Genomic DNA, 52,673 nt, shown 5'->3' on the forward strand with positions numbered 1-52,673 from the left:
GGCCGTCAAGCCATTCTCGATGGCCCTGCTGGGGTGGCTGTTCATCCGACAAGTGTTCGCTCCGTTCCTGCCGGCCGATCAACTGGACAGCTACATCGCGGGCTTGATCTTGCTGGCCGCCGCGCCCTGCACGGCAATGGTGTTCGTGTGGAGCCGCCTTACCAACGGCGACCCGCTTTTCACGCTCTCGCAAGTGGCTCTGAACGACGCCATCATGATCGTGGCCTTCGCGCCCATCGTCGGCCTGCTGCTGGGCATGTCCTCGATCTCGGTGCCTTGGGACACGCTGCTGATTTCGGTCGTGCTCTACATCATCGTGCCGGTGATCCTGGCGCAGCTCTTGCGGCGGCATCTGCTCAAGCAAGGACAGGCCGCCTTTGAACGGGCCATGCAGAAGATCGGGCCGTGGTCGATGGCCGCGCTGCTGCTGACGTTGGTTCTACTGTTCGCCTTCCAGGGCGAGGCCATCATCCGGCAGCCGTTAGTGATCGCCATGCTAGCCGTGCCGATCTTGATTCAAGTGTTCTTCAATTCCGGGTTAGCCTACTGGCTGAACAAGCGGGCGGGGGAAAAGCACTCTGTCGCCTGTCCTTCGGCCCTGATCGGTGCCAGCAACTTCTTCGAGCTGGCCGTGGCGGCCGCCATCAGCTTGTTCGGTCTGCACTCCGGCGCTGCATTGGCAACCGTGGTCGGCGTCCTGGTCGAAGTGCCGGTGATGCTGCTGGTCGTGCGCGTGGTGAATCGCTCGAAGAGCTGGTACGAACGAGGTTGAACATGAGTAGGAAAAAACTGAGGAAATGATTGCAGATTGCCGCGCCGGCCGCTTCCTGGCGCATTCGATCACTGACCTGGAACACCTAGTATCCATGCTTGCTGAGGTCGCCCGATGACAGACCCAAAGAACCTAGAGAACAGGCTGCATGAGAAGGCCGACCCGGCCCGCGCCGTTTCCACTGGTCGGGTGCGCTACACACTGGCCGAACTACTGGCCGACGCGGAAGCATCCGGGGCTTACCCGCTGCCGCCGGAGGAACGCGAATGGATGGATGCGCCGTCTGTGGGTCGGGAATGGCCAAACAGTGAAGATTGAAAAAGGCGGCCAGTTCGAGTGGCCGCCCTTTCGTCATTAGCTGCACGCTTGGCGCAAGGCGTTCATTGCTTCTTGAAAATCAGCCTGTGTCGCCCGGCCCGTTTCAGCTTGGTAGTACACCACCATAAAAGCATTAGCGACGGCTTCGGCCAATGGCCCAAGGCTCCGCGCTTCCGCTTGGTTGATGTACTCCAAAGAAGAAAGAATAGCCGCTGCTTGATGCACTGCTTGCCCTGGTTCGATAATATGTTGTGTTGTCATAATTCACCTCTCCAGTAGGTGTTGATTGAAAGTGCCGGGCTGGTTGTGGCCAGCCCGGTGCGCCTACAGGTACAGCCCCGCCGCCTCCGCGAATGCTGACCGCTCATTCCTGCCGCCATTAACCTCAATACTTATCGGCTTAGTTTCGCTCTCTCTCATAGGGTCTGGCCGTGATACAAAAGCGGCTGTTTCTGTCTCTGCATCGACCTCGGTCGATTGATCACCCAGCGGCGAAATAAATACCTGGCTGACTTCTTCCCTTGGCGCTTCATCCAGGGCCGCCAATGCGGCCATGTATGTTGATGTCGTCATCGTGCTAACTCCTGACTTCGTTACTATCTGGGCCAGAATCGGCGCCCAAGCTATTGCCCTCGAACTGGCCAGATTGGCTTGCTTCTTTCGGCTCCATGCTTTCGCGTATCGAAGCAGCCAGTTTTCCGCCTGTGGTTTCGCTCACTCGCTCCTGGAATCCCTGCTTCACTTGAGAGCCGACACCCTTGGCTAACTCGGAGGCCGTGCCTGTGGCCAGCTTCGCGGCCTTGGCAAAGCCGCCACCGCTTGAGCTACTGCCGCTGTCACCAAAGCCAGCCGCTTGGGCGAATGGGCTACTGCCAGCAGTACCCGCTTCACCACCACCGTTTCCGCCACTGCTGACAACTGACCCCATGCTGGACATGTCACCGCCGGTTTCCATACTCGCTGATGCTTTCTGAAAAGCCGCTTGGAGTGCACTTGCACCTCCGGCTGCACCGGCTGCGGCACCCATAACCGCTTTACCTGCCAGGGCAGCGCCGCCAGTTGCCATACTGGCCGCCGTCACCGCCGCCCCAACTGCCGCACCCGCACCGAAGTTTCCAATTCCACCGGCTGCGCCAATACCACCACCAGACACAAGACCAGAAATCATCGGCGGAACTTTGTTGACCAAGAAAAGCAAGATGACCGATATAACCAACATCACGGCCAGTTCCTGGGATGCCATGTTCTCGCTGATTTGCGTGTAGTAGTGATTGATGAACTCTTTGCCAATCGCAACCAGAAGCACCATTGCCATAAGCTGTGCGGCCAGGCCCAGCACGGTCTTGTAGTAATTGATCGCCATGTCGGAAGTCCAACGACTTCCACCAAAGCCAAGGAAGAACACACCGGCATACAACAGAATCCAGGCTGATGCGAGCAACAGCAACAGGTTGACCGCAATCAACGCCAGGACAAACAAAACAGCCAGGGCCATTAGCTCCATGACCAGAGCAGTTGCCATCTGCCGCCATCCCAGCTCCGAGGTGGCCTGTACTGTGCGGTTGTATAACTCGAAACCAAGATCAAGGATGCTGGAGGGCCCAAGATTGCTATTGGAAAGTCCCCCCGCCTGCGCGCCCAGAGTTTGCAATGACTGAACAATCGTACCGGCGATATTCATGCCCTGGTTCGCATTCGTCAGCAACCACCAGAAAAAGCCGGTGAAGATCGTGAAGCGAACGAACTCCGCGAAGAACTCGCCAATGTCGGCCTTGCGCAAAGCCATCATGCCGAATGTCCAGACCATCGAAATCACAACCAGCGTCCAGAACAAACGCGATGCAGCGGACTCAATAGCTGGCCCCCATGTTGCGGCAGCATCATGAAAACGCTTGAGCACATCATTCATAACACCGCTGCTACTTAGCTCCTGCGCCATTGCAGGTTCAGCCAGCACCATTGTGGCGACCATCATCAAGCCACCTAGAGCAATTTTCTTTCTCATGGCGACCACCTCAATAATCATCTTTAGGGCTGGGCTTGAACTCCCACTGACGCATCTGCTTGGCCTTCTGGAATGCTCTGCATTCCTCGGTAAAGGCCTCTCGGTTCGCTTCGCTGCGCATTTCATTCAGTGCTGCCTGGAACGCATCGGGGGCACACGTCGCCGCATTTGGTTCGGGCATCCTTTCCTGTTCACATCCAGCCAACAACAGCAACGTAGCCGCGGTAGTAAAAAAGATTTTTTTCATCTCACCGCCTCCCTAGTAGTTGTCTGCCGGACTCGGGCGAAACGTCCAGGTACGCATTTGCTCGGCCCTGGCATCACCTCGCGCCTCGGCATCGAGTTCTGCTGCAATCCGGGCTGCCTCCGCGTTGTGTTGGGCGGTCAACATGGTGCGAATCTGCAAGAGCTGATTGGCCTGCTGGCTGGCGAGCTGGTTGGCGTAGCCGATGGCCTGTAGCTGGCCAGTTGCACCCTGGGCCGCGCCTTGCAGCCGCTCCAGGGTACGGGCGTCATCCTTCAAAGCCTTTTGCTGGTCGGCAACGGTCTGGAACAGGGCATCGTTGGCCTTCTTTTGCGACTCTGACGCCAGGCGGCGGTTCTCTTCCATCGCTGCCTTTTCGGCCGGCGTGCATCCGCCGCTGCCGTTGAAGCATGGCGAGCTGCGGTAATAGGCCACGTCCTGAAACTTGGCCAGGTAACGATCCAGGCTGCCTAGCTGGTTCTCGTAATAGGCCAGCGTGTTTTGCGCGGCAATCAGCCGGTTGATCGTAGTCTGCGCCTGATCCCAGATATACGCGGCTGGGGCCATCGTGTTCTGGAGCTGATTTTCGTACTGCTGCAACTGGGTCTGGTACTGCTCAATCTGCTTGAGCGTCTGCGCCACCGACTCGATGGCCGTCATGATGTTCTGGGCCAGGTTGCCGCCGTCGATGACGGGGATACCAGCTTGCACAGGGGCGGTGGTAGTGGTGATAAAGCCGGTTGCGAGTGCAACGGCTAGAGCGGTTTTTTTAGCCGCTAAAATTTTGGACTTCATGGTCGTACTCCGTCGATGAAAAGAAGGCATTGCCTTGACCAAGCGTTGTGCTTGTTCTCGGCAACGTTTCATCGAAGAGCTACGCCACTAGCTGATCGGTATTGCCCTTGGCGCTGAGGCCCGGACTTACAAACGTAAAACTACTCTGTTTTTTTATCGCTTTCGGACAAGCCAACTTCCCGGCCAATCTCTTCAAGCTCTAGCGGCTGTACTGCCGCCGTCAGTATTTCGCGTATTTCCGCGTCGGTGCTCCTATCGTTGAGCGCTGCTCGAACTTTCAACGCACGGTGCACCTCGGCGGGTAAATTCCTGATAAGCACATTTGCCATATCAATACCCTTTTGGTGTACCCGACAACCATGCTATCAAAGATATTAAAAATAGCAAGACCTATACTCTTGCAACCGGCGGTAGCCGATCAGCCCCGCAGGGCAGGATTCCCGTTGAGTGCCCCCGGCGCGAATAAGGGACAGTGAAGATAGATAACCGGCTTGCCGGTTAGCTAACTTCACCCATCCTGCCCGCATTTCACCCACTATTGAAAATCTAGCGCATATCGAACGTAAAGCGTTTTATCGTCAAACAAACACCGATTCTTGGCAACATAACCGTAATCGTCACCAAATCGGCCTGCAATCGACATAGTCGCTTCAAAATCGCTGCTCAATCGGCTTTAAATCGGAACCTAAAATGCCAACAATCGACACAAACCATTCGCCCCGATGGGGCGAGTTGGACGCCAAAAAAGAAGGGCATAACCCGCCCCTCAAGTGTCAATGAACACAAGAAATTTGCCTCCCCTCCCGTCATACCACTAAGGCGACGTATTGATACTTGAGGGGCAACCTTTCCTGATGTTGACACCTTCACGCAGGTTACTGGTTATGGGCGTCCAACACACACGGCTCATTCCTGCTTGGTAATAATAAGAATAATAATCTTCTTATTATTCTTACCGAACGAATGGGCACTGCTTAGCCATTTCACGTTTCGAGCCAAGGTTTCAGTACAGATAACTACAAGTGCACACAGCGGCCCTCCAGCACCGTTAGACGCAGATTCTGCTTCAGCTCATGGAATAAGGGACTCCGGGTTGTTTTCCCCTCTCACAAGGCGTTTCAGCGGCCACTGAAGCCGCCTTCTCTTCTTGGCGTTAAACCATCGGCCTATGGCCGATTGATAAAGCCCGCCAGGGCTTTATTGGCAAGGTCAGAACGCGCCCTCAAGGCGCGAGCTGCACCGCGCATGATGGATTATCTTTAGATAATCTTGGATGGATTTCCCAAACTGCCCGCAAAGCAGCGCACCGTCTGGGTTTTCCAAATTGGGACGGGGAACGTTACGACGGCAGAAGGGGAGCGTTACGACGGTAACAAGGGAACGTTACGACGGTAAACGGGTGCAGTTGCCGTGGGGCCAGGCCTCTTGATCTCCCATTTTCCCTTGGCGTATTCGTTCACTACCCAACCCACGGCGGCAAGTTCGGCCAGTGCCTTCCGGGCAGTCTGACGGCGTTTTTTCATAGCTTCGGCATTGGCTTCATCTGGCCAGACATAGCCGCAAAGCGTGTCCAGTTCCACGCGCCCGGATTTGCCGGGGTCGATCCAGCCGCATAGCCGTTGGTGCATCAGCCGTGCCGGATCAGTCTGTAGCACCCGCACTTCCGCCATGTCGATACGGGCATATGGACGATGCCCCAGGATCGCTTCGGCAATACGCGGATTCAGGGCAACCCATAGCCTGCCGTCCGTCTCGTCAAAAGCATGACTCATCAGGTGGAACGCGGCTTGCCGCCGTCCCTTCGTCACAAGGATGGTGACGTTCGACATGCGCAGCAGGCTGGCTTTGAGCGCCTTGATGTTGTCGCCGCTATCCGTCATGCCCGTTTCTGAGAGCAGTTTGGTCAGGCTCTCACGAACCACCAAGCCGTCTTGCTCAATGGCTTCGAAACGGGGTTCAAGGAATAGCCGTAGCTGTCGCCCCGTCTCACTGGTCGGTTCCGGGGTTAGCAAGATGCCGTTCGGGCCGCCAAGGGCCACGATGCCTTGCAAAAGACGCATATCATCGGCCCCGAGAGGTTCGAATCCGACGAAACGCATGGATTCGTCCTCGCCAAAGGTGTAGGTCACGTCCAGCTTGCAGCGTTTGCGATCGCCACGCTTGAGGCTGCGGAACAGGCCAGGTGCCAAACAGTGCGCGGGATCATGTCGGACGTGGGTCAGGTCATGCTTAGGCTTCTTCACGCTGTCTCCTTTTCACCTTGCACTGCCGCTCCAGTACAGCAGGCTTCAACACGCCGCCGTCGTGCCGTCTAAACCAGAGTTCTTGAAAAGGTGCGCCATAGTTGGCCTTGCTGACGCCAAAGCGGACAAAATACCCACGCTGACAATCATCGACCCCCAGTATCTCGGCCTCGCCTTGCGTCATGCCGGATAGGTACGATTGCCAACGGATGTTATCAACCAGTACGGACGATCCACGACTGGCCTGCTGTTGATCGCCCGACCCCATCATGGCTGCGCTTTTACTCGCGTGGTGCAGAAACACAATGGAGCAGCCTGTATCAGCGGCTATGGCCTCCATGTGCCCAACAACCTGCGCCATCGGCCCGCTAGCGTTCTCCTCCTCAATGTGGAAGCGCCGCAAAGTGTCCAAGATCATCAAGCGACGACCTTCAGCGGCTCGTTTGAGAGCATCGAACCAGCTAGCAGCCATGATGTTTGGGCATTTACCGATCAAGGGTTCAATGAGCAAACCATCAGCCACGGCTTGCCGTTCCGCTGCGCTGAGGTGTGCCCCAAGGGCGTGCAGACGATGGTGAATAGCGGCCGGTGGATCTTCAGCAGGCAGATAGACCACTTGCCCGGTGGGAAACTCGCCTATTTCAAGTAAATCAGGCCCGCCTGCAATCTGTGCAGCCAATTGAAGGGCCAACATGGATTTACCAGCCCCACCAGGCGACACAAGAGCACCAACAGTGCCAGCAACCATATTAGGCAGAACATAATCAATGGGTGGCGGCAATTCCGTGAAAGCCGCCATAAGATCAAGAGCCATATAACTAGCCCTCTATAGGGCCAGGTCGCGCAGCTTGATCACCCGATGATTTACGTGCCTCAATCCACTCTTCGACCTCTGACAAATCCCAGGCGACATTTCTACTGGTTAACGCGATACGGCGTGGAAAATCCCCTCGCTGCTCCAGGTTATAAATTGTTCGTGTCGAAAGCGGGATCATCTCCAGGAGCTTCTTCCTGTTGATGAGGGTCTTTATATTTTGCATGGGTCAATACCTCTCAAATGAATAGTTGCTATTCATCGAGTAGCTGCGCGAAGCAGCTAATCGGTAATTGACCTGCCCGATGCCAATGGCGGCCTTATTTATAAATTCACGGCATCAACTTCAATGCTATCAAAGATAGCAAAAACATCAACCCTTACTGCCTCCCGAAGTCCACTCATCAATCATATCGGCCCAATCCTGCAACATCGCCGCCCGCTGCTCGCGGTACTCAGCCTTGTTGTAGACAGCCCTCACGCCCTTCTGCTCGTGCGCCAGGCACTTCTCGATCCAGTCGGTGTTGTAGCCGGCCTCATGCAACAGCGTGCTGGCTGTGCGCCGCAAATCATGCGGTCCGAACTTGGTAAGTGACTTCCCATCTTTCTGCGCCGCCTTGTAAGTCAGCGTCAGCACCTGGTTAAGTGTGGCAGCGCTCATCGGCGCATCCGAGTCGTACCGTGATGGCAAAACGAAGTCGGAACCACCGGCAAAGGTTTTCATGGCAATGAAAATATCCAGAGCCTGCTGGGACAGAAATACCAGGTGCGGGTTACGGCGTTTCATCCGCTCCTTTGGAATCGTCCACAACGCTTCGCTGAAATTGATCTCGCTCCAGGTCGCATTGGTCAGCTCGCTCTTGCGCACCATCGTCAGCAATAACAGCTTGGCCGCCGCACGGTTTGTTGGGCTTGTGCCCACTCGCTCCATGTACTGGTACATCAGCCCAATTTCTTCTGGCGTCAACGCTCGGTCACGTGGCTCGAATCGAGCGATGCTTGTTGGGCGCACCAGTTCTGCCGGGTTTTCGACCTTCTGCCCACGCTCGATGGCCCAGCGAAATACCTGCAACACGATTTCACGCACATGAACGGCGGTGGCCGGTGCGCCTCGCTCAACAATGGCATCAGCCAGCGCCCGCAAGTCTTCGTGGGTGATCTCCACCAGCTTCTGATTGCTGAATTTCGGCTTCAGCTCACGCTCATAAACCGAGCGGCGCATATCGCGGGTGGAGTCGGCCATCTGGTAGCCACGCAGCCACTTCTCCGCCCAGGCACCGAACGTCTCTGCATCTTTCACCCGCGCCTTGTCTCGGGCTTTCTCCTTGGCCGGCGACTTGCCCGCCGCAACCATCTTCTTGGCGTCACCCAACAGCTCGCGGGCTTCGGCCAGGGTGATGCCACCGACACCATAACGCCCAAAGGTGATGGTCTCCTGCCGACCGTTGATTGAGTAGTTGTAACGGAACGAGATGGAGCCGGCTGGAGTCACTGCCACATAGAGACCTTCCCGGTCATTCACTTTGTAGAGTTTGTCCCTGGGCTTGAGATTGCGCAGCTTGGTATCGGTCAGCATGTACCTTGTCCTTCTTCGTCTCCGATACCATGCTGAAAAAATCTCGAATTTATCGTATTTTTTCTTACGAAACAGTAACTTATAGAATATTAATACCATGAACACACAAAAGAACGCAGCATGGTATCGGCATCAATCATGGCATCGCCAAACCATAATACCAGCTTTAATGCCATGCTCAAACGGTGCTTGGCGCTTCCTCCCGTTGCCAGATCGTGCCAAACACAAACAAAAAAAAGCCCGCAATTACGCGGGCTTAGCGGCATTTCATGCCATCAGGTGCCTGGCTGTGCCAGACGCGGAATCATTCCCACTCGATCGTTCCCGGCGGTTTCGACGTGTAGTCGTAGACGACGCGATTGATGCCCTGCACCTCGTTCACGATGCGCGTGGCGACACGGCCGAGGAAGGCGGCGTCGAAGGGGTAGACGTCGGCGGTCATGCCGTCGACCGAGGTGACGGCGCGCAGCGCACAGACGGACTCGTAGGTGCGCCCGTCGCCCATGACGCCGACGGTGCGGACCGGGAGCAGCACGGCGAACGCCTGCCAGATCGCGTCGTAGAGGCCCGCCTTGCGGATCTCCTCGAGGTAGATGCGATCGGCCTTGCGGAGCGTGTCGCACTTCTCCTTGGTGACCTCGCCGGGGATGCGGATGGCGAGGCCGGGGCCGGGGAACGGGTGGCGGCCGACGAAGGCCTCGGGAAGGCCGAGCTCGCGGCCCAAAGCGCGCACCTCGTCCTTGAACAGCTCGCGCAAGGGCTCGACGAGCTTCATGTTCATGCGCGCGGGCAGACCGCCGACATTGTGGTGGCTCTTGATGGTGACGGACGGCCCGCCGGTGAACGAGACGCTCTCGATGACGTCCGGATAGAGCGTGCCCTGCGCGAGGAAATCGGCGCCGCCGATTTTCTTCGCCTCGGCCTCGAACACGTCGATGAAGGTCTTGCCGATGAACTTGCGCTTGGCTTCGGGATCGGTGACGCCCGCGAGCCCCGACAGGAACATCTCCTCCGCGTCCACGTGGACGAGCGGGATGTTGTAGGCGCCGCGGAACAGCGAGACGACCTCCTCGGCCTCCTGCGCGCGCATCAGGCCGTGATCGACGAACACGCAGGTGAGCTGGTCGCCGATCGCCTCGTGGATCAGCACTGCCGCGACCGCCGAATCGACGCCGCCGGAGAGGCCGCAGATGACCTTGCCGCTGCCGACCTGCGCGCGGATGTCGGCGATCTTCGCCTCGCGGTAGCCCGCCATCGACCAGTCGCCCGTGCAGCCCGCGACATGGCGCACGAAATTCGACAGCAGCTTCGCGCCGTCCGGCGTGTGCACCACCTCCGGGTGGAACTGCACGCCGTAGAAGCGGCGCACGTCGTCGGCGATCGCGGCGAACGGCGCGCCGTCCGACTTCGCCACCACCTCGAACCCGGACGGGATCGCCTCGACGCGGTCGCCGTGGCTCATCCACACCTGATGCTTCCCGCCGGCGCTCCAGAGGCCGTCGAACAGGTGGCAGTCCCGCACGATCTCGATGAAGGCGCGGCCGAACTCGCGGTGGTCGGAGGGCGTGACCCTGCCGCCGAGCTCCGCGCACATTGTCTGCTCGCCGTAGCAGATGCCGAGCACCGGCACGCCCGCCGCGAACACGGCTTCCGGCGCTTTGGGGCTCGCCCCCTCCGTCACCGACGCGGGGCCGCCCGAAAGGATGATGCCCTTCGGCTTCAGGCGTTCGACGGCAGCCTCGCCCCCGGAGAAGGGCACGATCTCACAGTAGACCCCCGCCTCGCGCACGCGCCGGGCGATGAGCTGCGTCACCTGGCTGCCGAAATCGAGAATGAGGATGGAATCGCCGTGGGGAACGGTCACGCGGGGCCTCGAGGATCAGGACGTGGGATTCCGGCCGGGTTAACGCTGGCGGAAGAGCCTGTCCAGCGACCTTCGCAGCACCCTCTTGAGCGTAAGCGCAAACCCGCCTAGAGACGGCATCACATCAAGAGTTGGGTGCAAGGCCCAACGCCAACCTGCTTTCCGGGCAAGGTGGCGCTCCCTTCGGGGAGGATGTGGCCGAGCCGGCAACCAAACGGATCAAGCCACCGCGTCCTGCCCGGCAAGCGACCCGAGGATAGACGCGTCGATGCCGATCAAGATTCCGGACGACCTGCCCGCCCGCAGCACGCTGGAGCGCGAGGGCGTGATGATCATGCGCGAGACGGACGCCGTGCGGCAGGACATCCGGCCCTTGCGCATCGGCCTTCTCAACCTGATGCCCAACAAGATCCGCACCGAAACGCAGATCGCGCGGCTGATCGGCGCGACGCCGCTGCAGGTGGAGCTGACGCTGGTGCGGATGAGCGGCCACGTGCCGCGCAACACGCCCGCCGAGCACATGCTGTCGTTCTACCGGCCGTGGGCCGACATCCGGGACACCTGCTTCGACGGCTTCATCGTCACCGGCGCGCCCGTCGAGCTGCTGCCGTTCGAGGCGGTGAGCTACTGGGACGAGCTGCGCCGCGTGTTCGACTGGACGCAGACCAACGTGCACGGCTGCTTCAACATCTGCTGGGGCGCGCAGGCGGCGGTGCACCACTTCCACGGCGTGCCCAAGCACGCGCTGGACAGGAAGGCGTTCGGCGTCTTCGAGCATCACAACCTCGCCCCCGCCTCCCCCTACCTGCGCGGCTTTTCGGACGACTTCGCGATCCCCGTCTCGCGGTGGACCGAGGTGCGGCGCGAGGACCTGCCGGAGGGCCGCGGCATCACCGTGCTCGCCGAAAGCGCCGAGACGGGCCTCTGCCTGCTCGACGACACCGCGCACCGCTCGCTGCACATGTTCAACCACGTCGAATACGATTCGACCTCGCTCGCCGAGGAATATTTCCGCGACCGCGACGCCGGAAAGCCGATCGACGTGCCGAAGAACTACTTCCCGGACGACGACCCCTCGGCGACGCCGCAGAACCGCTGGCGGAGCCACGCGCACCTGCTGTTCGGAAACTGGGTGAACCAGATCTACCAGACGACGCCGTTCGACATGGCGGACATCGGCAACCGCTGAACCGCGGCTACCAGCCGACGCCGGGCTGCGCGAGATACTCCAGTTCCTCCGGCGTGGACGCGCGGCCGAGAAGGGCATTGCGGGTCGGGTAGCGGCCGAACCGCTCGATGACCGCCGCGTGATCGCGCGCGAAGCCGATCTGGTGTTCGAGGCCGGCTTCCGCGAAGCAGCGCAGCGCGAACCGCTGCACGCCGCGATCCTCGGCGTGCATCAGCGGCATGTAGAAGAAGCCGCGCCGCACGGGGTCGAGCCGCCGATGCCAGCCCTCGCCGATGCCGAAAAGCGTGAGATCGAGCGCGGCGGCATCCGCCTCGAACGCGCGCGGCGTATCGCGGTGGATGTTGCGCGAGAACTGGTCGAGCAGGATGATCGCGGCCAGCACCGTCTCTGCGTCGCGCGTCCACGCCGCGGTATCGGCAAGCGCCTCATCGCGAAGCGCGCCGAAGCGGCGGGCGATCTCGGCATCCATTTCCGGCGACTTCGTCCAGTGCTGTTCCGGCGTCAGTTCATCGAACCAGAAGGCGAGAACGGCGGCGGCGTCTTCGTGGGCGGACAAGGCTGGTCTCCTGTAGGGGGCAGGAGACCAGCCTAGCCGCACCGGGCCCGCAGGGCTACTCAACGGCCTGCGTAGGCGCTTTCGAAGCGGAAGTCGGTGATGCGGTCGTTGCGGACGTAGCAATAGAAGCTCTCGTCGCGGCGGCTGTCATCGCGGTCGGCGCCGCGCAGCTCGACGCGGCCCGAGACGCGGTACTCGCCGCCCTGCCGGTCGACGCCGCGGATGTCGTTCACGCGCGCCTCGCGGCCGTAGCGGCTGCCGAGGTCTTCCGCCTCGCGCGCGCAGGTGGAGATGGCGGTGCGCTCCTCGTTGGTGCGGTTCTTCCAGTCGCGGTCCTGCCAGCCCCAATCGCCGCCGCCGGGGCGGCCGTAGGTGCCGTCGCGGTTCCAGTCGCCTTCCGGCTCCCAGCCCGAATCGAGCGGACGCTCCTCGTTTTCCTTCTTTTTCTTGGACGCGCTGGAGAGGACGGCGATGAGGCCGCCGGCGACCACGGCGCCGACGATCGCGTCGCCGAGATCGAAGCCGTCGCCGCGGCGGTGATGGCGGCGCCCGTAGCGCCCGTCGGCGTGGGCCTTCGACACGCCGAGCGGCGTGTTCGCGAAACCGGGAATGCCCGCCATTGAAGAGACCACGATGGCCGTGGCGACGCCGAAACCCATGACCTTGCGCATATGACTACCCCGCGATGATCTGCGGCGAAAATGCGCCGGGCGAGCTTTATCCGCGATGAACCGAAATCGCCTCGAGCGCAGCACGTAGATCGGCAGGAAGCGGCACGGGACGGCGCGTCTCGCGGTCCACGTAGACGTGGATGAAGAAGCCCTCGGCGGCGGCTTCGCCCTCGCCTTCCGCGAACAGCCCGACCTCGTAGCGGACCGACGAGGTGCCGATGCGCGCGGCGCGGATGCCCGCCTCGATGACTTGCGGGAAGGCGAGCGGACGCGCGTAGCGGCAGCCGGTTTCGACGACGAGGCCGATGACGCCGCCGCCGTGGATGTCGAGCACGCCCGCCTCGATGAGGTGCGCGTTCACCGCCGTGTCGAACCAGCCGTAATAGACGACGTTGTTGACGTGGCCGTAGATGTCGTTGTCCGCCCAGCGCGTGGTGATGCTGCGGAAGGCGGCGTAGTCGGCGCGGGCGCGGAAGGGCTCGCGGCTCAAAGCGCGGCCTCGTAGAGGCGGCGGGCGTCGGCGAGGCCGATCTCGCACGGGTTGTTGACGAGCAGGCGCTGCTGCTTCATCGCCTCCGACGCGAGCAGGTCGAGATCGTCCGCCTTCACGCCGACGTCGCGGAGGCGCGAGGGCACGCCGCAGTCGGCGGCGATCGCGGCGAGCGCCTCGATGAAGCCTTGCGCCTGCGCCTGACGGCCGAGGGGCGCGAGCGACGGATCGAGGATCGGCGCGAGGTCCGCGTAGAGCGGCAGCGCGGCCGCCATGTTGTGGCCGAGCACATGCGGCAGCATCAGCGCGTTCGAAAGGCCGTGCGGCACATGGAAATGCCCGCCGAGCGGATAGGCGAGCGCGTGGACGCCGCCCACGGGCGCATTGGCGAAGGCGACGCCCGCGAGGTGCGAGCCGAGCAGCATGGCGCCGCGCACGTCCGCGTTGCCGGGATCATCGCAGGCGCGGCGGATGTTGGCGCCGAGCAGCGCCAGCGCCTGCTTCGCGAGCGCGTCCGACAGCGGATTCTTGAGGCGCTTCGTGGTGAACGCCTCGATGGCATGGACCATCGCGTCGATGCCGGTGGCGGCGGTGACGCCGCGCGGCAGGCCGAAGGTGAGCGACGGGTCGAGGATCGCCCAGTCGGCATAGAGCGGGCGGGCGACGACGCCCTTCTTCTCGGCGCCGCCGACGGTGAGGATCGCGATCGGCGTGGCTTCCGAGCCGGTGCCCGCGGTGGTGGGGATAAGGATGAGCGGGAGGCGCGCGCCCTTCGCCTGATCGACGCCGTAGATGGCGTCGAGGTCGTCGCCGGAGCCGAGCAGGTAGGCGACGACCTTGGCGACGTCCATCGGGCTGCCGCCGCCGAAGCCGACAACCGACGTGACGCCCGCTTCGCGTCCGGCCGCGACGGCGGCAAGCGCGGTCGCGGCGGAGGGGTCGGCCTCGACGGCGTCGAACACCAGCGCCCGTTCGCCGAGCGCGGCGAGCATCGGATCGGCGAGGCCGAGGCCGCGCACGCCCTTGTCGGTGACGACGAGGACGGGGCCTTCGGGAACGAGTTCGGGGACGGACGCGCTGCGCCCGGTGCCGGAGAGCACACGGGGGCCGTAGTCGAAGCGGAAGTCGGTCATGCGCGGCACCCTATTGGCTGGCCCGAAAAAGAAAAGGGCCGCACCCGAAGGCACGGCCCTGCGTTCTTCAGCGAAAAGCGCCCGATCAGGCGGCTTCGGCGTCCTCGAACGACTCGACCGGGCCGGAGTCCTGGCCCTTGGCGCTGGTGTCGCGGTCGACGAACTCGATGATCGCCATCGGCGCGGCGTCGGCGGCGCGGATGCCGGCCTTCAGCACGCGGATGTAGCCGCCGGGGCGCGATTCATAGCGCGGGCCGAGCACCTCGAAGAGCTTCCTGAGCTGCGTCTCGTCCATCAGGCGCGACTGCGCGAGACGGCGATTGGCGAGGCCGCCCTTCTTGGCGAGCGTGACCAGCTTCTCCGTGTAGGGGCGAAGCTCCTTCGCCTTGGCGAGCGTGGTCGTGATCTGCTCGTGCTTGATGAGCGCGGCGGCCATGTTGCGCAGCAGCGCCTGACGGTGGCTGCTGGTGCGGCCGAGCTTGCGGTGTCCAACGCGGTGACGCATGTCTCAAACTTCCTTCCCGTTTGTTCACGGAGCCGTGCGAGGTACTCCGGACCAGGCGGCAGAAACCGGGCGCCGCCCAAACCCGTGCGGGGTAAGGCCGGAGCCTCAGCCCATGATTTCCTGTTCGAGCTTCTTGGCGAGCTCCTCGATGTTCTCCGGCGGCCAGCCGGGGATTTCCATGCCGAGGCGGAGGCCCATCTGCGAGAGGACCTCCTTGATCTCGTTGAGGCTCTTGCGGCCGAAGTTCGGCGTGCGGAGCATCTCGGCCTCGGTCTTCTGGACGAGGTCGCCGATGTAGATGATGTTGTCGTTCTTCAGGCAGTTCGCGCTGCGGACCGACAGCTCCAGCTCGTCCACCTTCTTGAGCAGGTAGCGGTTGATGGCGCCCTCGTCCTCCTGCGCGGCGGCTGCCGTGGAGGGGACGGCGGCGATCGCGGTCGGCTCGTCGAAGTTGATGAACAGCGCGAGCTGGTCCTGAAGGATGCGCGCCGAGTAGGCGAGCGCGTCCTCGGGGCTCACGGTGCCGTCGGTCTCGACCGTCAGCGTCAGCTTGTCGTAGTCGAGCTCCTGGCCGACGCGGGTGTTCTCCACCTTGTAGGCGACCTGGCGCACCGGCGAGTAGAGCGCATCGACCGGAACGAGGCCGATCGGCGCGTCCGCCGGGCGGTTCTGCGACGCGGGCACGTAGCCCTTGCCGGTCTCGACGGTCAGCTCCATGTTCAGCGTCGCGCCCTCGTCGAGCGTGCAGATGACGAGATCGGGGTTCATGATCTCGATGTCGCCCGTCACCGAGATCTGGCCGGCGGTGACTTCGCCCGGACCCGACGCGGTGAGGTGCAGGCGCTTCGGCATCTCGTCGAGCATCTTCACCGCCACCTGCTTCACGTTGAGCACGATGTCGGTGACGTCCTCGCGGACGCCAGCGAGCGAGGAGAACTCGTGCAGCACGCCGTCGATCTTGATCGAGGTGACGGCCGCGCCCTGAAGCGAGGAGAGCAGCACGCGGCGGAGCGCATTGCCGAGCGTGAGGCCGAAGCCGCGCTCCAGCGGCTCGGCGACGAACGTCGCCTTCCGCGCCTTGTCCGCGCCGGCCTTCACTTCGAGGCTGTTGGGTTTCTTCAGTTCCTGCCAGTTCTTTGCAATTACGGCCACTGTCTTCCCCTTCGCGGGCTGGCGGGCCGGAGCCCGCCGCATAGGATTTTCGGACGAAACGCTGAGCGAAACGCGCGCGGCGTCAGACGCGGCGGCGCTTCGGCGGACGCACGCCGTTGTGCGGGATCGGCGTCACGTCGCGGATCGCGGTGATCTGGAAGCCGACCGCCTGCAGCGCGCGGAGCGCCGACTCGCGGCCCGAACCCGGACCCCGGACCTCGACCTCCAGCGTGCGGACGCCGTGCTCGGCGGCCTTCTTGCCGGCGTCTTCCGCAGCGACCTGCGCGGCGTAAGGCGTCGACTTGCGGCTGCCCTTGAAGCCCATCGTGCCGGCCGACGACCAGGCGATCGCATTGCCCTGCGCGTCCGTGATGGTGATCATGGTGTTGTTGAAAGAGGCGTTCACATGCGCGACGCCCGAGGTGATGTTCTTGCGCTCGCGCCGTTTGATGCGAGCCGGTTCCCGTGCCATTTCGAATAGCTCCCTTTTGCTCGCTTATTTCTTCTTGCCGGCGATCGGCTTCGCCTTGCCCTTGCGGGTGCGGGCATTCGTGTGCGTGCGCTGGCCGCGGACCGGAAGCCCCTTGCGGTGGCGAAGGCCGCGATAGGACGCGAGGTCCATCAGGCGCTTGATGTTCATCGACGTCTCGCGGCGGAGGTCGCCCTCGACCGTGTGGTCGCGGTCGATCATCTCGCGGATCTGGATGACCTCCTGATCGGTGAGGTCCTGAACGCGGCGCTCGGCCGGGAAGCCCAGCGTCGAGCAGATCTTCGCAGCGGTGGTACGGCCGATGCCGTGAATGTAGGTAAGGGCAATCACGACGCGCTTGTTGGTCGGGATGTTGACGCCCGCAATACGTGCCACAGACGGTTCTCCTAGCTCCACAGGCCGCGTGGGCGCGCGGGCCTATCTCAAAGCGTGAAACCCCAATGAACACACAAAACCGGCGAGCACGCGTTTGCGCCGCCGGAATGCGATACACTCGGGATGCGCGGGAGATAGGAGCCGAATCGCCCCGTGTCAAGCGGACGGTGCCCGAAATCCGCGAAGTCAACGCCGTTTCGGCACGGTCCAGAAATACACCATGCGGCCGTCGACGTCCGCCGTGGCTTCCGGCTCCCAGTCGCCCATGCGGAAGGCGTGGCTGACGATGCGGGTGCCGGGCTTCAGCTCCTTCAGCAGGCGCGGCCGCAGCTTTTCGTTGAGCGAATCGAGAAGATAGAGCGTGACGACGGTCGCATCGCTGAAATCCGCCTTGAACAGGTCTTCCTGCCGGAACGTCACCTCGTCCGTGACGCCCGCCTCCTCCGCGTTCGCGCGCGCCTCGCTGATCCGCTCGGGGTCGATGTCGATGCCGACGGCCCTGATCTCGAAGCGCTTCGCCGCCGTGATGGGGATGCGCCCGTCGCCCGAGCCGAGGTCGTAGAGCACGTCGCCGTCCTTCACCGCCGCCATCTCCAGCATCTTGTCGACCACGTCGGGCGGCGTCGGCACGTAGATCACGTCGGGCGTGCGCGCCGCCTGCGCCTCTGCGGCGGCGGCAGGCGGCGCGGCAGACAGGGCGGCAATCGGCAGGGTGCCGATCAGGATGGCACCGGCGATCGTCCATTTCATCGGTCGGGTTCCTTTCCAGCGCCGCGGAAGACGAGAAGCAGCACGCCGCCCGCGGCGAGGACGGCGATACCGGCGAGGGCGCCCCAGCCCGTGTAGGTCACGCTCGACCAGAGCATGTAGAGGCAGGTGAGGCAGAACAGCGCGGGCGTCAGCGGATAGAGCGGCACGCGGAACGGCCGCGGCGCGTCCGGCTCCCGCGCGCGCAGCACGAACAGCGCGAGCCCCGTGAGCAGCAGGAAGAACCAGAAGACGGGCGCGGTGTATTCGACGACGAGCGTGAAGCCGTCGCGCGCGAAGGCCCCGGCGAAGACCAGCAGCAGCGCGGTCGCGCCCTGCGCGAGGAGCGCGTTGCCCGGCGTGTCGCGCGCCGCCTCCCAGCGGCCGAGCCAGCGGAACGCCGGGAACTCCCGCCCCAGCGCGCAGCTCGTCCGCGCGCCGGTGATCGCCGTGGCGTTCGCCGAGGTGAGCGCGGCGACCGCGATGAGCAGGCTGACGATCACCGCGCCGCTGCCCCCGAACGCGCGGCGCATCACCTCCGCCGCGACCGCATCGCTCGCCGCCATGCCGCCGAGGCCGAGCGCCTTCAGGAAGGCGATGTTGACGAGAAGATAGAGCACCGTGACGATGCCGAGGCCGATGATCATGATGCGGCCGATGCGCCGCCGGTCGCCCCTCACCTCCGCCGAAACGTAGGCCGCCTCGCTCCAGCCGCCGTAGGTGAGCAGCACGAAGACCAGCATCAGGCCGAGCGTGCCGCCGCCTTCGGGCGGCGGCACGGTGCTTTCCGGCGGCGCGAGCGCGAGGCCCGCGACAATGACGAGCGCCAGGCCGAGCACCTCCGCGAGCGTCAGCCAGCGCTGCGCGCCCGCGCCGAAACGCACGCCCGCCCAGTTGAGCGCGGTGACGCCGACCACGGCGAGCGCGGCGTAGACGGCGGACGTGGCGGGGCCGAAGCCGCCGATGCCCGCGAGATAATCGCCGACGATATAGGCGAGGAGCGCGATCGAGCCGGTCTGGATCACCGCGAGCCGCGCCCACGCATAGAAGAAGGCGAGCCGCCGCCCGAAGGCGCGGCCGAGGAAATGATAGTCGCCGCCCATGTTCGGCCACGCCGACGCAAGCTCGGCATAGCAGAGCGCGCCGATCATGGAGATGAGCCCGCCCGCGACCCAGACGAGGAGCAGCGCCGCCTCGCTGCCCGCCGCGCCCGCCACGACGGACGGCGTGCGGAAGATGCCCGCGCCGACGACGATCCCCACGACGAGCGCAAGCAGATCGCCCGGCCCGAGCGTCGCTTGCGGCAGCGCGAAGCGCGGCGAGAGGCGCGTGTCATGTCGGTTCACGGGGCAAGCGCCATCAGGACTTTCCGGAAGCGGCCGATGGCAAGGGAACGACAGGCGGGGCGCACGGTTCCCCGGCGCCGGAAAAGCATCGTCATATACGCGGCTTGCATCAACGGTTGACGGACGGCGGCGGGCGCTCCATCGGCACGGGACGGGGAGAGCAACAAGATCGGACAAGGGGGGGCCGCCGCATGGCCGACAAGACCAAGCTGCCGCCATCGACGCGGCGCGTGCTGACGGCGAGCCTCGTCGGCACGGCGGTGGAGTTCTACGACTTCTACATCTACGTGACGGCGGCGGCGCTGGTGTTCGGGCCGCTGTTCTTCCCGGCCGAATCGCCGTCCGTGCAGCTCATGATGTCCTACGCGAGCTTCAGCATCGCGTTCATCGCGCGGCCGCTCGGCGCCAGCGTGTTCGGGCATTTCGGCGACCGCATCGGGCGCAAGTCGACGCTCGTCGCCTCGCTGATGCTCATGGGCGGATCTACGCTCGCCATCGCCTTCCTGCCGACCTACGAGACCGCCGGGTGGATCGCGCCGCTGCTGCTGTGCATCCTGCGCTTCGGGCAGGGCTTCGGGCTCGGCGGCGAATGGGGCGGAGCGGCGCTGCTCGCGGTGGAGAACGCGCCGCCCGGCTGGCGCGGCCGCTTCGGCATGTTCCCGCAATTGGGCGCGCCCGTGGGCTTCATCGCGGCGAACGGCCTGTTCCTGATCCTCGGCCTGACGCTGACGCCCGAAGAGTTCTTCGCGTGGGGCTGGCGGCTGCCGTTCCTTGCCAGCGTCGTCCTCGTCGGCGTCGGCCTGTGGGTGCGCCTCAAGCTCACCGAGACGCCCGCCTTCGCCGCGGCGATGGAGCAGGGACCGCCGCCGCGGGTGCCGCTCGCGCAGCTTTTCCGCCACCACTGGCGCGAGACGCTGGCCGGCACGTTCACCGTCGTCTGCTGCTTCGCGATCTTCTACCTCGCGACCGCGTTCGCGCTCGGCTACGGCACGACCACGCTCGGCATCGCGCGCGAGACGTTCCTCTCCATCCTGCTCGGCGCGATCCTGTTCATGGCGATCGGCATCCTGATCGCGGGCTGGCTTTCGGACGTGAAGACGCCGCGCCTGATCCTGATGGCGGGGTGCGTCGGCACGGTGCCCACAGGCCTGCTGCTCGCGCCGCTGATGGAAGGCGGCGCGCTGCTGCCGATCTTCCTGTTCCTGTCGCTGGCGCTGCTGATGATGGGGTTCGTCTACGGGCCGCTCGGCGCCTTCCTGCCGAGCCTGTTCCCGGCGCGCGTGCGCTACACGGGCGTGTCGATGGCGTTCAACGTCGGCGGCATCCTCGGCGGCGGGCTCGCCCCCAACATCGCGCAGGCGCTCGCCGACCGGGGCGGGCTCGCCCCGGTCGGGCTTTATCTGGCAGGCGCCGCGCTGGTGAGTTTCATCGGGCTGCTGATGGTGCGGCCGACGGACACGCCCTGATGTGTTCTCCCCTCCTCTTCAGGAGAGGAGCCGGGGGTGGGGACTATCCACGCACGCGGCGTCCGGCAGAACCGCCCCACCCCAAACCCCTCCCCTGAAGGAGAGGGGCTTTCTTCTACAGACGCGCCCTGAGGCTGGCGAAGAAGCTGCGGCCCGGCTCCGGGAAACCGTCGGTGAGCTGGTAGGTCTCGTCGAACAGGTTGCGCGCGCCCACCCCGAGCGTGACGTTGTCCATCACGTCGAAATCGACGCGGAGGTTGGCGAGCACGTGGCTGCCGGTCTTGTAGTAGCGCGTACCCGGCGTGTTCACCGTCCAGCGGCTCGACGCGATGTCGACGTTCGGCACGACGTGGAGGCGCGAGACCGGCGACCAGTCCGCCCACACGAACGCCTTGTGCGTCGGCACGCCCGTGGGCCGGAACGCGGCGTTCGAGGGATCGTCGAGATCGCGGTGCGTCCACGTGTAGTTGGCGCCGAGGCCGAGTGTGTCGCCAAGGCGCGCATCGAGCGACAGCTCGACGCCGTAATAGTCGCCCTTGCCGAGGTTGCGGCTCTGCGTGACCGCCTGCGGATCGCAGACGCCGGGCGCGGTGCAGACCTCAATGACCGTGGGGAAGGCCACGATGACGTCGGTGACGCGCGAATAGAACAGCGCGCCTTCCGCCGTCACGCCCCCGAAGCGGCGGCTGCCGCCGACCTCGAAGCTGGTGGCGCGTTCCGCCTTCAGGTCCGGGTTCGAGGTGGCGCCGCCGAAGCGCGAGCTGAAGCGTTCGAACACGGTGGGGAAGCGCGCGCGCGACGAGATGCTGGCGTGGAGGCGCGTCGCCTCGTCCGGCGTCCAGACGAGCCGGCCCTGCCCGTTCACCGCGCTGCTGTTGCGGATCGGATAGGAGAACAGGCGATTGCCCGGAAGGCCGGGGACGGCGCCGTATTCCTCCGCGCGCTTCAGGTCGCGCCAGTCGTAGCTGGCGCCGGCCGTGAACGTGAGCGTCGGCGACAGCGCGAGGCGGTTCTCGACGGCGACGCTCCACGTCTCCTCGAGGTTCTCCTGATCGGGCTCCCACGTGCCGGCCGGGAAGACCTGCTGCGTCTCGATATGCTTGTCGCGGCGGTAGTGCGCGGCGACGCTGAGGCCGTAGCTGTCGGTGAGGTCGACGTCGAGCTGCGCCGAGCCGCCCCACGCGGTGTCGTCATACGGGCTGTTGAAGGCGCGCGGGCGCGTCTGCGCGGTCTGTGTCGCATCGTCGAAGGAACGGAGCAGGTTCTTGAGCCTGTTGCGGTAGGCGCGCGTCTTCAGCGTGGCGTTGTCGCCCAGCGCCGTCGTCGAGAGGAAATAGATGCTTTCCACGTCCCACTGCGGCCACGACCAGTTGCGCTGCGTCGCCGTGTCGGTGACGTGCAGCGGCGCGTTCTTCGCGCCTTCCTGCCGCGTGTAGCTGATCGAATACTCGTCGGTGGCGTTCGGCGTGAAGCCGAGCTTCACGTTGACGCGCCAGTCCTCCGTGCGCGTGAACTCGCGCTCGCCGCCGTCCTCCACGGAACCCGCCGCGGGCTCATAGCCGCCGGGCAGGTCCCAGTGATCCCGGAAATCGCGCGTGTAGGAGCCCTGCGCATACCATTTCTCCTGCCGCGTGCCGATGAGCGCGAAGACGTTGTAGCCCGCGTAGTCGGCGTCGCGGTCCAGCGACAAAGTGCCGCGCGCCTCGGCCTCCAGCGCCTTCGTCGGCTTGCGGGTGACGAGGTTGACCGCGCCGCCCATCGCGCCGGGACCGTCGAGCACCGAGGCGTAGCCCTTCGCCACCTGAACCTCGGCGATGTCGGGCGTGAGGAAGCGGCCGTAATCGAGGCGGTTGTCGGCGGGGAGGTAGACGCGGACGCCGTCGATCGAGAGCGGCACCTGGAAACGATCGAAACCGCGCACGAAGATCAGCCGCTCGTTGCGCGAGCCGCCGCTGTTCGAGGCGGAGACGCCGGGCATCAGGCTGACCGCCTCGTCGAGCGTGGTGCGGTTGAACGTGTAGATCGCCTCCGACGACAGCGTCGAGGAGGCGATGGCGATGCCCTCCTGCACGGGCGCGGTGACGATGATCTGACCGAGCGCGAAGGCGCTGCCTTCCGCCTGCGCATCGGCAGCCGGTTGCGCATGAGCGGAGGCGATGGCGACGGGGGCCGCCGAAACAGCCAGAATGCTTAGAAAACGCATGATATTTGCCCTTCTTATCGAACGCGATCGGCGCTATTCAGTCCCCACCACTGTATCCGGCGATATATAGCTCTGCACCGGGAAGGAAAGATCAAAATGTCACGACTGCTCATCATCGCGGCCGTTCTCGCGCTGTCTTCCGCCGCGAACGCGCAGGAAGCGACGGAATGCCGCACGGAGACGCCCGTACTGCCGGCGGAACTGGCGGGATGGAACACGCAGGGAACCGCCACGGCCGCGGCCGATGCGAAGGCGCTGAAATCGGCCACGCTGGCGCTGGGCACGCGCGTCGACGCCGCGCTGAAGCCGACGCGCGAGATCCGCTACCTCGCCCGCCCCGAAAAGCCGGGCGGATCGGTGAGCTATGGCGGCATGTTCAGCTTCAACGCCGACACCGACGGCATCTACCGCGTCGCGCTCGGCTCCGCCGCGTGGATCGACGTGCTGAAGGGCAGGACCGCCGTCACGTCGTCCGATCACGGGCATGGGCCGGCGTGCTCGGGCATCCGCAAGATGGTCGATTTCCCGCTGAAGGCCGGACGCTACACGTTGCAGATCGCGGCGAACGGCGAGAGCACGGTGGGGGTGATGGTGGCGCGCCTGCCTTGAGCGCGCTGGTCCGCGTTCTCCTGCTGCTCGGTCTCGCGGCGAGCGCGGCCGGCGCGGCGCCCGCGTGGCGCTGGTCGCTGCCGGACGGCGTCATGCCCCCGCCGGTGCCCGCCGACAACCCGATGTCCGCCGCCAAGGTCGCGCTCGGCCGGCGGCTGTTCTACGAGGCCGACCTCTCGATCGACGGCACCCTGGCCTGCGCCTCGTGCCACGCGCAGAAGCACGGCTTCGCGGACAGCATCCCGACGCGCCCCGGCGTGAACGGCGACCCCGGACGCCGCAACGCGCCGGGGCTCGCGAACGTCGGCTGGCTGCCCTCGCTCACCTTTGCCGACCCCGCGCTCACCACGCTGGAAGCGCACGCCGTGGTGCCGCTGTTCGGCGAGCGGCCGGTCGAGATGGGCATGAAGGGCGCGGAGGCCGAGCTGGTGCGGCGGCTGGCGCGCGACGCCTGCTACGTGCGGATGTTCCGCGCGGCGTTCCCCGAAACGCGGGGCGCGATCACGGTCGACGCGGCGGTGAAGGCGCTCGGCGCGTTCCAGCGCAGCTTCGTTTCGTTCGACACGCCGTGGGACCGCCACCGGCAGGGGAAGGCCGCGCTGCCCGACGCCGCGGCACGCGGCGCGCGGCTGTTCCACGGAGAGGCAGGCTGTGCATCCTGCCACGCCGGGCCGAACTTCACCGACGGGCGCTTCCATGCCGTGCTGCCCGTCGGCGACGACCACGGGCTCGGCGAGACGACGGGCCGCGCCGAGGACGAAGGCCGCTTCCGCACGCCGGGGCTGCGCAACGTCGCGCTGACCGCGCCCTACCTGCACGATGGCCGCGCCGCGCACCTTGCCGACGCGATCACCGCGCACAACAAACCGATACCGGCGCAGGACATGGACGACCTCGTCGCCTTCCTGAACGCGCTGACCGACCGGGGCTTCGTGTCGGACCCCCGGCTTTCGCTTCCGGACCGCGCCTGCGGCAAGCGGCTGTAGGCCGGTTCAGGGCTCGTCCGGCTGCGATTCGTCGCGGATGAGGCTGATCAGCGTCTTGTACGACACGTCATCGGTGACGGCGGCGAGCTTCGCTTCGAAGGCGCGGTAGGTTTCGAGCACGGTGCGGCCGAAGGGCGTGAGCCGCGCGCCCTTGTCGCGCCCGCCGCCCGCGATGGTCTCCACGACGCGCGCCTTCCAGCAGCGGTTGAGGCTGTCGACGAGCAGCCACGTGCGGCGGTAGCTCATGCCCATCGCGCGGCCCGCCGCCGAGATCGAGCCCTCGCGGTCGATGGCCTCGAGGAGATCGGCCTTGCCGGGACCGATCGCGGGCTCGCCGCCGCGGAAGATCTGCGCCTTGAGCTTGAGCCTGCCGATGATCGCCATGCCCGCCTCAGTCCGGCTTCGGGAACAGCGCGGCGAGGCGCGCGAGCTGTTCATCGAGGACGGCGCCGACGGCGGGCGCGGTCGCCGCCATGTCGAAGCGCGCGTGCCCGCCGACGACGTAGGTCTGCGTGATCTCGGTGCCGCCCTCGACGGGCTTCAGGGTCCACGTCAGCGTCGCGGCCAGCCCTTCCGACTGGAGCGGCCCGAGCCCGCCGGCGAGACGCAGCGCCTTGCCGGACATCACCATCACGGCGCGCATGTGCTCGACCGAGCCGCCGTCCGCCAGCGTTTCGCAGAAGCAGCCGCCCGCCCTCGCATCGAGCGTGAAATTCCCCGCCTTGCCGGAATAGCTGTGCGCCGGGCTCCAGTAGCGCGCGGGCGCGACGAGCGCGGCCCACACCGCATCCGGCGCGGCGGCGGCGACGGCCCTGTTCTCGACGACGAAACCGGCTTCGCCGACCTTCACGTCCGCAGCGGCGGGCGCGGCGGCCAGCATGAGCGCAGGCAGAATGAAGCGCATGGGTTCCTCCCCTCCTGACGAGCGGAGTGTGCAGCGGATCGCGTCAGGCGTCCAGAATCGCCGCGATGCTTGCCGAGACGTCACCCATGTCCGCCATGCCGTCGACGCGCTTCACGAGGCCGCGCACTTCGTAGATCGGCAGGATCGGCGCGGTCTTGGCGCGGTACTCGGCCATGCGCGTGCGGACCGTCTCGGCATTGTCGTCGGGGCGGCGCTTGAACTCGGTGCCGCCGCAGACGTCGCAGACGCCTTCGACCTTGGGCTGCTTGAATTTGTCGTGATAGCCCTCGCCGCACTTGGCGCAGGTGAAGCGGCCGGTGATACGCTCGACGAGCGCGTCCTCGTCGACATCGAGCTCGATGACATAGTCGAGGCTGCGGCCGCGCGCGCCGAGGATCGCGTCGAGCGATTCGGCCTGCGCCGCCGTGCGCGGATAGCCGTCGAAGATCGCGCCCTTGTCCGGCCCCATCTCGTCGAGCTTGTCGCCGATGAGGTCGGAGACGATCTCGTCGGAGACGAGCTGGCCCGCGTCCATCACGGCCTTGGCCTTGAGGCCCACGGGGCTCCCCGCCTTCACCGCCGCGCGAAGCATGTCGCCGGTCGACAGCTGCACCATGCCGCGCTCTTCGACGAGCTTTGCGGCCTGCGTGCCCTTACCCGCCCCCGGCGGGCCGAGCAGTATGATGTTCAACGCCGATTCCCCCTCAGCTTCGCCTTCTTGATGAGACCCTCGTACTGGTGCGCGAGCAGGTGCGACTGAATCTGCGCGACCGTATCCATCGTTACGTTGACGACGATCAGAAGGGAAGTGCCGCCGAAGTAGAACGGCAGCGCGAACGCCGAAATCAGATATTCGGGGATGAGGCAGATGAGCGTGAGATAGCTCGCGCCGACGACCGTGATCCGGGTGAGCACGTAATCGAGATATTGCGAGGTCTTCTCGCCGGGCCGGATGCCGGGGATGAAGCCGCCCTGACGCTTCAGATTGTCCGCCGTCTCCTCGGGATTGAAGACGATCGCCGTGTAGAAGAAGCAGAAGAAGATGATGCCCGCCGCATACATCCCCATGTAGAGGGGCGAACCGTGCTGGAGCGCCGTGGTGACGGTGATCATCCAGTCGCTTTGCGAACCCTGCCCGGCGAACTGCGCGACGGTGAGCGGCATCAGCAGGAGGGACGAGGCGAAGATCGGCGGGATGACGCCCGCGGTGTTGAGCTTCAGCGGCAGGTGCGAGCTGTCGCCCTGCGTCATGCGGTTGCCCACCTGTCGCTTGGGATATTGCACGAGGATGCGCCGCTGCGCGCGCTCCATGAAGCAGATGAAGGCGATGACGACGATCACCGCCGCGATGATCGCGAGGATGACGATGCCCGACATGGCGCCGGTGCGGCCCTGCTCGAACAGGCCCGCGAGCGCGCTCGGCAGCGTCGCGACGATGCCCGCCATGATGATGAGCGAGATGCCGTTGCCGATGCCGCGCGCAGTGATCTGCTCGCCGAGCCACATCAGGAACATGGTGCCGCCGAGCAGCGTGATCATCGTGGTGATGCGGAAGAACCAGCCCGGATCGAGCACGGCGGACGCGCCCTGCCCCGCGCCCCAGCCTTCGAGGCCGACCGCGATGCCGTAGCCCTGAAACAGGGTGAGCGCCACGGTGCCGTAGCGCGTGTACTGGTTGATCTTCTTGCGGCCGCTCTCGCCCTCTTTCTTGAGCTGCGCCATCGAGGGCGACAGCGAGGTCATCAGCTGCACGATGATCGACGACGTGATGTAGGGCATGATGTTGAGCGCGACGATCGACATGCGCTCGAGCGCGCCGCCCGAGAACATGTTGACGAAATCAAGAACGCCGCCGCGCGTCTGGTCGAACAGGAGTTCGAGCTGGACCGGGTCGATGCCGGGCAGCGGCACGAACGAGCAGAGGCGGAAGACGACGAGCGCGCCGAGCGTGAACCAAAGCCGCTTCTTGAGATCCGTGGCCTTGGAGAACGAGCCCCAATTGAGATTGGCTGCGAGTTGTTCGGCTGCTGACGCCATCACCTTACCCCGGAAAAAGCTCTGCCCTGCCCCCGATATGGCCGGCGACCGGGACTAGATAGGGCGCGCGGCGGCATTGCGCCATGCCCCGCGCCCGAAAAATCCGCGTCAGGCCTCGGTCGTCTCGGCCGAGGCCGTCGTCGTCACCTTGCCGCCGGCCTTCTCGACGGCCGCGAGCGCGCCCTTCGAGGCGCGGGCGACGGTGATGTCGAGCTTCGCCTTCAGCTCACCCTTGCCGAGCAGGCTGACGCCGTGCTTCGACTTGCGGACGAGGTTCGCCGCGAGCAGCTCGGCTGCACCGATGGCGGCCTTCGCATCGAGCTTCTTCTCGTCGATCGCGCGCTGGATCGTGCCGATGTTGACGATCGCATAGTCCTTGGCGAACGGGTTGTTGAAGCCGCGCTTCGGCAGGCGCATGTGGAGCGGCATCTGGCCGCCCTCGAAGCCGTTGATGGCGACGCCCGAGCGGCTGGTCTGGCCCTTCTGGCCGCGGCCCGCGGTCTTGCCGAGGCCCGAGCCTATGCCGCGCGCGACGCGCGTGCGGCTCTTGCGGGCGCCCTTGTTGTCCTTGAGATCGTGAATTTTCATGATGTGCACTCGCTTTCGCTATTGTCGCGCCGAATTCGAAGCCCCCTCCCCGGCGGAGAGAGGGCCTTCGAATCCCGTTCAGTCGATGACCTGCACCATGTGCTGGACCTTGCGGAGCATCCCGCGGACCTCGGGGGTGTCCTCCAGCTCCGACGTGCGGTGGAGCTTGTTGAGGCCGAGGCCGACGAGCGTCGCGCGCTGGTCCTTGGTGCGGCGGATGGGCGAACCCACCTGCTTGAGCTTGATCTTCGCCATGATGACTTACTCCGTGACCGCGTCGGCTTCGACCTGAACGGCCGCGCCCGAGACGTCGCCGCGGCGGCCGATGAGGTCGGCGATCTTCTTGCCGCGGCGCTGGGCGACCGCCTTCGGCGACGCCTGCTCCTTCAGCGCCTCGAAGGTCGCGCGGATCATGTTGTAGGGGTTGTTGGTGCCGACCGACTTCGTGACGACATCGGCGACGCCGAGGCTTTCGAACACGGCGCGCATCGGACCGCCGGCGATGATGCCGGTGCCCTGCGGCGCGGAGCGCACGTAGACCTTGCCCGCACCGAAGTGGCCGAAGCCGTCGTGGTGCAGCGTGCGGCCGTCGCGCAGCGGCACGCGGACCATCGCCTTCTTGGCGGCGGCGGTGCCCTTCGAGATCGCCTCCGGCACCTCGCGGGCCTTGCCGTGGCCGAAGCCGACGCGGCCCTTGCCGTCGCCGACGACGACGAGCGCCGCGAAGCCGAAGCGCTTGCCGCCCTTCACCGTCTTCGAGACGCGGTTGATGTGGACGAGCTTCTCGATCAGCTCCTCGCCCGGCTCCTGGCGCGCCTCGCGACGGTTGCCGCGGCCGCCGCGATCGTCGCGACGTCCGCGTCCGCCATCGCGGCCCTGCCCGCCGCGGCCGCGGCGACCGCGGCCCTCGGTCTCGACGGCTTCCGCCTCGGGGGCGTCGATCTGGGTTTCGTCAGCCATACTAGAACTCCAATCCGCCTTCGCGCGCCGCCTCGGCGAGCGCTTTCACCCGGCCGTGGAACAGGAAGCCGCCACGATCGAAAACAACCTGCGTCACGCCCGCGGCCTTCGCGCGCTCGGCAAGACGCTTGCCGACCTCGCTCGCCGCGTCGACGGTCGCGCCGGTCTTGCCCTTCACGCCCTTGTCGAGCGTCGAGGCCGACGCGAGCGTCTTGCCCGCGGCGTCGTCGATGATCTGCGCGTAGATGTGCTGCGACGAGCGGTGCACCGACAGGCGGGGACGCGTCCCGGCCTTCAGCCGAAGCCCCGTCCGCACGCGGCGGCGGCGCTGCTCGAATGGTGTGAGTTTCTTGCCCATCGCTACTTCTTCTTGCCTTCTTTGCGGAAGATGAACTCGCCGCGGTACTTGATGCCCTTGCCCTTGTACGGCTCGGGCTTGCGCCAGCGGCGGATCTCGGCGGCGACCTGCCCGACCTGCTGCCGGTCGATGCCCGAGATCTCGACCGTGGTCTGGTCGGGCGTCTTCACCGTGATGCCTTCCGGGATCTCGAAGTCGACATCGTGGCTGTAGCCGAGCTGCAGCTTCAGCGTCTTGCCCTGCGCGTTCGCGCGGTAGCCGACGCCGCTGATCTCCAGCGTCTTCGTGAAGCCCTCGGTGACGCCGGTCACCAGGTTCTGCACGAGCGTGCGCTGCATACCCCAGAAGTCGCGGGCGCGCCGCGAGGCGTTCGCCGGAGCGACCGCGATGCGGCCGTCCTCGACGGTGTAGCTGATGTCGTCGTGCGTGACGATGCTGAGCTCACCCTTCGGACCCTTCACGGAGAGCCGGCCGTCAGCCAGCGTCGCAGTGACGCCGGCGGGCACGCTCACGGGTCTTTTTCCAATGCGTGACATCGCGTTACCCCTAGAAGACCTGGCAGAGCACTTCGCCGCCGACGTTCTGCTCGCGCGCTTCCGCGTCGGAGAGAACGCCCTTCGGCGTCGAGACGATGGTGATGCCGAGCCCGTTGCGCACGCGCGGCAGGTCCTTCGCGCCCGAATAGACGCGGCGGCCCGGCTTCGAGACGCGCTGCAGGTGCTGGATCGCCGGCTGGCCTTCGAAATACTTGAGATCGATACGAATCTCGCGCAGCGCCTGGCCGGTGTCGGTCGCGGCATAGCCGCGGATGAAGCCTTCACGCTGCAGCACGTCGAGGACGTGGCTGCGCAGCTTGGAGGCCGGGGTGAGAACAGAGTCCTTGCGGGCCTGCTGACCATTGCGGATGCGGGTCAGCATATCGCCCAGCGGATCGGTCATCGACATGGGATCGATCCTTTCCTTACCAGCTCGACTTCGTCACACCCGGGATCAGGCCCTTGTTGGCCAGTTCCCGGAGCATGATGCGGCTCAAGCGGAATTTGCGGTAATAGGCGCGCGAACGGCCGGTGAGCTCGCACCGGTTGCGCACCCGCGTCGGGTTTGCGTTGCGCGGGATCTCGGCAAGCTTCAGGCGCGCCATCAGGCGCTCCGTCTCGTCCCTGCTCTCGTCGTTCGCGATCGCCTTCAGGCGGGCATACCTGCCCGCATATTGCTTCACGAGCTTCTTCCGACGCTCGTTCTTGTTGATCGAACTCAGTTTCGCCATGACTTAAGTTCAGCTCCTCTGGCGGCCGCTTACGCGGCCTTCTGGGTTTCGTCGCGGTCGGTGAAGGGCATGTTGAGCGCACGCAGCAGCTCGCGGCCTTCCTCGTCCGTCTTCGCGGTGGTGGTGATGATCACGTCCATGCCCCGGACCTTCTCGACCTGGTCATAGTTGATCTCGGGGAACACGATCTGCTCCTTGATGCCCATCGCGTAGTTGCCGCGGCCGTCGAACGACTTCGGGTTCACGCCCCGGAAGTCGCGCACGCGCGGCAGCGCGATGTTGATCAGGCGATCGAGGAATTCCCACATGCGGTCCGCGCGCAGCGTCACCTTGACGCCGATCGGCATCCCCTCGCGCAGCTTGAACTGCGCGATCGACGTGCGGGCCTTGGTGACGACCGGGCGCTGGCCGGCGATCTGCATCATCTCGGCGAGCGCCGCGTCGATGCGTTTCTTGTCCTGCGTCGCGTCGCCCACACCCATGTTGAGCACGATCTTCTCGATGCCGGGCACCTCCATCGGGTTCTTGTAGCCGAAGCGCTCGGTGAGCTCTGCGCGCACCTTCTCTTCGTACACCGTCTGAAGCCGCGGCTTCACGCGTTCTGCCTTAGCCATTGATCACCTCACCCGACCGCCTGGCGACACGCACCTTGCTGCCGTCTTTCTCGATGCGGAAACCGACGCGGGTCGGCTTGCCGGTCTTCGGATCCTCGAGCGCCACCTTGGACACGTGGATCGGCGCCTCGCGGCGCTCCAGCCCGCCCTGCGGATTCGCCTGGCTCGGCTTCACGTGGCGGACGACGACGTTGATCCCCGACACGACGACCTTGCCGTCCTTCGGGAGCGACTTCACGACATCGCCGTGCTTGCCCTTGTCCTTGCCGGACAGGACCACGACGCGGTCGCCCTTCTTGATCTTCGCTGCGGACATTTAGAGGACCTCCGGCGCAAGGCTGATGATCTTCATGTGCTTCTTGGCGCGCAGCTCGCGCACCACCGGCCCGAAGATGCGGGTGCCGATCGGCTCCTCGCTCTTGTTGATGAGCACGGCCGCGTTCGAATCGAAGCGGATCACCGTGCCGTCGGCGCGGCGGATGTCCTTCGCGGTGCGAACGACGACGGCGCGGTGCACGTCGCCCTTCTTCACGCGGCCGCGCGGCGCGGCTTCCTTCACCGAGACGACGATGACGTCGCCCACGGTGGCAAAGCGGCGCTTCGAACCGCCGAGCACCTTGATGCACTGCACCCTTTTCGCGCCGCTGTTGTCCGCGACGTCGAGGTTCGTCTGCATCTGGATCATGTCAGCTCACCTTTTCCGTGACGCGCCACGTCTTCAGCTTGGAGATCGGCGCACATTCCTCGATCCGCACGGTGTCGCCGGCCTTGTAGGCATTGGCTTCGTCGTGCGCGTGATACTTCTTCGAGCGGCGGATGATCTTGCCGTACAGCGGGTGCTGAACCCGGCGTTCGACCTTCACAACCACCGTCTTGTCGGTCTTGTCGGAGACTACCTGCCCGACGAGGACGCGTTTCGGCATCGTTATTCCCTTCAGGCTTCGGCAGCGGCGCCGGCGCGGCCGCGTTCGTTCTGCAGCGTCCGGATGCGCGCGATGGTGCGGCGCACCTCACGCACACGGCTCGCCTTCTCCAGCTGGCCGGTCGCCGCCTGGAAGCGCAGGTTGAACTGCTCCTTCTTCAGCTGCGCGAGCTCGGCGGAGAGCTGGTCGTCGGTCTTGGTCTTGAGGTCTGCGTGCTTCATGGCTGCATCCCTTCCCTAGTGCTGGTCGCCAAGACGAGCGATCAGCTTCGTCTTGATCGGGAGCTTCGCGGCGGCGCGCTCGAAGGCGCCGGCGGCGACCTCGTAGCTGACGCCGTCGAGCTCGAACATCACACGGCCCGGCTTCACGCGGGCGACCCAGTATTCCGGCGCGCCCTTGCCCGAGCCCATGCGGACTTCGGCGGGCTTGCGGGAGACCGGCACGTCCGGGAAGATGCGGATCCAGAGACGGCCCTGGCGCTTGATGTGGCGCGTGATGGCGCGGCGCGCGGATTCGATCTGGCGCGCGGTGACGCGCTCCGGCTCCATCGCCTTCAGGCCATAGGCGCCGAAGTTGAGCTCGGTGCCGCCCTTGGCGTTGCCGTGAATGCGGCCCTTGTGGGCCTTGCGGAACTTGGTGCGTTTCGGTTGCAACATTTTCTATCGCCTTCTGACAGGAATCGGTCCTCGATCAGGCGACGCTGATATGGTCCGAGGACCTTACCGCGCCGGCCGGACTCCCGACGTCTGTGCATCCATCATGATCCGGTCCTGCGCGAGCGGGTCGTGGTCGAGGATCTCACCCTTGAAGATCCAGACCTTGACGCCGCAGACGCCGTAAGCCGTGTGTGCCTCGCCTTCCGCGTAGTCGACGTTCGCGCGCAGCGTGTGCAGCGGAACGCGGCCCTCGCGATACCATTCGGTGCGCGCGATCTCGGCACCGCCGAGACGCCCCGAGCAGGTGATCCGGATGCCTTCCGCGCCGAGACGCAGCGCCGACTGCACCGCGCGCTTCATGGCGCGGCGGAACGCGACGCGGCGCACGAGCTGGTCGGCGACCGACTGCGCGACGAGCTTGGCGTCGACCTCGGGCTTCCTGATCTCGACGATGTTCAGCGACACCTCGCTCGACGTCATCGCGGCGAGCTGGCGGCGGAGCTTGTCGATGTCCGCGCCCTTCTTGCCGATGATGACGCCGGGACGCGCCGCATAGACCGACACGCGGCACAGCTTCGCCGGACGCTCGATCACCACCTTCGAGATCGCCGCCTGCGGCAGCGTCTTCATCACGAAGTTGCGGATCTTGAGATCCTCGAGCAGCAGGCGGCCGTAGTCGTCGCCGTCCGCGAACCAGCGGGAGTCCCAGGTCCGGTTGATCTGCAACCGGAGGCCGATGGGGGAAGTCTTGTGACCCATGCTTTACGCTCCTGCCTCTTCGTCCGCTTCGCGCACCACGATGCGGATGCGGCTGATCGGCTTCATGATCTTCGCCGAGCGGCCGCGCGCGCGCGGCGTCCAGCGCTTCATCGTGATCGACTTGCCGACGCTGGCTTCCTTCACCACGAGCGCATCGACGTCGAGGTTGTGGTTGTTCTCCGCGTTCGCGATCGCCGAGGCGAGAACCTTGCGGACGTCGACCGCCATCGCCTTCGTGGAGAAGGAGAGGATGTTGAGCGCCTCGCCGGCCTTCTTGCCGCGAATGAGACCGGCGACGAGGTTCAGCTTGTAGGCCGAACCGCGAACGGTCGTCGCCACCGCGAGCGCCTCGCGCTCGCCGACGCGGCGGGGGTTTGCAGCCTTGCTCATCGCTTACCTCTTCGCCTTCTTGTCGGCGGTGTGGCCGTAGTACGTGCGCGTCGGCGCGAACTCGCCGAGCTTCATGCCCACCATGTCCTCGTTGACGGTCACCGGCACGAACTTCTTGCCGTTGTAGACGTTGAAGGTGAGGCCGACGAACTGCGGCAGGATCGTCGAGCGGCGCGACCAGGTCTTGATCGGCGCACGCGCGCCGGAGTCCTGGGCGGTCTCGGCCTTCTTCAGAAGGTGCAGGTCGACGAACGGACCCTTCCAGACGGAACGCGCCATGGCTTACCTCTTCTTCTTCGCGTGACGCGACCGAATGATCATCGCGTTCGACGCCTTCTTGCGGTTGCGCGTCTTCGCGCCCTTGGTCGGCTTGCCCCACGGCGTCACCGGGTGACGGCCGCCCGAGGTACGGCCTTCACCGCCGCCGTGCGGGTGGTCGACCGGGTTCTTGGCGACGCCGCGCGTCAGCGGACGCTTGCCGAGCCAGCGGTTGCGGCCGGCCTTGGCGAGGTTCTGGTTCGAGTTGTCCGGGTTCGACACCGCGCCGACCGTCGCCATGCAATCGGCGGGGACGTAGCGCTGCTCGCCCGAGCCGAGACGGACGATCGCCATGCCGCGGTCGCGGCCGACGACCTGCACGTAGGTGCCCGCCGAACGCGCGATCTGGCCGCCCTTGCGGGGCTTCATCTCGACGTTGTGGACGATGGTGCCGACCGGCATCTGGCCGATCTCCATCGCGTTGCCCGGCTTCACGTCCGTCTTCTTGCCCGCGACGATCGAGTCGCCGACGGCAAGGCGCTGCGGCGCGAGGATGTAGGCGAGCTCGCCGTCCTCGTACTTCACGAGCGCGATGAACGCGGTGCGGTTCGGGTCGTACTCGATCCGCTCGACAACCGCCGGAACGTCCCACTTGCGGCGCTTGAAATCGACGATGCGATAGCGCCGCTTGTGACCGCCGCCGATGCCGCGCGCCGTGGCGTGGCCCTTGTTGTTGCGACCGCCCGACTTGTGCAGGCCCTCGGTGAGCGCCTTGACGGGCTTGCCCTTGAACAGCTGCGACTTGTCGACGAGGATGAGACCGCGGCGCGCCGCGCTCGTGGGGTTATAGGATTTGAGCGCCATGGCTTAGATTCCCGTGGTCACGTCGATCGACTCGCCTTCGGCGAGCGTCACGACGGCTTTCTTCGCGTCGGAGCGGATGTAGCGCTGACCCTTCCAGCGCTTGGTCTTGCCCTTGGCGATGAGCGTGTTCACGCCCTTCACCTTGACATCGAACAGCGCTTCGACCGCCGCCTTGATGGCGGGCTTGGTCGCGGTCTTCGCGACGTGGAACACGACCTGGTTGTGTTCCGACACCTGCGTCGACTTCTCGGTGATGACCGGCGACAGGATCACGTCGTAGTGCTCCAGCGCGATCTCGGCCTTCTTCGCAGCCTTAGCCATTGAAGCGCGCCTCCAGCTTTTCGACCGCCGACGTCGTGAGGACGAGCGTGTCGTGATTGAGGATGTCGTAGACGTTCGCGCCGACGACCGGCAGCACGTCCACCTTGTAGAGGTTCGCGCAGGCAAGGCGGAAGTTCGCCGGCGTGTCGCCGTCGATGAACAGGCCGCTGGTGATGCCGAGCTTGCCGAGCTGCTCGCGCAGCGCCTTCGTCTTGGCATCCTTCAGCTCGAGGTCCTCGAGGACGATGAGCTTGCCTTCCTTCGCCTTCGCCGACAGCGCAGTCTTGAGACCGAGGACGCGGATCTTCTTGTTGAGCGCCTGCTCGAACGAGCGGGCGCGCGGACCGTGCGCCTTGCCGCCGCCGATGAAGATCGGGGCGCGGCGGTTGCCGTGACGGGCCGTGCCGCCGCCCTTCTGGCGGCCGAACTTCTTGCCGGTGCGCGCGACGTCCGAACGCTCGCGGGCGGCGCGGGCATAGCCGCGGCGGTTGGCAAGCTGCCAGTTGACGACGCGGTGCAGGATGTCGGCGCGAAGCTCGAGGCCGAAGATCTCGTCCTTGAGTTCGATGTCGCCGGCAGCCTTGGCGTCGAGGGTCTGAACCTTGATCTTCATTTTCAGCCCTCCTGGCCTTCGGCGGTCTCGACCGCGGCCGGCGCTTCCGCCGGAACCTCGGCCGGAGCCGCTTCATTGTTGTTCGCCGTGCGGACACCGGCCGGATACGGCGCCTCGCCCGGACGCGCCACCTTCACGGCGTCGCGGACCTCGAGCCAGCCGCCCTTGTGACCGGGGACCGAACCCTTGACGAAGATGAGGCCGCGCGCGGCATCGGTGCCGACGACCTCGAGGTTCTGCTGCGTGCGGTTGCGGGCGCCCATGTGGCCGGCCATCTTCTTGTTCTTGAAGACCTTGCCGGGGTCCTGGCGATTACCGGTCGAACCGTGCGAGCGGTGCGAGACGGAGACGCCGTGCGTGGCGCGCAGACCGCCGAAGCCCCAGCGCTTCATGGCGCCGGCGAAGCCTTTGCCCTGCGTGGAGCCGGTGATGTCGACATACTGGCCCGCGACGAAATGGTCGGCCGAAAGCTCGGCGCCCACATCGACGAGCGCATCTTCGGCGACGCGGAATTCCACCACCTGCGCCTTCGGCTCCACCTCGGCCTTGCCGAAGTGGCCGCGCTGCGGCTTGGCGACGTTCTTGGCCTTCGCGGTGCCGGCGCCGAGCTGGAGCGCGACATAGCCGTCGCGGTCCGCAGTGCGCTGCGCGACGACCTGGCAGCCTTCGAGGCTGAGCACCGTCACGGGAACGTGCCGGCCGTCGTCCTTGAACAGCCGGGTCATTCCCACCTTCCTTGCGATCACGCCAGTGCGCATGATCTTGTTCCTTCCTCTTCAGAGGCCCGCTGCGCGCAGCGGGCTTGAGCTACGACTCGCAGGATTAAGCCTGCAACTTGATCTCGACATCCACACCCGCGGCGAGGTCGAGCTTCATCAGCGCGTCCACCGTCTGCGGCGTCGGCTGGACGATGTCCAGCAGGCGCTTGTAGGTGCGGACCTCGAACTGCTCGCGCGACTTCTTGTCGACGTGCGGCGAGCGGTTCACGGTGAACTTCTCGATACGCGTCGGCATCGGGATGGGTCCGCGCACCATCGCGCCCGTCCGCTTCGCCGTGTCGGCGATTTCGCCCGTCGCCTGATCGAGCACGCGGTGATCGAAGGCCTTGAGGCGGATGCGAATATTCTGCGTTTCCATGCGGGTACCCGTTCAAACCTTCATTCGGCCGACCCATTTCGGCCTGTCACTTCCAACCGGCAAAAGCAAACCGGTCCGGCACATTCTCGTGCCGGACCGGCGATATGCTTTCGCTTACTTCGTGATTTCCGCCACGACGCCCGAACCCACGGTGCGGCCGCCTTCGCGAATGGCGAAGCGGAGACCCTGGTCCATCGCGATCGGCGCAATCAGCTTCACACCGAGCTCGACGTTGTCGCCCGGCATCACCATCTCGGTGCCCTCGGGGAGGACGACCTCGCCGGTGACGTCGGTGGTGCGGAAGTAGAACTGCGGACGATAGTTCGCGAAGAACGGCGTGTGACGGCCGCCCTCGTCCTTCGACAGCACGTAGACGCTGGCCTTGAACTCCGTGTGCGGGGTGATCGTGCCCGGCTTGCAGAGAACCTGGCCGCGCTCGACGTCCTCGCGCTTCGTGCCGCGCAGCAGCGCGCCGATGTTGTCGCCGGCCTGGCCCTGATCGAGCAGCTTGCGGAACATCTCGACGCCGGTGACGACGGTCTTCGTCGTCGGACGGATACCGACGATCTCGACTTCCTCGCCGACCTTGACGATGCCCGTCTCGACGCGGCCCGTCACGACGGTGCCGCGGCCCGAGATCGAGAACACGTCCTCGATCGGCATCAGGAACGCCTTGTCGAGCGGACGCGCCGGCTGCGGAATGAAGTCGTCGACGGCCTTCATCAGCTCGATGATCGAGTTCTTGCCGATCTCGTCGTCGCGGCCTTCGAGCGCGGCGAGCGCCGAACCCTTGACGATCGGAATGTCGTCGCCCGGGAAGTCGTACTTCGAGAGCAGCTCGCGAACCTCGAGCTCGACGAGCTCGAGCAGCTCGGGATCGTCGACCTGATCGACCTTGTTCATGTAGACGACGAGCGCCGGCACGCCGACCTGACGGGCGAGCAGGATGTGCTCGCGGGTCTGCGGCATCGGGCCATCGGCGGCGTTCACGACGAGGATCGCGCCGTCCATCTGCGCGGCGCCGGTGATCATGTTCTTCACATAGTCGGCGTGGCCCGGGCAATCGACGTGCGCGTAGTGGCGGGCGTCGGTCTCGTATTCGACATGGCTCGTCGAAATGGTGATGCCGCGCTCGCGCTCTTCCGGCGCCTTGTCGATGTTGGCGTAGTCGGTGAACTCGGCGCCGCCGCTCTCCGCCAGAACCTTCGTGATCGCAGCCGTCAGCGTCGTCTTGCCATGGTCGACGTGACCGATGGTGCCGATGTTGACGTGCGGCTTGGTGCGTTCAAACTTCGCTTTCGCCATGTCTCTAACCCTCTTGTCTTCCTGCTGTCCCAGGCCTCGTCGGCCAACCTAAAATCAGGCGAGCTTCGCCTTCACTTCCTCGGCGACGTTCGCCGGGACTTCCTCGTAATGACTGAACTGCATCGAGTACTGGGCGCGGCCCTGTGTGAACGAGCGGAGCTGGTTCACGTACCCGAACATGTTCGCCAGCGGCACCATCGCCTCGACAATCTGCGCGTTGCCGCGGCTGTCGGTGCCCTGAATCTGGCCGCGCCGCGAATTGAGGTCGCCGATGACGTCGCCGAGATAATCCTCCGGCGTCGTCACTTCTACCTTCATCACCGGCTCGAGCAGCTTGATGCCGGCCTTCTGCGCGGCTTCACGCATCGCGCCGCGGCCGGTGATCTCGAACGCCATCGCCGACGAGTCGACGTCGTGATAGGCGCCGTCCGTGAGCGTCACCGTGAAGTCGATGATCGGGAAGCCGATCAGCGAGCCCGACGCCGCGACCTCGCGGATACCCTTTTCCACCGACGGGATGTACTCGCGCGGCACGTTGCCGCCCTTCACCTCGTCGACGAACACCACGCCCTGGCCGCGCTCGCCCGGCTCGACCGTGATCTTCACGCGGCCGAACTGGCCGGAGCCGCCCGACTGCTTCTTGTGCGTGTAGTCGATGTCCGCCTTGCGCGCGAGCGATTCGCGGTACGCCACCTGCGGCGCGCCGACGTTCGCCTCGACCTTGAACTCGCGCTTCATGCGATCGACGATGATCTCGAGGTGAAGCTCGCCCATGCCCTTGATGATGGTCTGGCCGCTCTCGAGGTCCGACGACACGCGGAAGCTCGGGTCTTCCTGCGCGAGGCGGTTGAGCGCGATGCCCATCTTCTCCTGGTCGGCCTTGGTCTTCGGCTCGACCGCGACCTCGATGACCGGGTCCGGGAATTCCATGCGCTCGAGGATGATCGGCGCGTTCGGCGCGCAGAGCGTCTCGCCGGTGGTGACTTCCTTGAGGCCGACGAGCGCGACGATGTCGCCCGCGTAGGCTTCCTTGATGTCCTCACGCTCGTTCGCGTGCATGAGGAGCATACGGCCGATCTTTTCCTTCTTGTCCTTGACCGAGTTGAGCACGGTCGAGGACGACTCGAGCTTGCCCGAGTAGATGCGCGCGAAGGTGAGCGTGCCGACGAACGGGTCGGTCATGATCTTGAACGCCAGCGCCGAGAACGGCTCGGCGTCGTCCGCCTTGCGGCTGTCCGGCGTCTCGCCGTCCAGCTTGACGCCCTGCACCGGCGGCACGTCGAGCGGGCTCGGCAAATAGTCGACGACGGCGTCGAGCAGCGGCTGCACGCCCTTGTTCTTGAACGACGAGCCGCACAGCACCGGCACGAAATCGAACGCCAGCGTGCCCTTGCGGATCAGCGCCTTCAGCGTCGGGACGTCCGGCTCGTTGCCTTCGAGATAGGCTTCCATCGCCGCCTCGTCCTGCTCGACGGCGAGCTCGATGAGTTCCTGGCGGGCGGCGTCGGCGGCGTCCTTGAGGTCGGCCGGAATCTCTTCATAGACGAACTTCGCGCCGAGGCTCTCGTCGAGCCAGACGATGGCGCGGTTCTCGACGAGATCGACGAGCCCCTTGAAGCCGCTCTCGATGCCGATGGGGAGGTACAGCACCGCCGGACGGGCGCCGAGACGATCCTTGATCATCTGCACGCAGCGGTCGAAGTTCGCGCCGGTGCGGTCGAGCTTGTTGACGTAGCACATGCGCGGCACGCGGTACTTGTCCGCCTGGCGCCACACGGTCTCGGACTGCGGCTCGACGCCCGCGACGCCGTCGAACGCCGTGATCGCGCCGTCGAGCACGCGGAGGCTGCGCTCCACCTCGATGGTGAAGTCGACGTGGCCGGGGGTGTCGATGATGTTGATGCGGTGGTCGTTCCAGAAACAGGTCGTGGCGGCCGACGTGATCGTGATGCCGCGCTCCTGCTCCTGCTCCATCCAGTCCATCGTGGCGGTGCCCTCGTGGACTTCGCCGATCTTGTAGGACTTGCCCGTGTAATAGAGGATGCGCTCGGTCGTCGTCGTCTTGCCGGCATCAATGTGCGCCATGATGCCGATGTTGCGATATTTCTCGAGCGGATGGCTGCGGGCCATTGCGGTCAGTCCTTACTCTTTACCAGCGGTAGTGCGCGAAGGCGCGGTTCGCCTCGGCCATGCGGTGCGTGTCTTCGCGCTTCTTCACGGCGGTGCCGCGGTTCTGCGAGGCGTCCATCAGCTCGCCCGAAAGGCGCGCCGACATGGTGTTCTCGCTGCGGTTGCGCGCGGCCGAGATCAGCCAGCGGATGGCGAGCGCCTGCGCGCGGTCCGGGCGCACCTCGACGGGCACCTGATAGGTCGCGCCGCCGACGCGGCGGCTGCGGACCTCGATGCCCGGCTTCACGTTGTTGAGGGCGTCGTGGAAGACCCCGATCGGGTCCTTCTTCATCTTCGCTTCAACGTTGTCGAGCGCACCATAGACGATGGTTTCGGCAACCGACTTCTTGCCCTGGTACATCACGAGGTTCATGAACTTCGTGAGCACGGTGTCCCCGAAACGGGGATCGGGAAGGATTTCGCGCTTTTCCGGACGGCGACGACGAGCCATTTCTCTAGTTCCTTACTTCGGCCGCTTGGCGCCGTACTTCGAACGGCTCTGCTTGCGGTCCTTGACGCCCTGCGTGTCGAGCACGCCGCGCAGCACGTGGTAGCGCACGCCCGGCAAGTCCTTCACGCGGCCGCCGCGAATGAGCACCACCGAGTGTTCCTGAAGGTTGTGGCCTTCACCCGGGATGTAGCCGATCACCTCGAAACCGTTGGTCAGGCGAATCTTGGCCACCTTGCGGAGCGCCGAGTTCGGCTTCTTCGGGGTCGTCGTGTAGACGCGCGTGCAAACGCCGCGCTTCTGCGGATTCGCCTCGAGCGCCGGCACCTTGTTGCGCGCCTTCTGCGGGCTCCGACCCTTGCGGACCAGCTGGTTGATCGTCGGCATTAACGCTTCAGCCTCTTGTTTCCAAATCCATGCGAGCCTCGCAGGCCAGCCGCGCGCAAAGCATCCGCGAGCGATTCGCGGACAAATGCAAACGGTCCCGGCGGGCACCTTACCGGCCCCACCCGGACCTTTTTTCGCGGCCTTTACAGCCTATCAGCTCTAAAAACCCGTTCCAGGACAGCGTCTAGGACGAACGCCTACCACCAGCCCGCGAGTACGGGCGCGGCTTATATGCGTGCCTCCCCCCGAGGTCAACGGCTTTTGTGACGGTTCTCCGCGGGTCTTCGGCGATGCGCTCAGCGCGCATCTTTCACGATGTCGCCGCCCTTCATCACGAAAGGAACATTCGCGAGCAGCGTCACGTCCGCCGTCGGGTCTCCCGCCACCGCGATGAGGTCGCCGTAGCGGCCCGGCGCGATCGTCCCGACATCCGATTCGCGGCCCAGCGCCTCGGCGGCGTTGCGCGTCGCCGCGCGGATCGCGTCCATCGGCGTCATGCCGTACTCGGTCATGACGCGGAACTGCCTGCCGACCTCGGCATGGGGCATCACGCCCGCATCGGACGCGAACACCATCTTCACGCCCGCCCTGTGCGCGGCGCGGAAGCCGTCCCGCTGGATCTGCGCGATCTCGCGGTCCTTGCGGAGATTGTCCTCCAGCACGCCGTTCCTGCGGCCCTCGGCCTGCGTGTACTCCGTATTGTAGATGTCCATCGCCAGCACCGCACCCCGCTCCTTGGCGAGGCGGATACCCTCGGCGTCGATCAGGCTCGCGTGCTCGATCGTGTCGATGCCCGCGCGAATCGCCGCCTTGATGCCCGCCGTGCCATGCGCATGCGCGGCGACCTTCACGCCCCACATGTGCGCCTCCTCGGCGATGGCGCGAAGCTCGGCTTCGGAGAGCTGCTGCTGGCCGGGCTCGGTGTTGCGCGAGAAGACGCCGCCCGTCGCGCACACCTTGATGACCTCGGCGCCGTACTTCCTCTGCTCGCGCACGCGCACGCGAAGCGCGTCCGGCGAATCGCCGACCGCCTCGCCCTTGCGGTGGAACGACGGCGGGAAGTAGGTCTCGTCGCAGTGGCCGCCGGTGGCGCCGAGCGCGTATGCGGCGGGCACGATGCGGGGGCCGACCGCGAAGCCCTCCTCGATCGCCTGCTTGATGCCGACATCGTTGTAGCCGCCCGAGCCGAGGTTGCGGACCGTGGTGAAGCCCGCCTCCAGCATGGCGCGCGCGTTCGCCGCGCCGACCACCGTCCAGAAGCTGTCGGTGAAGACGAGGCTGTTGTAGCCGCCGTAGACGGGCGAGCCGTCGAGGTGGACGTGCATGTCGATGAGGCCGGGCAGGATGGTCATGCCGGGAAGGTCGACCCGCTTCGCGTCCGCCGGGACGTCCGCGCCGCCGGACACGGAAACGATGCGCCCGTCGGTGATCACCACCACGGGATTCGCGACCGTCTTCCCGGCGACGACATCGACCATGCGGTCCGCCGTCACCACCACGGTTTCCGCGTGCGCCGCGCCCGAAAGCAGCACGGCGGCCAGCACCTGTTTCAGCATGACCCCTTCCCCCTCATGAAGCGAAGGCTCAGTCCTTCGCGCCGTGGCAGTGCTTGTACTTCTTGCCGGAGCCGCAGGGACAGGGCTGATTGCGGCCGATGGGGCCCGCGTTCTCCGCCGCCAGCAGCGCGGGATCGGCAGCGAGCGAATCGTTCTCGCCGGTGAACGGGTCGATGTGCGTCGTCAGGAACTCGGGCGGCGTGCGCGGCAGCGGCGGCGGCGCCATCTCGAACTGCGCGTGGCTGAGCATCCGCGTCACCTCCTCGCGGATGTTGACGAGCATCCGCTCGAACAGCGCGAAGGCTTCCTGCTTGTACTCGTTGATCGGCTGCTTCTGCGCGTAGGCGCGCAGGTGGATGACGGCGCGCAGCGCATCGAGCGTCGCGAGGTGCTCCTTCCAGTGATGGTCGATCGCCTGCAGCAGGAAGCTCTTCTCGATCTGCGTCCACGTCTCGGCCGGGATGTTCGCGGTCTTGGCTTCGAGCGCGGACTTCGCCGCCGCCTCGATGCGCTCGGCGAACACCTCCTGGTCGACGGCCTGCTCGGTCATCCAGTCGTCGATCGGCAGGTCGAGCGCGAACAGGCGGTCGAGATCGGCCTTGAGGCCCTCGATATTCCACTGCTCCGGATAGGTGCCGGCCGGGCAGTGCTGCGCCAGTATGTCGTTCGCGGTCTCGGCGCGCATGTCGGCAACGACGTCGCCGAGCGTTTCCGAATCCATGACGTCGGCGCGCTGCTCGTAAACGACCTTGCGCTGGTCGTTCATCACGTCGTCGTACTGGAGGAGCTGCTTGCGGATGTCGTAGTTGCGCGCCTCGACCTTCTTCTGCGCGGTCTGGATCGCCTTCGAGATCCACGGGTGGACGATCGCCTCGCCCTCCTCCAGCCCCGACTGCATCATGCGGTTCAGCATCGACTGCTGGCCGAAGATGCGCAGCAGGTCGTCGTCGAGGCTGAGGTAGAAGCGCGAGAAGCCCGGGTCGCCCTGGCGGCCCGAGCGGCCGCGCAGCTGGTTGTCGATGCGGCGGCTCTCGTGCCGCTCGGTGCCGAGCACGAACAGGCCGCCGGCCTGCTTCACGGCCTCGCGCTCGGCGGCAACCTCCTGGCGGATGCGCTCGACCTCGCGGTCCTTGTCGGGGCCTTCCGGCATCGTCTTCAGCTCGTCGTCGACGCGGAACTCGACGTTGCCGCCGAGCTGGATGTCGGTGCCGCGGCCCGCCATGTTGGTGGCGATGGTGACGGCGCCGAGACGGCCCGCCTGCGCGACGATATGCGCTTCCTGCTCGTGGAAGCGGGCATTGAGCACGTTGTGCTCGACGCCTTCCTTCGTCAGGTACTCGGAGAGCATCTCCGACTTCTCGATGGAGACGGTGCCGACGAGCACGGGCTGGCCCTTCATGCTCGCCTCGCGGATCGCTTTCACGATGGCGGCGTACTTGTCAGCCGCGTTCTTGTAGAACTCGTCGTCGACGTCGATGCGCTGCACGGGCACGTTCGTCGGAATCTCGACCGTGTTCAGCTTGTAGATGTCGTAGAATTCGGCCGCTTCCGTCGCCGCCGTGCCGGTCATGCCGCCGAGCTTCGGGTACATGCGGAAATAGTTCTGGAAGGTGATCGAGGCGAGCGTCTGGTTCTCGGGCTGGATCTCGACGCCTTCCTTGGCCTCCACCGCCTGATGCAGCCCGTCCGACCAGCGGCGGCCGTCCATCATGCGCCCGGTGAACTCGTCGATGATGACGATCTTGTCGCCCTTCACGATATAGTCGGTGTCGCGGCGGAAGATGACGTTGGCCTTCAGCGCCTGGTTCAAGTGGTGGACCACCTGCGTGTTCTCGAAATCGTAGAGGTTGGCGCCGACGAGCAGCCCTGCCGCCTCGAGCGCGCGCTCGGCGGCCTCGGTGCCGTCCTCGGTGAGCGTGATCGACTTCTGCTTCTCGTCGACCTCGTAGGCGTCCTTCGGCAGCACCTTCACCACCGCGTCGACGGCGAGGTAGAGGTCGGTCTTGTCCTCGGTGGGACCGGAGATGATGAGCGGCGTGCGCGCCTCGTCGACGAGGATCGAGTCAACCTCGTCGACGATCGCGAAGTTGAACGGGCGCTGCACCATCGACTCGCGCGAATATTTCATGTTGTCGCGCAGGTAATCGAAGCCGAACTCGTTGTTGGTGCCGTAGGTGATGTCGGCGGCGTAGGCGGCGCGGCGGGTCGCCTCGTCGAGGTTCGGGACGATGACGCCCACGGACAGCCCGAGGAAATTGTGGATCTTGCCCATCCAGCCGGAGTCGCGGCGGGCGAGATAGTCGTTGACGGTGACGACGTGGACGCCCTTGCCCTCGATGGCGTTCAAATAGGTGGCGAGCGTCGCCACCAGCGTCTTGCCCTCGCCGGTGCGCATCTCGGCGATCTCGCCCCGGTGCAGCACGACGCCGCCGATGAGCTGGACGTCGAAATGCCGCATCCCGAGCACGCGCTTCGAGGCCTCGCGCACCGTGGCGAAGGCTTCGGGGAGCAGCGCGTCCAGCGTCTCGCCGCCCGCGAGGCGCTGGCGGTATTCTTCCGTCTTGGCCTTGAGCTGCTCGTCGGAGAGCGCCTCGAACGCGGCTTCAAGATCGTTGATCTTGCGGACGATGGGGGAGAGCGACCGGACGTAGCGATCGTTGGAAGAGCCGAAGATACGCTTCGCGAGCGCGTTAAAACCCAGCATGGAGGACCTTGTGCGCAAAGGGCGGGGCCGCACGGGCAGGCCCCAACATCGCCGCCGACATAGGAACGGCGCGCTTTATAGTCAATGAATGCGGGCCGTCAGAAAGTGTTATCGGATGGGCTCCGGCGCGCGCGGCACCTGCCAGCGGTATGTCTCCATCCGCTCGTAGGCAATCGCCTTCCCGCCATACCGTTTGACGTCATAGCGCTTTGTTCGGCGTAGTATGGAGCATGTTCTGGCATCCAGCTTCGCGTGACCGCTGGAACGGAGCACCCGGCATTCAGCCACCCGGCCATAAATGTCGATCCGGAGACTCACGTCCACGACGCCATCTGCCGCCATTACGCCTCCGGACGACAGGACGAGGCCGAGCATGATAACGAGGTCAACGCGCATGGAAGGTGGCTCCATTCCGAAGCACCCACGATATGCCGACAGGCGTCGCCGTCTAGTTAAGCCTCTCCGCGAGCGCGTCGATGATCGGGCATTCGGGGCGGGAGTCGCCGTGGCAGCCCTTCGCCAGATGGAGGAGCGTGCTGCGCATCGCCTCGATCGCCTTCGCCTTCTCGCCGAGCGCCTCGGCCTGCTGGAGCGCGAGGCGCTTGACGTCGGCGCTGCTGCGCTCGCGGTCCGACCAGAGCGCGAGCAGGGTGCGGATCTCCTCGATGCCGAAGCCGAGGTCGCGCGCGTTGGCGATGAAGCGCAGGCGGTGCACATCGTCCTCGCCGTAGTCGCGGTAGCCGGACTCGCGCCGGGGCGGCACCGGGATCAGGCCGATGCCCTCGTAGTGGCGGATCATGCGCTGGCTGACGCCGCTCTTCTTCGATGCCGCGCCGATGTTCACAGTCTCGCTCCCCTCAGCCGAAGCGCGTTGCCGATCACGGTGACGGAGCTGAACGACATGGCCGCCCCGGCGATCATCGGGCTCAGCAGCAGCCCGAACACCGGGTAGAGCACGCCCGCCGCGATCGGCACGCCCGCCGCGTTGAACACGAACGAGAAGAACAGGTTCTGGCGGATGTTGCGCATCACGGCCCGGCTGAGGCGGCGGGCGCGGACGATGCCGCGAAGATCGCCCTTCACCAGCGTGACGGCGGCGCTTTCCATGGCGACGTCGGTGCCCGTGCCCATCGCGATGCCGACATTGGCGGCGGCGAGCGCGGGCGCGTCGTTGATGCCGTCGCCCGCCATCGCGACGACGCGGCCCTCGGCGCGCAGGCGCTCGACGACCCGCTGCTTGTCGGCGGGGAGCACCTCGGCGATCACCGCGTCGATGCCGCCGATCCGCCGCGCAACGGCCTCGGCGGTCTTCCGGTTGTCGCCGGTGAGCATGACGATGTGCAGGCCTTCGCGCTTGAGGGCAGCGATGGCGTCCGCCGCGCCGTCCTTGACGGGATCGGCGACGGCGAGGAAGCCCGCGAACGCGCCGTCCACGGCGAGGTACATGACGCCCTCCCCGGCCTCGCGCCGTGCATCCGCCTTCGCATCGAACAACGACGTGTCGAGCCCCGTCATCATCGCGCGGTTGCCAAGCAGGACGCGGCGGCCCTCGACGACGCCGGAGACACCCTTGCCGGTTTCCGAGGCGAAATCGCTGACGCTCGCGGGCGCAAGTCCGCGCTCTTCCGCGGCATCGACGATGGCGGCGGCGAGCGGATGCTCGCTGCCGCGCTCGACGGCGGCGGCGAGGCGGAGCATCGTATCCGGGTCGTCGCCTTCGATGCCGACGAGGCGCGGCTTCCCCAGCGTCAGCGTGCCGGTCTTGTCGACGACGAGCGTATCGACCTTCTCCATGCGCTCCAGCGCTTCGGCGTTGCGGACGAGCACGCCCGCCGCCGCGCCGCGCCCGGTGCCGACCATGATCGACATGGGCGTCGCGAGGCCAAGCGCGCAGGGACAGGCGATGATGAGCACCGACACCGCCGCGACGAGCGCGTGGGCGAGGCGCGGCTCCGGCCCCACAAACAGCCACACGGCGAAGGCGAGCACCGCGACCAGCACCACGGCGGGTACGAACCAGCCGGAAACCGTGTCGGCGAGGCTCTGGATCGGCGCGCGCGAGCGCTGCGCCTCCGCCACCATGCGGACGATCTGCGCGAGCATCGTGTCGCTGCCGACACGCGCCGCGCGCACGACGAGCATCCCGGTGCCGTTCACGGTCGCGCCCGTCACGGCATCGCCGGGCGCCTTCTCGGCGGGGACCGGCTCTCCGGTGAGCATCGACTCGTCGACCGAGGAGCGGCCGTCCTCGACGATGCCGTCCACCGGGATCTTCTCGCCGGGGCGCACGCGCAGCCGGTCGCCGATGGCGATGTGGCCGATGTCCACATCCGCCTCGCTGCCGTCCGGCGCAATGCGCCGCGCGTGCTTCGGCGCGAGGCCGAGCAGCGCGCGGATCGCCTTGCCCGTCGCGGCGCGGGCGCGCAGCTCCAGCACCTGCCCGAGCAGGACGAGCGCGACGATCACCGCCGCCGCCTCGAAATAGACGGGCACCTGCCCGTGCATCGTGCGCAGGCTTTCCGGGAACAGGCCGGGCGCGAGCGTCGCGACGACGCTGTAGGCGTAGGCGACGCCGACGCCGAGGCCGATGAGCGTGAACATGTTGAGGTTGCGCGTGCGGACCGACGCGATCGCCCGCTCGAAGAACGGCAGGCCCGCCCACAGCACCACCGGCGTCGCCAGCGCGAGCTGGACGAACACCAGCGTCCGCATCGGCATCAGGTGCCAGCCGAGCATGTCCGTGCCCATCGCCAGCACGAACAGCGGCAGCGCCAGCACGGCGGCGACCCAGAGGCGGCGGGTGAAATCGACGAGTTCCGGGTTGGGCGCGTCATCGAGCGAGGGCGCTTCCGGCTCCAGCGCCATGCCGCAGATCGGGCAGGTGCCCGGCCCCGGCTGCCGCACCTCCGGGTGCATCGGGCAGGTCCACATGGTGCCGGGCGCAACGGATGCCGGGTCGACCGGCGGCGCGGCGTGATGGCCGTGATGATGATGATGATCGTGATGCTTGCAGCAATCGGCCACGGGATTCTCCTATTGCCGCACAGATTGAACCTTCACACCATGTCAAGGTCAAGCCCCCTTGACCTTATCATAATGTCAAGGTGCAGAAGCCCCCGCCATGACCGGACTCTCCCTCTCGCGGCGTGCGCTGATCGGCGGCATCGGCGCTTCGGCCTTGTTCCCCGCATGGGCGCGCAGCGGCACGCCCGGTATCGGAGCCACACTGTCAGGCCCGGAAATCCGGCTGAACGTCGGCCACACGTCCTTCACCGTCGGCGGGCGCACCGGCCATGCCGTGACGGTGAACGGCACGCTGCCCGCGCCGCTCATCCGTCTGAAAGAGGGGCAGACAGCGCGGCTGATCGTGACCAATCATCTTGACGAGGACACCTCCATCCACTGGCACGGGCTGCTGCTGCCGTTCCGGATGGACGGCGTGCCGGGCATCAGCTTCCCCGGCATCGCGCCGCATTCGCGCTTCACCTACGAATTCCCGGTCATCCAGTCCGGCACCTACTGGTATCACAGCCATTCGAACCTCCAGGAGGCGATGGGCCATTACGGCCCCATCGTCATCGACCCGGCGGAGGCCGACCCGGTCGCCTACGACCGCGAGCACGTGATCGTGCTTTCGGACTGGAGCTTCATGCACCCGCACGCGATCATGCGGAAGCTGAAGCAGGACCCGGAGTTCTTCCGCCGCGACAACCCCAACCTCGCCGAGCTTCTCGCGGGCAAGGGCCAGAGCCTGAAGGAACGGCTGGAGTGGGGCGCCATGCGCATGAGCCCCGCCGACATTTCGGACGTGACCGGCGCGACCTACACCTATCTCGTCAACGGCCACGGACCCGAGGAGAACTGGACCGGGCTGTTCACCCCCGGCGAGCGGGTGCGGCTGCGCATCATCAACGCCTCGGCGATGACCATCTTCAACGTGCGCATTCCGGGCCTCCCCATGACCGTGGTGAACGCGGACGGCGAGAACGTGCGGCCCGTCGAGACGGACGAGATCCAGATCAGCGTCGCCGAGACCTATGACGTGATCGTGACGCCGGGGGACGCCGCCTGGACGCTCGCCGCCGAGAGCATCGACCGCTCCGGCATGGTGCGCGCGACGCTCGCGCCGCGCACGGGCATGAGCGCGCCGGTGCCGAAGCTGCGCGAGCGCCCGGCGCTGACCATGAAGGACATGGGCCACGGGAGCGGCGATTCCGGGGGCGGCGACCACGCCGCGATGGGCCATTCGATGAAGATGCGCGATCCCGAAAACGCGGCGCGCGCGGGCGTGAAGCTGAACCCCGGCGTCGACATGATCGCGCCGATGCCGGTGGACCGGGTGGGCGACCGCGGCCTCGGCCTCGAGGACGCGACGCACCGCGTGCTCGTCTACACCGATCTCGTCGCGCTGGCGCCGAACCCGGACACGCGGCCGCCCTCGCGCAGCCTCGAAATCCACCTGACGGGCAACATGGAACGCTACATGTGGTCGTTCGACGGCGAGCAGTTCAGCCCCGTGACCGAACCGTTCCGCTTCGAGCGGAACGAGCGCGTGCGCGTGACGCTGGTGAACGACACGATGATGGCGCACCCCATCCACCTGCACGGCCATTTCTTCGAGGTGGTGAACGGCCACGACGGCCACCATCCGCGGAAGCACACGGTGAACGTGCTGCCGGGCGGCAAGCTCTCCTTCGACCTCACCGCCGACGCGCCCGGCGACTGGGCCTTCCACTGCCACCTCCTGATGCACATGCACCTCGGCATGTTCAACGTGGTGACGGTGCGGCCGCTCGATGGTGAAGGAGACGCGGCATGAAGCGGCTTCTCGCCCTCCTTCTGATCGGCGCGGCCGGCCCCGCGCTCGCGCAAGGACAGCAGGATCATCCGCAGCACGGCGCGCACGATCACGCCGCGCATCAGGCGGCCCCGACAGCTGCGGACGATCCGCACGCGGGCCATGTCATGCCACAAGCGGACGACCCCCATGCCGGGCACGTCATGCCGCAGGCGGCCGACCCACATGCCGGACATACGATGCCGTCGGCGGACCCTCACGCCGGACATGGTGTGGCGCCCTCCAGCCCTGCTATCCCGAAAGGCCCGCCGCCCGCCGCCGCGAGCAGCGGCCCCGCCCACGCTGCCGATGCCGCGTTCGGCGCCGACACGATGGCCGCCGCGCGCGCCGCGCTCTACAGGGAGACGGGCGGCATGACGGTGAGCAAGACCATCGTCGACCGGCTGGAGGCCGGGTTCGGGCAGGGCCACGAGACCTATTTGTGGGACGTGCAGGGCTGGATCGGCCGCGACATCGACAAGTTCTGGTGGAAGACCGAGGGCGAAGGCGCATTCGGCGGCACGCTCGAATCCGCCGAGGTGCAGGCCCTGTGGAGCCGCGCCATTGGCCCGTTCTTCGATGTGCAGGCGGGCGTGCGCTACGACATCCGCCCGGAGCCGGACCGCGCCCACGCGGTGATCGGCGTGCAGGGTCTCGCGCCCTACAAGTTCGAGGTCGACATCGCCGCGTTCATCTCCACGAAGGGCGACGTGACGGCGCGCATCGAGGCCGAATACGACCAGCGGCTGACGCAGAGGCTGATCCTGCAACCGCGCGTCGAGGCGGAGCTTTCCGCGCAGGACATCCCCGAATACGGCATCGGCGCGGGGCTTGTCGGCATCGAGGCGGGCGCGCGGCTCGGCTACGAATTCACGCCGCAGTTCCGGCCCTACGCGGGCGTCGAATGGCACCGCAAGGTCGGCGACACCGCCGACTTCGCGCGCGCAGCGGGCGAGGACGTGGACGCGGTGCGCTGGCTGGTGGGCGTGCGCGCCTGGTTCTGACGCGGCGGTTTCAGGCCGGAAGCTGCGTGCGCCAGACGACACGCCAGCCGTCTGCGCGGCGGGCAAGCACCAGCGCTTCGCGCCCCGACGTCTCGTGGCGCTCGCCCTCGCTTTCCCCTGCGCTTTCCACCCCGCTTTCCCACGCCATGTCCCAGCCGTATTCGACGACCGCCGTGTCGCCGCGCAGGGTAACGGCATGGTCCCGCGCCGCGAAACGCGCGATCCTGCTGCGCGACATGAATTCGCGGTAGCTCTCCACGGCCGAAGCGAGACCTTCGACGCGCCCGCCGCCCGGCGCCGCCATCACGACGTCCTCCGCGAGATAGGCCGCGAGGTCTTCGAACCGCCGCTCCAGCCAGCAGCGGTCCATCGCAGCGACGAAGGCGGCGAGATCTTCGGCCATGCCGCCATTCTGGCCTTTTTCCCGGGCGGCGGGAAGCCCACCGTGCCGGCCGACACCTCCGATACTGTCGGCAGATTTTACAATTTTCGGATGGAAAATTTCAAGACCGCCGCATTTGCGACCGCTTTGCAAGTGGCACGGCGATTGCATGGTTAACGGCCTCAGGCTGTTGCTTTGCTTCGGAGAAAAAAATGAACATGCTGAAAGTCGCCGCTGCGACCGCCCTGCTGGGCATCACCGCTTTCGCCGCCCCCGCCAACGCCGGTCTCGTTTTCACGGTCGATCACGGCGGCTCCGCTCTCAACGTCGACACGAGCGGCTGCCTCGGCTGGTGCGACGTCACCGCCGACCTCGCGTTCGGCGGCGATTTCACGTTCACGCTCGAAGAGGGCAACGACTACACCTTCACCTTCGGCGAGATCACGCCGAGCGGCGTCGGCGCGGGCCACGCCACGTTCACCGCGACGCTGGCGTTCTTCGAGCCGATCGCCGGCTCCGCCTCGTCGGGCGGCGAAGCCTATTACGTGACCGCCGGCGGCGTCATCACCGGCGGCTGGCTGATCTGGGACGACGTTCCCCCGATCATCACCGCGGACGGCTCCGAGTTCACCGTGGACTTCCAGGACCTGTCGGGAATCGACTTCTTCGCACCGATCGGCGTG

The 52,673-nt window shown here is 65.8% G+C and carries 66 protein-coding genes and 1 riboswitch (2 of these 67 cut by a window edge); of the genes, 9 read left to right on the forward strand and 57 right to left on the reverse strand.

Features of this window, described 5'->3' with window-relative positions:
• Both arsB and PE061_RS03220 read left to right on the forward strand, forming a co-directional pair.
• Positions 1 to 772, forward strand: partial view of an ACR3 family arsenite efflux transporter gene (gene arsB / locus PE061_RS03215; protein WP_001272375.1) — the 3' portion only. Its footprint begins 296 nt before the window's first position; the window shows 772 of its 1,068 coding nt (coding positions 297-1,068); the start codon falls outside the window, past its left edge; the stop codon is at positions 770 to 772.
• A gap of 114 nt (positions 773 to 886) precedes the next feature.
• Positions 887 to 1,090 (forward strand): hypothetical protein, encoded by a 204-nt coding sequence (locus tag PE061_RS03220; RefSeq protein ID WP_000131871.1) that lies wholly within the window; start codon positions 887 to 889, stop codon positions 1,088 to 1,090.
• 36 nt (positions 1,091 to 1,126) lie between these two features.
• Here the strand turns inward: PE061_RS03220 and PE061_RS03225 are convergent, their stop codons facing one another.
• The 11 genes from PE061_RS03225 to guaA form a co-directional block, all read right to left on the reverse strand.
• Entirely contained in the window at positions 1,127 to 1,351 is a 225-nt protein-coding gene (locus tag PE061_RS03225; protein WP_000211355.1) for a type I toxin-antitoxin system ptaRNA1 family toxin, read from the reverse strand.
• 63 nt (positions 1,352 to 1,414) lie between these two features.
• On the reverse strand, positions 1,415 to 1,663 hold the full coding sequence (locus tag PE061_RS03230) for a hypothetical protein (protein WP_000213809.1): 249 nt from the start codon (positions 1,661 to 1,663) through the stop codon (positions 1,415 to 1,417).
• A 4-nt stretch (positions 1,664 to 1,667) separates the two neighbouring features.
• Positions 1,668 to 3,095: a P-type conjugative transfer protein TrbL gene (gene trbL / locus PE061_RS03235; RefSeq protein ID WP_001405816.1), complete on the reverse strand. Its 1,428-nt coding sequence runs from the start codon at positions 3,093 to 3,095 to the stop codon at positions 1,668 to 1,670.
• Between the two features lie 10 nt (positions 3,096 to 3,105).
• A complete protein-coding gene (trbK, locus tag PE061_RS03240) occupies positions 3,106 to 3,342 on the reverse strand; it encodes an entry exclusion lipoprotein TrbK (RefSeq protein WP_000718002.1) in 237 nt (78 codons plus the stop codon).
• A gap of 12 nt (positions 3,343 to 3,354) precedes the next feature.
• Positions 3,355 to 4,134: a P-type conjugative transfer protein TrbJ gene (gene trbJ / locus PE061_RS03245; RefSeq protein ID WP_000836966.1), complete on the reverse strand. Its 780-nt coding sequence runs from the start codon at positions 4,132 to 4,134 to the stop codon at positions 3,355 to 3,357.
• A gap of 140 nt (positions 4,135 to 4,274) precedes the next feature.
• Positions 4,275 to 4,463 (reverse strand): FitA-like ribbon-helix-helix domain-containing protein, encoded by a 189-nt coding sequence (locus tag PE061_RS03250; RefSeq protein ID WP_000024442.1) that lies wholly within the window; start codon positions 4,461 to 4,463, stop codon positions 4,275 to 4,277.
• Between the two features lie 1,032 nt (positions 4,464 to 5,495).
• Positions 5,496 to 6,377, reverse strand: a complete 882-nt coding sequence (gene repC, locus PE061_RS03255; protein ID WP_000743064.1) for a replication protein C, IncQ-type — start codon at positions 6,375 to 6,377, stop codon at positions 5,496 to 5,498.
• A complete protein-coding gene (locus PE061_RS03260) occupies positions 6,364 to 7,191 on the reverse strand; it encodes a helicase RepA family protein (RefSeq protein ID WP_001162384.1) in 828 nt (275 codons plus the stop codon). The genes repC and PE061_RS03260 overlap by 14 nt, the downstream gene beginning before the upstream one ends.
• A 4-nt stretch (positions 7,192 to 7,195) precedes the next feature.
• A complete protein-coding gene (locus tag PE061_RS03265) occupies positions 7,196 to 7,417 on the reverse strand; it encodes a helix-turn-helix transcriptional regulator (RefSeq protein ID WP_001179606.1) in 222 nt (73 codons plus the stop codon).
• A 147-nt stretch (positions 7,418 to 7,564) separates the two neighbouring features.
• On the reverse strand, positions 7,565 to 8,767 hold the full coding sequence (locus tag PE061_RS03270) for a tyrosine-type recombinase/integrase (protein ID WP_000954590.1): 1,203 nt from the start codon (positions 8,765 to 8,767) through the stop codon (positions 7,565 to 7,567).
• Between the two features lie 304 nt (positions 8,768 to 9,071).
• Positions 9,072 to 10,631 (reverse strand): glutamine-hydrolyzing GMP synthase, encoded by a 1,560-nt coding sequence (guaA, locus tag PE061_RS03275; protein ID WP_271257737.1) that lies wholly within the window; start codon positions 10,629 to 10,631, stop codon positions 9,072 to 9,074.
• Between the two features lie 116 nt (positions 10,632 to 10,747).
• A riboswitch (SAM-I-IV-variant riboswitch) is annotated at positions 10,748 to 10,855 on the forward strand.
• Between the two features lie 44 nt (positions 10,856 to 10,899).
• On the opposite strand from guaA, the gene metA reads away from it, so the two are divergent.
• Positions 10,900 to 11,820, forward strand: coding sequence for a homoserine O-acetyltransferase MetA (metA, locus tag PE061_RS03280; RefSeq protein WP_271257738.1), 921 nt, complete (start codon positions 10,900 to 10,902; stop codon positions 11,818 to 11,820).
• A gap of 7 nt (positions 11,821 to 11,827) precedes the next feature.
• On the opposite strand, the gene PE061_RS03285 is transcribed toward metA, so the two are convergent.
• The 10 genes from PE061_RS03285 to PE061_RS03330 form a co-directional block, all read right to left on the reverse strand.
• Entirely contained in the window at positions 11,828 to 12,376 is a 549-nt protein-coding gene (locus PE061_RS03285; RefSeq protein WP_271257739.1) for a DUF924 family protein, read from the reverse strand.
• A gap of 59 nt (positions 12,377 to 12,435) precedes the next feature.
• Entirely contained in the window at positions 12,436 to 13,047 is a 612-nt protein-coding gene (locus PE061_RS03290; protein WP_271257740.1) for a hypothetical protein, read from the reverse strand.
• A 46-nt stretch (positions 13,048 to 13,093) separates the two neighbouring features.
• Positions 13,094 to 13,537, reverse strand: a complete 444-nt coding sequence (locus PE061_RS03295; protein WP_271257741.1) for an acyl-CoA thioesterase — start codon at positions 13,535 to 13,537, stop codon at positions 13,094 to 13,096.
• Entirely contained in the window at positions 13,534 to 14,670 is a 1,137-nt protein-coding gene (locus PE061_RS03300; RefSeq protein ID WP_271257742.1) for an iron-containing alcohol dehydrogenase, read from the reverse strand. Before PE061_RS03300 ends, PE061_RS03295 begins: the two co-directional genes overlap by 4 nt.
• An 85-nt stretch (positions 14,671 to 14,755) precedes the next feature.
• A complete protein-coding gene (gene rplQ / locus PE061_RS03305) occupies positions 14,756 to 15,175 on the reverse strand; it encodes a 50S ribosomal protein L17 (RefSeq protein WP_271257743.1) in 420 nt (139 codons plus the stop codon).
• 105 nt (positions 15,176 to 15,280) lie between these two features.
• Positions 15,281 to 16,327: a DNA-directed RNA polymerase subunit alpha gene (locus PE061_RS03310; RefSeq protein ID WP_271257744.1), complete on the reverse strand. Its 1,047-nt coding sequence runs from the start codon at positions 16,325 to 16,327 to the stop codon at positions 15,281 to 15,283.
• Positions 16,328 to 16,409: 82 nt separating this feature from the next.
• The gene (gene rpsK, locus PE061_RS03315; protein ID WP_121047270.1) at positions 16,410 to 16,799 is read right to left on the reverse strand and encodes a 30S ribosomal protein S11; all 390 of its coding nucleotides are present in this window, start codon (positions 16,797 to 16,799) and stop codon (positions 16,410 to 16,412) included.
• Positions 16,800 to 16,823: 24 nt separating this feature from the next.
• Positions 16,824 to 17,192, reverse strand: coding sequence for a 30S ribosomal protein S13 (rpsM, locus tag PE061_RS03320; protein ID WP_271257745.1), 369 nt, complete (start codon positions 17,190 to 17,192; stop codon positions 16,824 to 16,826).
• Positions 17,193 to 17,378: 186 nt separating this feature from the next.
• Positions 17,379 to 17,942 carry an SAM-dependent methyltransferase gene (locus tag PE061_RS03325; RefSeq protein WP_271257746.1) on the reverse strand — a complete coding sequence of 188 codons (564 nt, stop codon included), beginning with the start codon at positions 17,940 to 17,942 and terminating at the stop codon, positions 17,379 to 17,381.
• A complete protein-coding gene (locus PE061_RS03330) occupies positions 17,939 to 19,285 on the reverse strand; it encodes an APC family permease (RefSeq protein ID WP_271257747.1) in 1,347 nt (448 codons plus the stop codon). Before PE061_RS03330 ends, PE061_RS03325 begins: the two co-directional genes overlap by 4 nt.
• Positions 19,286 to 19,476: 191 nt before the next feature.
• Between PE061_RS03330 and PE061_RS03335 the strand changes: the two genes are divergently transcribed.
• A complete protein-coding gene (locus PE061_RS03335) occupies positions 19,477 to 20,751 on the forward strand; it encodes an MFS transporter (protein WP_271257748.1) in 1,275 nt (424 codons plus the stop codon).
• 115 nt (positions 20,752 to 20,866) lie between these two features.
• Here PE061_RS03335 and PE061_RS03340 read toward each other — a convergent pair whose 3' ends face one another.
• Positions 20,867 to 22,954, reverse strand: a complete 2,088-nt coding sequence (locus tag PE061_RS03340) for a TonB-dependent receptor plug domain-containing protein (protein ID WP_271257749.1) — start codon at positions 22,952 to 22,954, stop codon at positions 20,867 to 20,869.
• Between the two features lie 96 nt (positions 22,955 to 23,050).
• Here PE061_RS03340 and PE061_RS03345 point away from each other — a divergent pair, with 96 nt between their 5' ends.
• Positions 23,051 to 23,563, forward strand: a complete 513-nt coding sequence (locus tag PE061_RS03345; RefSeq protein WP_271257750.1) for a homogentisate 1,2-dioxygenase — start codon at positions 23,051 to 23,053, stop codon at positions 23,561 to 23,563.
• Entirely contained in the window at positions 23,560 to 24,549 is a 990-nt protein-coding gene (locus PE061_RS03350; RefSeq protein ID WP_271257751.1) for a cytochrome-c peroxidase, read from the forward strand. Before PE061_RS03345 ends, PE061_RS03350 begins: the two co-directional genes overlap by 4 nt.
• A 6-nt stretch (positions 24,550 to 24,555) precedes the next feature.
• Here the strand turns inward: PE061_RS03350 and PE061_RS03355 are convergent, their stop codons facing one another.
• From PE061_RS03355 to PE061_RS03520, 34 genes are all read right to left on the reverse strand, one after another.
• Positions 24,556 to 24,933 (reverse strand): winged helix-turn-helix domain-containing protein, encoded by a 378-nt coding sequence (locus PE061_RS03355; protein WP_271257752.1) that lies wholly within the window; start codon positions 24,931 to 24,933, stop codon positions 24,556 to 24,558.
• A gap of 7 nt (positions 24,934 to 24,940) precedes the next feature.
• On the reverse strand, positions 24,941 to 25,453 hold the full coding sequence (locus PE061_RS03360; protein ID WP_271257753.1) for an SRPBCC family protein: 513 nt from the start codon (positions 25,451 to 25,453) through the stop codon (positions 24,941 to 24,943).
• A 43-nt stretch (positions 25,454 to 25,496) separates the two neighbouring features.
• Positions 25,497 to 26,144, reverse strand: a complete 648-nt coding sequence (locus PE061_RS03365) for an adenylate kinase (RefSeq protein ID WP_271257754.1) — start codon at positions 26,142 to 26,144, stop codon at positions 25,497 to 25,499.
• Positions 26,141 to 27,490, reverse strand: coding sequence for a preprotein translocase subunit SecY (gene secY / locus PE061_RS03370; RefSeq protein WP_271257755.1), 1,350 nt, complete (start codon positions 27,488 to 27,490; stop codon positions 26,141 to 26,143). The genes PE061_RS03365 and secY overlap by 4 nt, the downstream gene beginning before the upstream one ends.
• Positions 27,491 to 27,598: 108 nt before the next feature.
• A complete protein-coding gene (gene rplO, locus PE061_RS03375; RefSeq protein WP_271257756.1) occupies positions 27,599 to 28,078 on the reverse strand; it encodes a 50S ribosomal protein L15 in 480 nt (159 codons plus the stop codon).
• 78 nt (positions 28,079 to 28,156) lie between these two features.
• Positions 28,157 to 28,333 carry a 50S ribosomal protein L30 gene (gene rpmD, locus PE061_RS03380; RefSeq protein WP_121047263.1) on the reverse strand — a complete coding sequence of 59 codons (177 nt, stop codon included), beginning with the start codon at positions 28,331 to 28,333 and terminating at the stop codon, positions 28,157 to 28,159.
• A 6-nt stretch (positions 28,334 to 28,339) separates the two neighbouring features.
• Complete coding sequence (gene rpsE, locus PE061_RS03385) at positions 28,340 to 29,038, reverse strand: 30S ribosomal protein S5 (protein WP_271257757.1); 699 nt, start codon at positions 29,036 to 29,038, stop codon at positions 28,340 to 28,342.
• A gap of 1 nt (position 29,039) precedes the next feature.
• The gene (gene rplR, locus PE061_RS03390) at positions 29,040 to 29,396 is read right to left on the reverse strand and encodes a 50S ribosomal protein L18 (protein WP_271257758.1); all 357 of its coding nucleotides are present in this window, start codon (positions 29,394 to 29,396) and stop codon (positions 29,040 to 29,042) included.
• 2 nt (positions 29,397 to 29,398) lie between these two features.
• Positions 29,399 to 29,932 (reverse strand): 50S ribosomal protein L6, encoded by a 534-nt coding sequence (gene rplF, locus PE061_RS03395; RefSeq protein ID WP_271257759.1) that lies wholly within the window; start codon positions 29,930 to 29,932, stop codon positions 29,399 to 29,401.
• Between the two features lie 10 nt (positions 29,933 to 29,942).
• Positions 29,943 to 30,341, reverse strand: coding sequence for a 30S ribosomal protein S8 (gene rpsH / locus PE061_RS03400; protein ID WP_271257760.1), 399 nt, complete (start codon positions 30,339 to 30,341; stop codon positions 29,943 to 29,945).
• 16 nt (positions 30,342 to 30,357) lie between these two features.
• Positions 30,358 to 30,663 carry a 30S ribosomal protein S14 gene (rpsN, locus tag PE061_RS03405; protein WP_271257761.1) on the reverse strand — a complete coding sequence of 102 codons (306 nt, stop codon included), beginning with the start codon at positions 30,661 to 30,663 and terminating at the stop codon, positions 30,358 to 30,360.
• Between the two features lie 29 nt (positions 30,664 to 30,692).
• Complete coding sequence (gene rplE, locus PE061_RS03410; RefSeq protein ID WP_271257762.1) at positions 30,693 to 31,277, reverse strand: 50S ribosomal protein L5; 585 nt, start codon at positions 31,275 to 31,277, stop codon at positions 30,693 to 30,695.
• Positions 31,270 to 31,593: a 50S ribosomal protein L24 gene (gene rplX / locus PE061_RS03415; RefSeq protein ID WP_271257763.1), complete on the reverse strand. Its 324-nt coding sequence runs from the start codon at positions 31,591 to 31,593 to the stop codon at positions 31,270 to 31,272. The genes rplE and rplX overlap by 8 nt, the downstream gene beginning before the upstream one ends.
• Entirely contained in the window at positions 31,594 to 31,962 is a 369-nt protein-coding gene (gene rplN / locus PE061_RS03420) for a 50S ribosomal protein L14 (RefSeq protein WP_271257764.1), read from the reverse strand. It lies immediately after the preceding gene.
• Position 31,963: 1 nt separating this feature from the next.
• Positions 31,964 to 32,200, reverse strand: coding sequence for a 30S ribosomal protein S17 (gene rpsQ / locus PE061_RS03425; RefSeq protein ID WP_271257765.1), 237 nt, complete (start codon positions 32,198 to 32,200; stop codon positions 31,964 to 31,966).
• An 11-nt stretch (positions 32,201 to 32,211) separates the two neighbouring features.
• Entirely contained in the window at positions 32,212 to 32,421 is a 210-nt protein-coding gene (gene rpmC, locus PE061_RS03430) for a 50S ribosomal protein L29 (protein WP_271257766.1), read from the reverse strand.
• A gap of 15 nt (positions 32,422 to 32,436) precedes the next feature.
• Positions 32,437 to 32,856 carry a 50S ribosomal protein L16 gene (gene rplP, locus PE061_RS03435; protein ID WP_271257767.1) on the reverse strand — a complete coding sequence of 140 codons (420 nt, stop codon included), beginning with the start codon at positions 32,854 to 32,856 and terminating at the stop codon, positions 32,437 to 32,439.
• Between the two features lie 63 nt (positions 32,857 to 32,919).
• Positions 32,920 to 33,615: a 30S ribosomal protein S3 gene (gene rpsC, locus PE061_RS03440; protein WP_271257768.1), complete on the reverse strand. Its 696-nt coding sequence runs from the start codon at positions 33,613 to 33,615 to the stop codon at positions 32,920 to 32,922.
• A gap of 3 nt (positions 33,616 to 33,618) precedes the next feature.
• On the reverse strand, positions 33,619 to 34,005 hold the full coding sequence (gene rplV / locus PE061_RS03445; RefSeq protein WP_271257769.1) for a 50S ribosomal protein L22: 387 nt from the start codon (positions 34,003 to 34,005) through the stop codon (positions 33,619 to 33,621).
• A gap of 3 nt (positions 34,006 to 34,008) precedes the next feature.
• Positions 34,009 to 34,284, reverse strand: a complete 276-nt coding sequence (rpsS, locus tag PE061_RS03450; RefSeq protein WP_271257770.1) for a 30S ribosomal protein S19 — start codon at positions 34,282 to 34,284, stop codon at positions 34,009 to 34,011.
• Positions 34,285 to 34,287: 3 nt separating this feature from the next.
• On the reverse strand, positions 34,288 to 35,127 hold the full coding sequence (gene rplB / locus PE061_RS03455) for a 50S ribosomal protein L2 (RefSeq protein ID WP_271257771.1): 840 nt from the start codon (positions 35,125 to 35,127) through the stop codon (positions 34,288 to 34,290).
• Between the two features lie 3 nt (positions 35,128 to 35,130).
• A complete protein-coding gene (locus PE061_RS03460; protein ID WP_271257772.1) occupies positions 35,131 to 35,448 on the reverse strand; it encodes a 50S ribosomal protein L23 in 318 nt (105 codons plus the stop codon).
• Positions 35,441 to 36,061, reverse strand: coding sequence for a 50S ribosomal protein L4 (gene rplD / locus PE061_RS03465; RefSeq protein ID WP_271257773.1), 621 nt, complete (start codon positions 36,059 to 36,061; stop codon positions 35,441 to 35,443). The genes PE061_RS03460 and rplD overlap by 8 nt, the downstream gene beginning before the upstream one ends.
• A 2-nt stretch (positions 36,062 to 36,063) precedes the next feature.
• Positions 36,064 to 36,819: a 50S ribosomal protein L3 gene (gene rplC, locus PE061_RS03470; RefSeq protein WP_271257774.1), complete on the reverse strand. Its 756-nt coding sequence runs from the start codon at positions 36,817 to 36,819 to the stop codon at positions 36,064 to 36,066.
• A 64-nt stretch (positions 36,820 to 36,883) separates the two neighbouring features.
• A complete protein-coding gene (gene rpsJ, locus PE061_RS03475; RefSeq protein WP_121047244.1) occupies positions 36,884 to 37,198 on the reverse strand; it encodes a 30S ribosomal protein S10 in 315 nt (104 codons plus the stop codon).
• Positions 37,199 to 37,312: 114 nt separating this feature from the next.
• The gene (gene tuf, locus PE061_RS03480; RefSeq protein WP_271257775.1) at positions 37,313 to 38,503 is read right to left on the reverse strand and encodes an elongation factor Tu; all 1,191 of its coding nucleotides are present in this window, start codon (positions 38,501 to 38,503) and stop codon (positions 37,313 to 37,315) included.
• Positions 38,504 to 38,557: 54 nt separating this feature from the next.
• Entirely contained in the window at positions 38,558 to 40,633 is a 2,076-nt protein-coding gene (fusA, locus tag PE061_RS03485) for an elongation factor G (protein ID WP_271257776.1), read from the reverse strand.
• 19 nt (positions 40,634 to 40,652) lie between these two features.
• Positions 40,653 to 41,123, reverse strand: coding sequence for a 30S ribosomal protein S7 (gene rpsG, locus PE061_RS03490; RefSeq protein WP_271257777.1), 471 nt, complete (start codon positions 41,121 to 41,123; stop codon positions 40,653 to 40,655).
• 12 nt (positions 41,124 to 41,135) lie between these two features.
• Complete coding sequence (gene rpsL, locus PE061_RS03495) at positions 41,136 to 41,507, reverse strand: 30S ribosomal protein S12 (protein WP_271257778.1); 372 nt, start codon at positions 41,505 to 41,507, stop codon at positions 41,136 to 41,138.
• A gap of 296 nt (positions 41,508 to 41,803) precedes the next feature.
• Positions 41,804 to 43,063 carry a metal-dependent hydrolase family protein gene (locus tag PE061_RS03500; protein WP_271257779.1) on the reverse strand — a complete coding sequence of 420 codons (1,260 nt, stop codon included), beginning with the start codon at positions 43,061 to 43,063 and terminating at the stop codon, positions 41,804 to 41,806.
• 28 nt (positions 43,064 to 43,091) lie between these two features.
• Positions 43,092 to 45,767, reverse strand: coding sequence for a preprotein translocase subunit SecA (secA, locus tag PE061_RS03505; RefSeq protein ID WP_271257780.1), 2,676 nt, complete (start codon positions 45,765 to 45,767; stop codon positions 43,092 to 43,094).
• A 108-nt stretch (positions 45,768 to 45,875) separates the two neighbouring features.
• Positions 45,876 to 46,163 carry a TonB family protein gene (locus tag PE061_RS03510; RefSeq protein ID WP_271257781.1) on the reverse strand — a complete coding sequence of 96 codons (288 nt, stop codon included), beginning with the start codon at positions 46,161 to 46,163 and terminating at the stop codon, positions 45,876 to 45,878.
• A 52-nt stretch (positions 46,164 to 46,215) separates the two neighbouring features.
• Positions 46,216 to 46,611 (reverse strand): Cu(I)-responsive transcriptional regulator, encoded by a 396-nt coding sequence (gene cueR / locus PE061_RS03515; RefSeq protein ID WP_271257782.1) that lies wholly within the window; start codon positions 46,609 to 46,611, stop codon positions 46,216 to 46,218.
• Positions 46,608 to 48,791 (reverse strand): copper-transporting P-type ATPase, encoded by a 2,184-nt coding sequence (locus PE061_RS03520; RefSeq protein WP_271257783.1) that lies wholly within the window; start codon positions 48,789 to 48,791, stop codon positions 46,608 to 46,610. The genes cueR and PE061_RS03520 overlap by 4 nt, the downstream gene beginning before the upstream one ends.
• 97 nt (positions 48,792 to 48,888) lie before the next feature.
• On the opposite strand from PE061_RS03520, the gene PE061_RS03525 reads away from it, so the two are divergent.
• Both PE061_RS03525 and PE061_RS03530 read left to right on the forward strand, forming a co-directional pair.
• Positions 48,889 to 50,586: a copper resistance system multicopper oxidase gene (locus tag PE061_RS03525; RefSeq protein WP_271257784.1), complete on the forward strand. Its 1,698-nt coding sequence runs from the start codon at positions 48,889 to 48,891 to the stop codon at positions 50,584 to 50,586.
• Entirely contained in the window at positions 50,583 to 51,608 is a 1,026-nt protein-coding gene (locus PE061_RS03530; RefSeq protein ID WP_271257785.1) for a copper resistance protein B, read from the forward strand. The genes PE061_RS03525 and PE061_RS03530 overlap by 4 nt, the downstream gene beginning before the upstream one ends.
• Positions 51,609 to 51,618: 10 nt before the next feature.
• Here PE061_RS03530 and PE061_RS03535 read toward each other — a convergent pair whose 3' ends face one another.
• Entirely contained in the window at positions 51,619 to 52,011 is a 393-nt protein-coding gene (locus PE061_RS03535; protein WP_271257786.1) for a YybH family protein, read from the reverse strand.
• Positions 52,012 to 52,202: 191 nt separating this feature from the next.
• Between PE061_RS03535 and PE061_RS03540 the strand changes: the two genes are divergently transcribed.
• On the forward strand, positions 52,203 to 52,673 hold the 5' portion of the coding sequence (locus PE061_RS03540; protein ID WP_271257787.1) for a PEP-CTERM sorting domain-containing protein. It continues 123 nt past the right edge of the window; only the first 471 of its 594 coding nucleotides appear in the window; it begins with the start codon at positions 52,203 to 52,205; its stop codon lies beyond the right edge, outside the window.

The organism is Sphingosinicella microcystinivorans, from assembly GCF_027941835.1.
GTDB lineage: Bacteria > Pseudomonadota > Alphaproteobacteria > Sphingomonadales > Sphingomonadaceae > Sphingosinicella.

What these genes read in the sequence shown, in the direction of transcription:
- PE061_RS03360 (WP_271257753.1), bottom strand. Translation starts at nt 25,453, where the DNA reads ATGCGCTTCATTCTGCCTGCGCTCATGCTGGCCGCCGCGCCCGCCGCT.
- PE061_RS03510 (WP_271257781.1), bottom strand. Translation starts at nt 46,163, where the DNA reads ATGCGCGTTGACCTCGTTATCATGCTCGGCCTCGTCCTGTCGTCCGGA.
- PE061_RS03300 (WP_271257742.1), bottom strand. Translation starts at nt 14,670, where the DNA reads ATGACCGACTTCCGCTTCGACTACGGCCCCCGTGTGCTCTCCGGCACC.
- trbJ (WP_000836966.1), bottom strand. Translation starts at nt 4,134, where the DNA reads ATGAAGTCCAAAATTTTAGCGGCTAAAAAAACCGCTCTAGCCGTTGCA.
- PE061_RS03345 (WP_271257750.1), top strand. Translation starts at nt 23,051, where the DNA reads ATGTCACGACTGCTCATCATCGCGGCCGTTCTCGCGCTGTCTTCCGCC.
- rpsK (WP_121047270.1), bottom strand. Translation starts at nt 16,799, where the DNA reads ATGGCACGGGAACCGGCTCGCATCAAACGGCGCGAGCGCAAGAACATC.
- rplN (WP_271257764.1), bottom strand. Translation starts at nt 31,962, where the DNA reads ATGATCCAGATGCAGACGAACCTCGACGTCGCGGACAACAGCGGCGCG.
- trbK (WP_000718002.1), bottom strand. Translation starts at nt 3,342, where the DNA reads ATGAAAAAAATCTTTTTTACTACCGCGGCTACGTTGCTGTTGTTGGCT.
- rpsJ (WP_121047244.1), bottom strand. Translation starts at nt 37,198, where the DNA reads ATGGAAACGCAGAATATTCGCATCCGCCTCAAGGCCTTCGATCACCGC.
- rpsE (WP_271257757.1), bottom strand. Translation starts at nt 29,038, where the DNA reads ATGGCTGACGAAACCCAGATCGACGCCCCCGAGGCGGAAGCCGTCGAG.
- PE061_RS03325 (WP_271257746.1), bottom strand. Translation starts at nt 17,942, where the DNA reads ATGAAATGGACGATCGCCGGTGCCATCCTGATCGGCACCCTGCCGATT.
- rpmC (WP_271257766.1), bottom strand. Translation starts at nt 32,421, where the DNA reads ATGAAGCACGCAGACCTCAAGACCAAGACCGACGACCAGCTCTCCGCC.
- rplB (WP_271257771.1), bottom strand. Translation starts at nt 35,127, where the DNA reads ATGGCGCTCAAATCCTATAACCCCACGAGCGCGGCGCGCCGCGGTCTC.
- PE061_RS03535 (WP_271257786.1), bottom strand. Translation starts at nt 52,011, where the DNA reads ATGGCCGAAGATCTCGCCGCCTTCGTCGCTGCGATGGACCGCTGCTGG.
- PE061_RS03270 (WP_000954590.1), bottom strand. Translation starts at nt 8,767, where the DNA reads ATGCTGACCGATACCAAGCTGCGCAATCTCAAGCCCAGGGACAAACTC.
- rplE (WP_271257762.1), bottom strand. Translation starts at nt 31,277, where the DNA reads ATGGCTAAGGCAGAACGCGTGAAGCCGCGGCTTCAGACGGTGTACGAA.
- rplF (WP_271257759.1), bottom strand. Translation starts at nt 29,932, where the DNA reads ATGTCACGCATTGGAAAAAGACCCGTGAGCGTGCCCGCCGGCGTCACT.
- PE061_RS03260 (WP_001162384.1), bottom strand. Translation starts at nt 7,191, where the DNA reads ATGGCTCTTGATCTTATGGCGGCTTTCACGGAATTGCCGCCACCCATT.
- trbL (WP_001405816.1), bottom strand. Translation starts at nt 3,095, where the DNA reads ATGAGAAAGAAAATTGCTCTAGGTGGCTTGATGATGGTCGCCACAATG.
- PE061_RS03340 (WP_271257749.1), bottom strand. Translation starts at nt 22,954, where the DNA reads ATGCGTTTTCTAAGCATTCTGGCTGTTTCGGCGGCCCCCGTCGCCATC.
- secY (WP_271257755.1), bottom strand. Translation starts at nt 27,490, where the DNA reads ATGGCGTCAGCAGCCGAACAACTCGCAGCCAATCTCAATTGGGGCTCG.
- PE061_RS03460 (WP_271257772.1), bottom strand. Translation starts at nt 35,448, where the DNA reads ATGGCTAAGGCTGCGAAGAAGGCCGAGATCGCGCTGGAGCACTACGAC.
- rplO (WP_271257756.1), bottom strand. Translation starts at nt 28,078, where the DNA reads ATGAAAATTCACGATCTCAAGGACAACAAGGGCGCCCGCAAGAGCCGC.
- rpsG (WP_271257777.1), bottom strand. Translation starts at nt 41,123, where the DNA reads ATGGCTCGTCGTCGCCGTCCGGAAAAGCGCGAAATCCTTCCCGATCCC.
- rpsH (WP_271257760.1), bottom strand. Translation starts at nt 30,341, where the DNA reads ATGTCGATGACCGATCCGCTGGGCGATATGCTGACCCGCATCCGCAAT.
- rpmD (WP_121047263.1), bottom strand. Translation starts at nt 28,333, where the DNA reads ATGGCGAAGATCAAGCTCAAGCAGGTGGGTTCGCCCATCCGCCGCACC.
- rpsN (WP_271257761.1), bottom strand. Translation starts at nt 30,663, where the DNA reads ATGGCGAAACTGAGTTCGATCAACAAGAACGAGCGTCGGAAGAAGCTC.
- rpsC (WP_271257768.1), bottom strand. Translation starts at nt 33,615, where the DNA reads ATGGGTCACAAGACTTCCCCCATCGGCCTCCGGTTGCAGATCAACCGG.
- rpsL (WP_271257778.1), bottom strand. Translation starts at nt 41,507, where the DNA reads ATGCCGACGATCAACCAGCTGGTCCGCAAGGGTCGGAGCCCGCAGAAG.
- fusA (WP_271257776.1), bottom strand. Translation starts at nt 40,633, where the DNA reads ATGGCCCGCAGCCATCCGCTCGAGAAATATCGCAACATCGGCATCATG.
- PE061_RS03230 (WP_000213809.1), bottom strand. Translation starts at nt 1,663, where the DNA reads ATGACGACATCAACATACATGGCCGCATTGGCGGCCCTGGATGAAGCG.
- PE061_RS03220 (WP_000131871.1), top strand. Translation starts at nt 887, where the DNA reads ATGACAGACCCAAAGAACCTAGAGAACAGGCTGCATGAGAAGGCCGAC.
- rplV (WP_271257769.1), bottom strand. Translation starts at nt 34,005, where the DNA reads ATGAGCAAGGCTGCAAACCCCCGCCGCGTCGGCGAGCGCGAGGCGCTC.
- PE061_RS03525 (WP_271257784.1), top strand. Translation starts at nt 48,889, where the DNA reads ATGACCGGACTCTCCCTCTCGCGGCGTGCGCTGATCGGCGGCATCGGC.
- rplD (WP_271257773.1), bottom strand. Translation starts at nt 36,061, where the DNA reads ATGAAGATCAAGGTTCAGACCCTCGACGCCAAGGCTGCCGGCGACATC.
- PE061_RS03500 (WP_271257779.1), bottom strand. Translation starts at nt 43,063, where the DNA reads ATGCTGAAACAGGTGCTGGCCGCCGTGCTGCTTTCGGGCGCGGCGCAC.
- PE061_RS03250 (WP_000024442.1), bottom strand. Translation starts at nt 4,463, where the DNA reads ATGGCAAATGTGCTTATCAGGAATTTACCCGCCGAGGTGCACCGTGCG.
- tuf (WP_271257775.1), bottom strand. Translation starts at nt 38,503, where the DNA reads ATGGCGAAAGCGAAGTTTGAACGCACCAAGCCGCACGTCAACATCGGC.
- PE061_RS03530 (WP_271257785.1), top strand. Translation starts at nt 50,583, where the DNA reads ATGAAGCGGCTTCTCGCCCTCCTTCTGATCGGCGCGGCCGGCCCCGCG.
- secA (WP_271257780.1), bottom strand. Translation starts at nt 45,767, where the DNA reads ATGCTGGGTTTTAACGCGCTCGCGAAGCGTATCTTCGGCTCTTCCAAC.
- PE061_RS03225 (WP_000211355.1), bottom strand. Translation starts at nt 1,351, where the DNA reads ATGACAACACAACATATTATCGAACCAGGGCAAGCAGTGCATCAAGCA.
- PE061_RS03265 (WP_001179606.1), bottom strand. Translation starts at nt 7,417, where the DNA reads ATGCAAAATATAAAGACCCTCATCAACAGGAAGAAGCTCCTGGAGATG.
- rpsQ (WP_271257765.1), bottom strand. Translation starts at nt 32,200, where the DNA reads ATGCCGAAACGCGTCCTCGTCGGGCAGGTAGTCTCCGACAAGACCGAC.
- PE061_RS03290 (WP_271257740.1), bottom strand. Translation starts at nt 13,047, where the DNA reads ATGCGCAAGGTCATGGGTTTCGGCGTCGCCACGGCCATCGTGGTCTCT.
- rplP (WP_271257767.1), bottom strand. Translation starts at nt 32,856, where the DNA reads ATGTTGCAACCGAAACGCACCAAGTTCCGCAAGGCCCACAAGGGCCGC.
- metA (WP_271257738.1), top strand. Translation starts at nt 10,900, where the DNA reads ATGCCGATCAAGATTCCGGACGACCTGCCCGCCCGCAGCACGCTGGAG.
- PE061_RS03335 (WP_271257748.1), top strand. Translation starts at nt 19,477, where the DNA reads ATGGCCGACAAGACCAAGCTGCCGCCATCGACGCGGCGCGTGCTGACG.
- rplQ (WP_271257743.1), bottom strand. Translation starts at nt 15,175, where the DNA reads ATGCGTCACCGCGTTGGACACCGCAAGCTCGGCCGCACCAGCAGCCAC.
- rplR (WP_271257758.1), bottom strand. Translation starts at nt 29,396, where the DNA reads ATGGGCAAGAAACTCACACCATTCGAGCAGCGCCGCCGCCGCGTGCGG.
- rplX (WP_271257763.1), bottom strand. Translation starts at nt 31,593, where the DNA reads ATGTCCGCAGCGAAGATCAAGAAGGGCGACCGCGTCGTGGTCCTGTCC.
- rpsS (WP_271257770.1), bottom strand. Translation starts at nt 34,284, where the DNA reads ATGGCGCGTTCCGTCTGGAAGGGTCCGTTCGTCGACCTGCACCTTCTG.
- rplC (WP_271257774.1), bottom strand. Translation starts at nt 36,819, where the DNA reads ATGCGCACTGGCGTGATCGCAAGGAAGGTGGGAATGACCCGGCTGTTC.
- PE061_RS03355 (WP_271257752.1), bottom strand. Translation starts at nt 24,933, where the DNA reads ATGGCGATCATCGGCAGGCTCAAGCTCAAGGCGCAGATCTTCCGCGGC.